The sequence below is a fragment of the Nocardia miyunensis NBRC 108239 genome, assembly GCF_001613065.1.
GTDB lineage: Bacteria > Actinomycetota > Actinomycetes > Mycobacteriales > Mycobacteriaceae > Nocardia > Nocardia miyunensis.
Genome location: NZ_BDBQ01000001.1, coordinates 230292 through 286906, shown reverse-complemented (window position 1 = coordinate 286906; position 56615 = coordinate 230292). Strand labels below are relative to the sequence as shown.

The following is a 56615-nucleotide window of genomic DNA, read 5'->3' as shown; positions in this document are numbered from 1 at the left end:
CGACGCTGGCCAATCTGGTCGAGCATTCCGCCGCCGAGGACCCCGAGCTGGTGGCCGCGATGATCCACGCGTTGAACCGGTGGATGTTCGATACCTGGGGCTACACCCATCAGGGCCGGTTGTTCATGACGCCGGTGATCAGCGCCGGCATGGTCGATGCTGCCCGGCGCGAGCTGGCCTACGTCGTGGAGAACGGGGCGAAGGTGGTGTTGATGAAGCCCGCACCGGTGAAGGGCCTGCGCGGCTGGCGCTCGCCAGCGCTGCCGGAATTCGACCCGTTCTGGAACGACGTCGAACAGGCCGGGGTCCCGGTGGTGTTCCATGCCAGTCAGCCCCCGCTGGACGACTACATCAACCAGTGGGAGCCGCCGGAGACCAACAGTCATCTGGAAATGAGCGCGTTCCGGTGGATCGCGTTGGGGCACCGAGAAATCGCCGACATGATGACCAGCCTGATCTGCCACGGGACGCTCACCCGGTTCCCGAAGTTGCGCATTGCCAGTGTGGAGAACGGCAGCGCCTGGATCGGACCGCTGTTCGACGATTTCGAGGCCACGTACGCCAAGATGCCGCAGGCATTCGAGGAACATCCCCACGAAGTGTTCCGCCGCAATATCTGGGTCAGTCCGTTCTGGGAGGGCAAGGTTGCCGATGTGGTGCGGACGGTCGGTTGGGACCGGGTGCTTTTCGGCTCCGACTTCCCGCACCCGGAGGGCCTGACCGAGCCGCGCGGTTTCTACGAGTACGCCGAGGGCATGGACGAGCGGCGAACCCGGGACTTCATGGGCGACAACGCCCGCCGTCTGCTCGGCCTGCCCGTGCGTAATCCCGCCGGAGACAGCGTGCCCGTCCTCGTGTAAATGAAATACGTTGTGTCACGCCGCGGTTCGACCGTCGGTGCGGCAAAGGTCGGGTTCACGGCCCGTCGGCCCGGTGCGTGCGTGCGCGCCGAGAAAGGTGTGAGATGTCGCTGGAGTCGGCACCGGTCGCGTCGTCGACCCTGCTGGATCTGCTGGAGGTGGAGCAGATCGATCGGAATCTGCACCGCTCGGTCCTGGTTTTCGACGAACCGTTCGCGTTGTACGGCGGCCAGGTCGCCGCGCAGGCGCTGCTCGCCGCCGGGCGCACGGTGCCCGGCAGCCGGCTGCCGCATTCACTGCATTGCTACTACCTGCGCGGCGGCAGCGCGGCGCGGCCGGTGCTGTACCGGGTCGACGAGGACCGCGACGGCCGATCCTATTCGGCGCGCCGGGTGACCGCGTTGCAAGACGGTGAGGTCATTTTCACGATGTCCGCGTCGTTCGCGGTGGCGCGGCCCGGCGCGGACCACGAGGTCGAGGCGATGCCCGATGTCGCCGGACCGGAGACACTGCCCGAGTGGGAATTCGAGCGCATGTGGTCGATGCAGGCGAGGGTGCCACCGCGGCGAACCCCCGCCACGCCGTGGCCCAGTCTGTTCTGGGCCCGCAGTGCGATCGACCTGCCGGACTCGCCACTCCTGCATGCCTGCGTGCTGACCTACCTGTCCGACACATCGAGCGGTCTGGTGGATGTGCCCGGCGGCGCGGAGTGGGCAGGTTCGACTCTCGACCACGCCGTCTGGTTCCATCGACCGGCGCGGCTCGACGAGTGGGTGCTCGTGGACTTGCTCCCACAGACGGTCGCCGCGGGCAGGGGCCTCTACACCGGGACGATCCGCCGGACCGACGGCGTCACGGTGGCCACTCTGGCCCAGGAGTCCCTGTTCCGGGAACCGCCCGCCGGTGCGAGCTTGCCGAGGATCTGAGCTACTGCTCGAATCGAAACAGGATGCGCCGCCGGGTATCCGGCGGCGCATTCGCTCGTTCGGCGCGACACCTGTCAGGGTGTGTTCTTGTCCGCGGACAGTACGGCTGGCGCCGCGCGCCAGTCCTCCAGGCCGTAATCGACTGTGCCGACGTAGATTTCGCCGCGTGACACCTCGCTCCAATGCGCGTGATTGAGCTGGTGGATCGTGAAGCAGGCATCGAGGGCCGTGGTGAAGCCCATGGCATCCTGTGCCTGGTTGACCGAATCCTTGATCAGCATGGCCGCCATCGAGGGGACTTTGCCGACGCGGGCCGCGAATTCGACCGTTCGCTCGGAGAGGCTGTCGGCGGGGAAGACCTTGCTCACCATGCCGAGCGCGTATGCCTGTTCGGCGTCGATCGAATCGCCGGTCAGCAGCAGCTCCTTCGCCTTACGCGGGCCGAATTCCCAAGGGTGGGCGAAGTATTCGACACCGCACATCCCCAGTCGGGTGCCGACCACATCGGCGAAGACGGTGCCCTCGGCAGCCACGATGAGATCGCAGCACCAGGCCAGCATGAGCCCGGCCGACAGGACACTGCCGTGCACCTGCGCGATGGTGATCTTGCGCAGCTGCCGCCAGCGTTTGGTGTTCTCGAAGTAGTAGTGCCACTCCTGTCGAACCCGCCACTCGGCGCCGTCGAGAGTGCTTCCGTTGCATTGGAAACTCGGATGCTGGTCCGGCCCTGGTTCGCGTTCGGCGACGCTCTCGGTGGTACCCAGATCGTGTCCGGCGGAGAATGCGGGCCCCGCACCGCGCAGAATCACCACCCGTACCGTGTCGTCGGATTCGGCGCGTTCGAAAGCCTCGCCCAATTCCACGAGCATGCCGCGGTTCTGTGCATTGCGCGCCTGCGGCCGGTTCAGGGTGATCCGCGCGATGCGGCCCTGTTCGAGGGTTTCGTAGTGAATGTACCGGTAACTCATTCCGATGCCTTTCCCGGCGTGTGCTGGATGCGCAGCGCCTTCTTGTCGATCTTTCCGGTGGGCAGGATCGGCAGGTGGTCCACGACGATCACGGATTTCGGCGCTTTGTAGGAGGCCAGCCGCTCGGCGACGTGGGAACGCAGCGTGGCGGTGTCGATCTGCGCGCCGGCGGCGGGCTCGACGATCGCGCAGACCGCCTCGCCCCAGCGTGGGTCCGGGATACCGATCACCGCGCACCGCGCCACCGTGGGGTGCGCGGTCAGGGCGTCCTCGACCTCGAGAGAGTAGATGTTCTCGCCGCCACTGATGATCATGTCCTTCTTGCGGTCGACCAGATGTAGCAGGCCCTCTTCGTCCAGGACGCCGACGTCGCCGGTGCGGCACCACCCGTCGCGCAGTGTCGCAGCGGTGGCCGCGGAATCGTTCCAGTAACCGCGAAATGCGGTGGGGGATCCGACAACGATCTCGCCCGCGGTGCCGGTCGGGCAGCCCTGCCCGAAATCGTCGACGATACGAACCGTGGTGTCGGGGAACGGATGTCCGACCGAGGCGAGCCGGCGCTCGCGCGTGCGGCCCTTGCCGAGATGGAATTCGCGCGCCAGTCCGGAGGTGATCACCTCGGTCTGGCCGTAGAGGTTCAAAAATCCCGCTCGCGGCATCGCGGACAACGCGGCGGACAGGGTGGTCGAGGTGATGGGCGCCGCTGAATACACCACCGTTTCCACGGTGGCCAGCGCGTCGGAGTCGCCGGCGGCGTCCAGGACGTTCTGGAGCATCGTCGGTGCAAGATGCAAAATCGTGACCGCATCGGCGGAAACCGCCGCGAGCACCGCTGCCGGATCGAACTGCCGATGCAGCACAGCAGTGCCGCCTCGTGCGTGTACACCGAGCCCGATCGCCATCGCACCGATATGGAACATCGGCATCGTCAACAGCACGCGATCCGTGCTGCCGGTGCGCATTTCGCCGTTCATGATGGCCGCGCACGAATACAGTTCGCGTTGACCGATCATGCAGCCCTTGGGTCGCCCGGTGGTTCCGCTGGTGTAGATCAGGCAGGCCAGATCGTCCGGCCGGGCCGTGAACGGCAGGTCCGATGCGCGGCCCCCGGCGACGAAGTCGGCATAGGCCGTGACGTCCGCACGCCGGGACGGGCCGAAGGACACGACCAGTTCCAGGTCCAGCTCGGCGCGCACGGCATCGACCACGGGCAGGTACTCCGGATCGACGAAGAGCACTCGCGGTGCCGCATCGGCGAGGATGCGCCGTACCTCGGGCGCGGCCAGCCGGAAGTTCACGGTGGCCACGACCAGGCCGCTCAACTGCCCGGCGGCCAGGACCTCGCCGAATTCGACGCTGTTGCGGCAGAATACGGCGATTCGATCCTGGCGCCGCAGACCCACGTCGGCGAGCGCGGCCGCCACGGCGGTGGCTCGCGCGTGCAACTCGCCGTGGGTGATGCTCCGCCCCTGGGACATGTACGCGGGCACATCGGCGAAACGGACAGCATTGTGCTGGATGGTGTCGGCGAGACAGTGCTGGGTCGGCACGAGCGGCTCCGATGGGCTCGATGAATCGAAAGAGGACTCCGGCAGAGCACCTCGAAATATATTTGACGATAATGCCAAACGAGACCTGCGTGCAGCAAGTACGGTGGTGTCGAAAGATCGAGATCGCGCAAATGCTATCGAAGAGAGACTATTTTAGATAGTATTTGACAATGACGTCAAGTAAGGAACATGGAGGCGGATCGCGTGCCCGCGCCGCGCGAGCGGTGGCGGACCGTGCCGGTGTGGCTGTCGTATGCGTCGAATGCCAGAACGGGGTGATCGGCCCGGATTCGGTGCTGCCGGCGCTCGCCGCCGACGCGCGGGCGGTCGTGGCCGGGATCAGCAGGCTGGTGACCGGCGCCAGGGCCGCCGGTATCGCGGTGGTACACGCGACATTCGAGGGGTTCCTCGGCGGTGGTTCGGCCGGGCAGGCGCCGTTGTGGCGGGCCTTGGATGGATCCGGTCGATGGCAGCCCGGTCACCTGGCCACGCAGGTCGTCGCGGATGTGTTCGATCCGGCCGATGTGGTGCTTCCCCGGCATCACGGACTGTCGCCCACGCGCGGTACGGAACTGCTTCCGGTGTTGCGTAGCATGGGAATTCACACCGTAGTGCTAGCGGGCGTCTCGCTGAACGTGGCATTGCCACTCACCGCGGCCGACGCGACCCAGGACGGCTTCCGGGTGGTGGTCGCGCGCGACGCTGTGATGGGCACTCCGGCCGAGTATGCCGAGCAGGTGCTGCGCAACACGATCGCGATGCTCGCCGATGTCGTCACGGTCGATGATCTGACCGCCGCCTGGTCCGCGTCGGCGGTGCGGGCATGACCGGGGAGTACGGCGTAGCGGTCGACGCGGATGTGCGTCCGGTATATCCGCCCGAACGCGCGCATGCCGTATTGCACTGCAATATCAACACTCTCGCGCTGGACCGGGCCACAGCCTTTCACATGCTGGCGTTCGGTATGGACCCCCGCATGCGGTCGGTCGGCACTGACGACGACTCGGCCGTGATGGGGCTCGGCAGCAGTACGGCGAGCACCACGACATTTCTCTACGATCGGCGCGGTCCGCGAGCCGCGCCGGCCCTCGAGCTGGTCGGGTGGACCCGCCCAAGGACAGAGCCCGCCGAGCCTCGGTTGGCGCCGTCGGGTTTCCTCGCGCTCGGCTATCGTGTCGCCTCGCTGGAGATCTTTCAGGCCAGGTTGGCGGCGATCGGGTTCGCCGCCACGGAGGCCGCCGGGGGTGTGCCGGTGCGCGGTACGCTGCGTCGGGCGCTCCGGCTGACCGATGTCGACGGGGTCGTGGTCGAAATTGCCGAGATCCCTTCGGCAGCAGACGATCCCAGCCGAGCAGTCCTGTTGTCGCACCAGCGTATGCGGTGTTCGGATCTGACCGCCACCATCGCCTGGTACGGCGGCCTCGGCTGGGAGGTCTGGGCCCGCGGCGAGGGTGCTCAGGGGTCGACGGCATCCCTGGTGCTGCCCGAGGATCCGACATTCTCGCTCGAGTTCGAGCAGCTGCCGCAGGCCGCCGGGGCGCCCCGGCCGGCGAATACCCAAGGGCTGTACCGGATTGCGCTCGCCGTCGACGATGTCCGGGAGGCCCACGCCGCGCTGGTGCGCAATGCGGTGCTGGGTGTGGTGCCGGACCCGGTGACTTTCCCGATGCCCGACATTCCGACCGGCGGGTTCACCGTGCTGTTTCTGACCGATCCGGACGGAGCGGTCGTCGAGCTGGTCGAGCGGCCGCGGTCGACGGTGAGCCGACCGCGGGAACCGCGCTGACCGTTCAGATTTCGACCACCCGGAGCAGGTCGGCGCCACCCAGTAGGTCGGCGCCGATCTGCTCGGCCAGTTCGACGTGCCCGCCCAGCAGTAGATCCAGCGCCGCCGCGCGCGTGACCTGGCGATGCAGCGTGTGCTCCTGGGACAACCCCATCGCGCCGAAGACCTGGACCGTATGGCGCATCACGTCCGCCTGTGTCCGGCCCGCGCGCAACTTGGCCAGTTGCGCGGTCCGGGCGCCGCTGTCTTCGCCGGCGGTGTCGAGGGCCGCCTGCGCCGCCGCCACTGCGACGAAGGCTTCGGCGAGCCGGTGCCGGACGGCCTGGAATGCCGCCAGCTCCCGGCCGTATTGTCTCCGGGAGCTGGTGTGCGCGACCGCGGAATCCAGTGCGGCAGTGCAGATTCCGATGATCTCGGCGCACAGCGCGCGGTGCGCCGCCGCCACCGCACGCGGGCCTGCCGTCCCGGCTGCCAGCGGCTCGCTGTCCGGGATCCGCTCGATCCGTAGCCACTCCGATCCGGGATCGAAGCCGTGGATCGGCCGAGGTGTCACGAGGTTCGCGTCCACCAGGCCGATGTGCCCCGCCGCGTCGATGCTCACCAGTTCGGTGACGCCGTCCAGCGGTCCCAGTAACAGGTCGTATCCGGGATGCCGATAGAGCACGGCCCGGTTCGCCGTGCCGCGAGGCAGGACCGAGGTCAGCTCTCGCAGAACGACGTCATCGAGTAGCCGCGACACCGCCAGTGCCCGGCCTTGCTCGGTGAACAGCAGGTTGGTCGCCGTGGCGGGATCGCCCGTGGACACATCGTCCCAGCCCAGTTCGGCCAGCGCGGCCGACACACCCGATCCGTTCTGGTGCGCGGTGAAGACCTCACGCAGCGATCTGGTCAGCAATTGGATCGTGTCGGTATCGAATCCGGTTGCGGTACTGCTCATTTCGTGGCCTCCCTGGGCAGGCCGAGTACGTGATCGGCGATGATCGTGCGCTGTACCTCGGCGGATCCGCCGAGGATGGTCGCGGATCGGCTGTACCACCATTCGCTGCGCCACTGTGCCGCCGCAGCGGTGTCCTCGAAGACGAATCCGGGGCCGAGCAGGTCGCGACCGATGTCGTACAGGAGGATTTCGGCACCCGCGAGAAGTATCTTGTCGACACTGGCCTCGGGACCGACGGTGGCGCCGGTCGCGAGCTGTCGCACGGTATCGGCGCTGCGCGCCCGTACCGTGACGAGTTGGGAATAGCACTCTGCGATCCGCTGCGCGGCGTCGGCAGGCAGGGTCCGTCCCGGATTCGTCGCGGCGAGCTCATCGCGCAGTTCACGCAGCCGTCGGAACGCTTCGGCGGCGGACATCCACGCGTACATCGCCCGCTCGTACTGCAGGAGATACATCGCGACCGCCCAGCCTTGGCCTTCGGCTCCGATCAGCCGGTCCGCCGGAACGACAGCGTCGTCGAAGAACTCCTCGGCCAATTCGTTGTCGCCGCTGGCCAGCGCTATCGGGCGGCGGGAGATGCCCGTGCCCTCGGCATCGACCATGATCATCGACAGGCCGCGGTGCCGTGATTCCGGGGTGCCGGTGCGGACCAGGCAAACCAGGCGGGTGGCGGTGGCGCCGTGGCTGGTCCACAGTTTCTGCCCGTTGAGTACGTAGTTGTCACCCTCGCGACGGGCTCGGCAGCGCAATGCGGCCAGGTCGCTGCCCGCCTCGGGCTCGGAAAAGCCCTGCCCCCACCATTCCTTGCCGCGCAGGTAGGCAGGCAGGTATTCGGCGGCGAGGTCGGGTGCGAAGCGTACGACCGGAGGGCCCAGTGTCTCGAGCATCAGGTGCGGCGTGGGGATCGGCAGGTCCGTGGCGGCCAGTTCGTCGTAGAGCACGGCTCGATGGCGTTCGTCGCCGCCGAGACCACCGGCCGACGTGGGCCAGCCGTACCGGTTCCAGCCCGCCTGATAGAGCTCACCCATCAGGGCTGCGTGGTCGGCGATGCGCTCCTCGGTGGTGGTGTAATGCTTTGTGCGCCAAGCCGACAGCGTCGGTTCACCGGTCAGGTACGCACGCAGCGCGGTCCGGTAGGCGGCCGGGTCCGATGCGAGCGCGTCGGTCATGACCGGCTCGGCTCCGCGGCACGTCGGCGGGAACGGTCGAGAAACCGGCGCACCAGCGCCTGGTGTTCGGCGGTGTCGAAGCTGGCGAATTCCTCGGCCAGCGCGTACTCCAGCACACCCGCCACCGCGCGCTTGAGATGCAGGTTGAGTGCGCGCTTGGTGCTCTGGACCGCCTGCGGCGGTTGGGCGGCAAGCTTGTCGGCCGTGCGCAACGCCTCGTCGAGCAGTGCTTCGTCGGCCACGGTGCGGTTGGCCAGCCCCAGGGCTACGGCTCTGTCGGCTGGGATGCGTTCGCTGGTAAGCAGGTACTCCTTGGCCTGCAGCATCCCCATCAGCATCGGCCAGGTGGGGGCGCCGCCGTCGGCGGCGGTCAGGCCGACACCGACGTGCGGGTCGGCCATGTAGGCGCTCTCGGCGATCAGCACGATGTCACTGCATGCGGCAAGGTTGCAACCGAGGCCCACCGCGGCGCCGTTGACCGCGGCGACCACCGGCAATGGGAAATCGAGCATTTCCTCGAGTAACCGGCGCGCCGCATCGATCTCTTTGCGCCGGCCGGGGCGATCGTCCCACAGCTCGACGAAGTGCTGAAAGTCGCCACCGGCACTGAATGCTCGCCCGGCGCCGGTGAGCACCACGGCGCGTGCCTCGATATCGGTGGCGATAAACCGCCAGACGCCGACGAGGGCGTCGTGCAGGGCCTCATTCGTCGCATTGAGCGCCTCGGGTCGATTCAGCGTGACGATCCGGACCGCGCCGCGGGATTCGATGAGCAATTCGGGGGCGAAAGGGTTCTGCATGGCTCTCCTACCGGTCCATCCCATACGTGACTCTCATCAGACCTCTACTTGACGAATATGTCAAATTTGGTGTGTGGATGTGCCCGGGAGGCGGCGGCGCGGCCCTCAGGCCGTGAGTATCGCCATCAGGAAATCGGTCGTGGTGCGGACGACATCGTCGGAATCCACTGGTAGCTGATGCTGGGTGCGGGTTAGGTACCAGGAGCGATCCAGCATCGCCTGAGCGCACAGTCCGAGTGCCTCCGGTGCGGCGGTGGGGTTCAGCTGGCGGCTGCGCAGATTCATTCCGAGTAGCCACACCACCCGCATCTGCATCCGGGTGCTGGCAATTCTGACGTCTTCGTCGGACGGCCCCGACTGGGCCGACAGGATGAAGGCCCCATGCTTGTCCATGAAGGCGAAATAGTCCCGTACCCAGGTCTCGGCGTCGATTCGGGTGCACGGCTGGGGAATGGTGTCCCAGCGCGCGACCACATCGAGCAGTTCGTGATAGGTCTCCTCGCCGAGGGTATTGAAGATCTCCCGCTTATCGCGGAAATAGGTGTAGAAGCCGGCCCGTGAGATCCCGCACACGTCTGTGATGTTGTTGATCCGGGTGCCCGCGTACCCGCGCTCCAGGAACAACTGCTTGGACGCCTCCAGGATGGCGTTGCGGGTACGAATCGCGCGTCGGCCCAGCCGTCCGTCTCCGGTGCCGTCGTCGGCTCCGCTGTTGTCGTCGTTGTCGAGTGCGGGCGCGGATGAATCGTTCATGATTTTGCCAGTGTAGGAGATCTCCGGTGCGAGATCGGGCAGTGTCGAACCGAACGCCGGCGGTTTTCCTGGACAGTTCCGTCAAGTGTGTCGGTCGATGGGTGCTGTCCTGCCGACGACACCGGTTCGAACGAGTCACGAATCCCGGTCGCCGACCTTGGTAACGATCCCGCTACCGGCATCGTCACGCACTCCGGCTCGCCGACCGGTCACGGCCGACCGTCGGCGGTTGGCGAACAATAGAGTTGGATAGGTGATAATAGTGGTATCAGCTGACCGATACCGGAGGAATTCATGTCTGCGATGCCACTGTCGACGTCGGTCGTCCGCGTGCCGAAGGCCGGTGAGATGGTGGCCGCTCAATTGCGCCGTCAGATCGTAACCGGGGAACTGCGCGAAGGCGACGCCCTGCCGTCGGAGACCGAACTGATGGAGCGATTCGGCGTTTCGCGGCCCACGTTGCGCGAGGCATTCCGAATCCTGGAGTCCGAGCAGGTTATTCAAGTGCGGCGCGGTGCGCGCGGCGGCGGCCGTGTGATGATGCCTGACGTTTCCGCGGCGGCGCGCTATGCCGGTACCCTGCTGCAGTATCGCAAGACCACCCTCGCGGACGTACACGAGGCGAGGGCGAATCTGGAGGTGGCCGCCGTGGCCACGCTGGCGCGCAAGCGAACCGCGGCCGATCTGCGGGCCCTCGACGATATGCTCGCGAAAGGCGAGGCGCTGCTGAGTGATCCGCCCGCGTTCGGCAAGGGCTACGATCTGGAGTTCCACCGCACGCTGATGCAGTTGGCGGGTAACCAGACGATGATCGTGCTGCTGGACATTGTCTCGACGATCATCGAAAGCCATGTCGAGAACTTTCTGCGTGAGCACCGCGGCGACCTCGGCGCGGAGTCCAAGGCGGCGGCAGCGCATCGCGCGCACGTCAAGCTCGTGCAATTGATCCGGGACAAGGATGCGGTCAAGGCGGAGACCTTTTGGCGCAAGCATCTGGCCCAGGTCAAGAACTTCATGATCGAGGACCCGGAGGAGTCCGTCCTCGACGTCCTGCCGTAGGAGTGCCGCAGGCAGCCGCGTGCGCCCGGCCGGGCACGCGGCTGCCGAACGCCGCGTCAGTCTCTATCCCGTCCGAGGACGGTGACCGCGGAGACCGCGGTGGGGCCGCCGATATTGTGCGCCAGGCCGATTCGCGCTCCGTCGACCTGGTTGGCGGCCGTGCCGCGCAGCTGTTCGAAGATCTCGAAGCACTGCGCCACGCCGGTGGCGCCCGGCGGGTGTCCCTTGGCCTTCAAGCCGCCGCTGGGGTTCACCGGCAGCGACCCGCCCACTGTCGTTGCGCCCGCCTCCACGAGTTTGTGCGCCCCGAACCGGTCGGCGAAGCCCAGATCTTCATAGCTGATCAGTTCTACACCCGTGAAGCAGTCGTGCACTTCGGCCACGTCGATGTCGCGGGGCGTCAGGCCGGCCATGGCATAGGCAGCCTTCGCCGCGCGCGTGGTGGCGGGGAAGGTGGTCATATCGGCCTTGTGCTGATGCATCACCCGATCGACGCCGAGTCCCACACCTCGGATCCACACCGGTCGATCGGTATAGCGGTCCACCACCTCTTCCGCGGCCAGCACCAGCGCCGCGGCGCCGTCGCTCTGCGGTGTGCAGTCGTACAGACCGAACGGCTCGACCACCATCGGCGCGTTGAGCACCTGCTCGACGGTGATCTCCTGCCGCAGTTGGGCTTTCGGGTTCGGCACGGCGTGGCGGTGGTTCTTCACCGCCACCATCGCCATATGCTCCCGGGTGGCGGGGGATTCATGCAGATACCGGCTCACGTGCAGCGCGAAGTTCGCCGGGGCGATCAGGCCGAGCGGATAGTCCCACGCCATATCGCGGGTCATGCCGGCCCACTCCCAGAATGTGTCCTTGCTCGCCGACTCCCGGACCTTGTCGGCGCCCATCACCAGCGCGACGTCGAATGCTCCGGAAGCGATCCCGTAGAGCGCGTTGCGAACGGCATCATTACCGGTGGCGCAAGCGTTTTCGACTCGAGTGATCGGGATGTCCAGCAGGCCGCAGCTATCGGCGAGGATTCCGGACGGGAATCCGTCGGTGGTGGAAAGCTCCCCGAACCAGGCCGCCTGAATATCGGATGTGGCGATGCCCTTGTCAATGCTCGCTGCGCATTCCGCGAAGGCCATCGGCAGCAGATCTTTGATACCCAGCCCGAAATGCTCGCCGAACGGCGTCATACCCGCCCCGACGACCGCGACCCTTCTCATGCGATCTCCTTCTGTGTGTGTGGCACGGCGTCCGGGACGAATGCGTATCCGTAGTCGGGAACCCCCGACCGCACCGCGACGCGGCGCAAGACCATGCGGCCACGGTCGTCGATGCTGATCGAACCCGGTTCGGCCGCGGTGGTTTTCGCCAGCGCACGGACCCCGACGTCGTCCAGTTCCACGATCACCAGCGAATACGGGCTGGGCAGGCCGGGCACCGGCACATGCACGGTGACCACGGTGTAGACGGTGCCGGTACGTGGCAGGTCCACGAGTTCGCCGCGCTCGACCAAGCGGCCGTCGGCATCGATCAGCGATCGCGGTGGAAATTCCAGGCTGCCCGTGGCGGGGTCACGCGAAGCCTGCCAGCGCAGCTTGGCATCGAATGCGCGCTCGTAGGCGGCCAGCGAGATGGGGATGTCGAGACCCGGCGCTCGAACCGTGCGCGGAGCCGGTCGCGGATCAGGCTCGTTACGCACTATCGGCGCCGCGGCGGCGTCCACGCTGAGGCCGGTCAGTGTGGCCTGCTCGACACCGAGAAGTGTACCGTCCGTGCCGGTTTCGGCCATCCATGCCAGGGCGAACACAGCCGCTGCGGCGCCGGTCGTCGGCAGCCGCGGCGGGGTGCCGCGACACAGGGACGTCGCCGTCTTGTGGTCCACGCCTGCGATGACGGCCACCTCACCCGCGGACACGGCCCGAACCGACTGCAGCACACCGCGTTCACGCAGCAGGCGAGGATCGCCGTAGTCGTGGCTCGCCCCGTTGGCGTCGCGGGTACGGACGGGAAGGCTCCGAGCCAGCCTCGCCACCGGGCGGACGGTGAGGCCGGTTTCACCGATCACCGCCGCCGCGGCTCCGGCCGGTGTGAGGTCGACGCCGATGACCAGCGTTCGCGGCCGGGCTGTGGCGATCGCGTCCAGTGCCGCGGGGGCGCCGCCGATACGCTCGGTGACCTCGATGTCCGGATCCAGTCCGAGTCCAGCCAGCAGGACCGCCCCGCTACCCCCCTCCAACAGTGGAAAGTCCCTGGTTACCAGGGTGACTCGGTGTACTGGGCCGCTACCGTGCAGGGCGGCCGATCCGGCTTCGACCGCCAGCGTAAGGGCGTCTTCGTCGTCCCCGGCGATGCGCTGCTGCGCGGTCCCCCATGGTGGCAGATAGGTGCCTAGCGAGGTGATCGAACTCATTTGCCACAACCCCTGTTCGGTCGTCGGCGCAAGGGCCTCGAAGTCGTATATTTAACTAACTATTTATACTACATTGGCGCGGTGTCGTCAGGTGTCGCGGACATCTCGACGGGAATTGTCTGCGCGAGGGATCTTGGGCCCCGAGGTCATGCTGTGGCCGATTCGCCCGCTCAACGCCTCGAGGCGTTGAGCGGATCGAGTTCGGGCGGCAGGCGCGTAGAACCGGGGAGCTGCCCGATGTGGCGGCGGTTGCGCCCGGTCCGGCGGGGCCGGGTGGGGATCGGATCGGTTTCGTGGTGGGTGTCTTCCTGGGCGCATTCGTCGTGCGGCTCACACGGGCGCCGGCCGGGCACTCCGCTTGGAATGAGTTAAATGATATTGCTAATCTGTTCGCAGTTTCGAGATTGCGGATGAAGTTCCAGGGAGACGAAGGAGTTCTCGGTGAGCACGCTGGCGGGTAAGACCATGATCATTTCGGGCGGCAGCCGCGGCATAGGTGAGGCGATCGCGCTGCGCGCCGCGCGGGATGGCGCGAACGTCGCCCTGCTTGCGAAGACCACCGAGCCGCATCCGAAACTGCCCGGGACGATCTACACCGCCGCGGCGGCGATCGAGGCGGCGGGCGGCAACGCTCTGCCGATCGTGTGCGACGTCCGCGACGACGATCGGGTCGCCGACGCGGTGGCACAGACCGTGGATCGTTTCGGCGGGATCGATATCGTGGTGAACAACGCGAGCGCGATCGACCTGACGCCGACGGACGCGGTGAGCATGAAGCGCTACGACCTCATGCAGAACATCAATGCGCGCGGCTCGTTCCTGCTGTCCAAGCTGGCGATTCCCGCGCTGCGCCGGGCGGCCAACCCGCACATTCTGACCCTGTCCCCGCCGATCCGGCTGGAACCGAAGTGGTTCGAGTCCGGCCACCTGGCCTACAGCATCGCCAAATATTCGATGAGTCTGGTGACCGTGGGCTTGGCGGCGGAGTTGTCTAAGGACGCGATCGCGGCCAATTCGCTGTGGCCGCGTACCGCGATCGCCACCGCCGCGGTGCGCAACGTCCTCGGTGCGGATGTCGAGAAGCGCAGCCGCAAGCGGGAGATCATGGCGGATGCGGCCCATGCGATTCTCACGGCGTCGAGCCGGGAGGTCACCGGGAACTTCTTCATCGACGACGAGGTTCTCGCCGCGCAGGGCGTCACCGACCTGTCCGGCTACCGGCTGGCCGAGCGGGAGGCCGATCTCGAACCCGACTTCTGGGTCGATTGGCCTGTCGCGCAGACGAACTGAGCGGCTTGTACCTTCTCTGGCGGAGGGACGTGATTCGCGGGCGCCCGGCCGCCGCGCGGGCTCGGTTCGGTTATCGGTCGGGTGTCCTCGACGTCGGCCGGGGCGCCGATCGACTCGTCGTATCGGGTTATAGATCTAAATAATTATAGAATTATTGCGATTTTTCCTATTTGGGGAAACGCTCGGCGCTGCGTTCCTATCATGTCGCCCATGAATGCTCTACTGACACGCGCTCTGGGGCTTGCCCTGGTGCATCTGCTCGCGCGGGCGTTGCTGGGTTTCGCGGTCCTGTTCTGGACGGATCGGACATCGCCCGCTCGGACGGCCGCGTTGGTCCTGGTTGTCGCATGTTCGATGAGCTGGGGGTTCGCCGACGGGCGTCGTGATCGGCTGCGCCACGGCGACCGGTCGGAGGCCGACTTCCCGATTCTCTGGTTGCGGGCCGCGGTGCTCGGCGGCCTCGTGGCGAGCGTCGCGACCTGGATCGCCGGTCTGCTGCCGTATCTGAGCCTCGGCCGGAATTCGTTGCTGTTCGAGCTCACTGCCGGTGCCGCGTGGATCGTTCTGCTGATCTACGTTCCGGCCATGGTCGGTGTCGGTCTCGGCCGGGTGCTGGCGAATCGGGTGCTGGCGAGGGTCGGCTGAACGGCACGTCATCCGTGCCACATATTGGTGACGCAATGTCAGACCAGCCGGTGGAATGAGTGTGAAATGGTCACGGTAGTGCCAGGGCAAATCGCTACTCACATGATTGACGCTACTGTCAGAAGCGCTTTAGAGTGAAGAGGATCAAGTGGCTGCGGCCGATCGTGACGACGTGCCGCACGGACACGGGATGTGACTCGAGTTGATGGAGCAGGCCGATGGCGCGGCGCACGGCAGTGCAGTCGCCGTCGAATACGTTCGTCCGGAGGTGCGGCTGTTGCCCGCGCCCACGGCGGTGTCGGAGGCGTTCTGGACCGGGGGCCGCGACGGGCGGTTGCTGATCTACCGGTGCCGCAGTTGCAAGCGATGGTTTCACCCCGGATCGGCGGCCTGTTTTCGCTGCCGGAGCACCGATGTGACCCCGGAGCCCGTCTCCGGCCGGGGCCGGGTCGCCGCGTTCACCGTGAATCGGCAGCCCTGGATCCCGGGATTCCCGCCACCATACGTCGTGGCGATGATCGAACTGGCCGAAGAGTCCGATGTTCGAGTGGTGAGCAATGTGGTCGGGGTGGCGCCGGAGGAGATGTCGGTCGGCCTCGAGGTCGAGGTGTTCTTCGAGCAGTGGGACGATATCTGGCTCCCCCTGTTCCGTCCTGCGGCAGGAGTGAGCGATGAGTGAGCCGAGTGGTCTGTTCGGGCGCAAAGCTGTAGTGACCGGCGCCGGCAAGTCCCAGGTCGGCCGACGTCTCGGACGCGGCGGTCTGGAGTTGACGGTCGAGGCCGCGCTGCGGGCGATCGCGGACGCGGGTCTGGATCCCGGCGACATCGACGGTGTCGCAAGTTATCCCGGGCCGGGCGTGCCCGATCCCGGATTCTCCGGTGCCACGGTGCACGAGCTGCGTAACGCACTCGGACTGCGCAGCCGGTGGTTCACCAGCAGTATGGAGACAGCGGGGCAGATCGGCCCGGCGATCGACGCCTGCATGGCCGTGGCCACCGGTCTGGCCGAACACGTTCTGGTGTATCGGTCGGTGTGGGAGTCCACAGCGCAGACCGCCGGGCGCGCGTCGGTGCTGTTTGGAAGTGGCCGGCTGCCCGACCATCTGGAGTATTTCGGCCCCTTCGGTGCGGTATCGGCGGCGAACTGGCTGGCCATGGTGGCCCAGCGCTACATGCACGATTTCGGGCTCACCCGCGAGCAACTCGGCGCCATCGCGGTGAACGCCCGAAACAACGCCGGACTCAATCCCGACGCCGTCTATCGCGCCCCCATGACCCTGGACGACTACCTCGAGGCGCGGATGATCTCGGATCCCTTCTGCCTCTACGACTGTGATGTGCCCTGTGACGGCGCCAGTGCGGTGATCATCTCCCGGCGCGAGGCCGCGGCCGGTCTGCCGAAGCCGCCGCTGACGGTCGAGTCCGTCGGCACGGGCATGTTCGAACGGGCGACCTGGGATCAGCGCGCCGACATCACGACGATGGCCGCGCACGACGCCGCGACCACGCTGTGGGAGCGCACCACGCTGCGCCCGGCCGACGTCGACATGGCCCAGCTCTACGACGGCTTCAGCTTCCTGACGGTGCAGTGGCTCGAGGCGCTGGGATTCTGCGAGCACGGCCACGTCGGTGAATTCGTGGAGGGCGGGCATCGCATCGCCCTGGACGGTGAGCTGCCGCTGAACACCAGCGGTGGTCAGCTCTCCGGTGGCCGCCTGCACGGTATGGGATTCCTGCACGAAGCCTGCGTCCAGCTGTGGGGTGAAGGCGGCGACCGGCAGGTGCGCAAGACTCCGGAACTGGCGGCGGTGGCGGTCGGTGGGGGCCCCGTGGCCGGGGCCATGCTGGTCAGCCGGCGTGAGTGAGGGCCGCCGCATGACATTGGATTTCGTCGATCCGATCCAGGATCTGGTACGCACGATCGCCTGGCTGCTCCTGCGCGGGCAGTTGCCGCCGGGGTGAGAGCTCTTCAGATATAGAGAACATTGATTTTAATTATATGACTATATATAGTCGATTGTGACGCACGCCACGCCGAGCGTCGCATTCCGGTGCCTCGTCCGACACGAAGGAGTCTCGGCGACCATGACAGCCACCACCACATCCGAAATCGCCCGCGGCGAAGTCCGCATGCTGATCGACGGCGTCCTCACCGACGCGGCTTCGGGTGCTCGCTTCGATAACGTCGATCCGGCAACCGAGGAGGTCATCGGCGACACAGCCGACGCCGGTGTGGCGGACATCGACCGCGCTATCGCGGCGGCGCGCGCGGCATTCGACAAGGGGACCTGGGCCGGTGATCGGGAACTCCGCAAGCATTGCCTGCGGCAGTTGCACGAGGCGCTGCAGGAGGAGAAGGAAGCGTTCCGGGCCGAACTGGTCGCCGAGGCGGGATCGCCGGTCTCCATCACCTATATGGCCCAGCTTGATTGGCCGCTGGCCGACGGGATCGGCTACCCGGCCGAACTCATCGACGAATTCGAGTGGGAGCGGATGCTGCCCGATACCGAGTTGTTCGGTGCGGTCAGTCACCGTCGGGTGGCCAAGGAGCCGATCGGTGTGGTCGCGGCCATCGCGCCGTGGAACTTTCCGGTCGAAGTCGCCCTCAACAAGATCGGGCCGGCTCTGGCCACCGGGAATACGGTCATTCTCAAGCCCGCCCCGGATACGCCCTGGAGCGCCACGCGTATCGGCCGGCTCGTCGCCGAGCGGACCGATATCCCGCCGGGGGTATTCAACGTGGTGACGACCTCGGACAACGGTGTCGCCGAGCGGCTGCTGGTGGATCCGCGGGTGGATATGGTGTCGTTCACCGGCTCGACGGCGGTCGGCAGGCGCATCGTCGAGCTCTCGGCGGCGACGTTGAAACGGACCTTCCTCGAGCTCGGTGGCAAGAACGCGATGGTCGTACTGGACGACGCCGATTTCGGTGCGGTCATTCCACAATCGATGATCGCCTGCATGCACGCCGGTCAGGGATGCGCCCTGCCGTCGCGCTTATTGGTGCCGCGCACGCACTACGCGGAGGCGGTCGAGATCGCGACCGCGACATTCGCCGGCATTTCGTGTGGTGATCCCGCCGATCCGGCCACTTTCGTCGGTCCTGTGATCAACGCGCGCCAGCGCGACCGGGTGCTCGACTACATCGCCAAGGGCGAGTCGGAGGGCGCCAGGATCACCATCGGTGGTGGCCGCCCCGAGCATTCGGCCAAGGGATATTACGTGCGGCCGACGGTGTTCGCCGACGTCGACAACACGATGACCATCGCGCGCGAGGAAATCTTCGGCCCGGTACTCGCGGTCATCCCGTTCGAGGACGACCACGATGCCATCCGCATCGCCAACGACAGTCCGTACGGGCTGTCCGGTTCCGTCTGGGGCGACGACCGCGAGCGGGTCGACACGGTCGTACGGGGAATCCGTACCGGCACATTGATGGTCAACGGCGGAATGTTCTACGGCGCCGATTCGCCGTACGGCGGCTACAAGCAGAGCGGCCTGGGCCGCCAGAACGGTCGCGAAGGCTTCGAACAGTACTTGCAGACAAAGGTTGTCGGATTCCGCTGACCCCTCAGGGGCGTTCCCGGAACAGAGAAGTGAAGAAAGGACTCCGGTCGAATGGAGCCGATTCTCGAAGGTGTGAAAGTCGTCGAACTCGCCGCATGGACCTTCGTGCCGTCCGCGGGTGCGGTGCTGGCGGATTGGGGCGCCGACGTTATCAAGATCGAACACCCGGAAACCGGAGATCCGCAGCGCGGTCTGGTCAATTCCGGGGTGGTGGCCGGTGCGACCGGTGTGAACCACTTCATCGAGCAACCCAACCGGGGCAAGCGCAGCATCGGCCTGGACGTCGCCAACCCGCAGGGACTGGAAGTCCTGCACAAGCTCGTCGAGCAGGCGGACGTTTTCGCCACCAATCTGCTGCCGGGTTCGCAGCAGCGCCTCGGCGTCGACCTGGACTCGATCCGGGCGCGAAATCCCAAGATCATCTACGCGCGCGGGCATGGCTATGGGCCGAAGGGACCCCAGGCCGACCGCGGCGGATTCGACCTCGCGGCCTATTGGGCGCGCGGTGGAATCGGTGACGCGCTGGCAGCGGGCGACGGTAGTTATCCGCCGATACAGCGCCCGGCCTTCGGTGATGTGTTCGGCGGATTCGCCATCGCCGGCGGTATCGCCGCCGCTCTGTACAAGCGGGAGCGGACTGGTCAGGCCTCGGTCGTGGATGTGTCGCTGCTGGGGACGGCGCTGTGGCAGCTGGGGCCGGATGTGGTGGGTTCCAAGGTGATCGGCTCGGATATCCCGAAATACGACCTCGAGGAAATGCCCAACCCGGTGACCAGTATCTATCGCACCCAGGACAACCGGTTCGTGGCGCTGGTGCTGTTGCAGTCCGACCGCTTCTGGCCCGATCTGTGCGTGCGCATAGGCCGATCCGATCTCGTTTCCGACGAGCGTTTCACGGATGCTCGCGTCCGTTTCGCCAACCGTCGCGAATGTACTGCGGAACTGCGCCGGACTTTCGAATCTCAGCCGCTCGAGCATTGGCGCAAGCAACTGGAGGATTTCGACGGGGTGTGGGACGTATTCGAATCGGCCCTCGAACTGCACGACGACCCGCAGGTGACCGCCAATGGTTATCTACCGAAGGTGACCGATGCCAACGGCAACACGTTCGCGCTGGCGGCCAATCCGGTGCAGTTCGACGAGACACCCCCGGTGCTGCGCGCGGCGCCCGGCCATGGTGAGCACACCGATGACGTGCTGCAGGAGCTGGGGCTGGATTGGGACCGGATCATCGCGCTGAAAGAGGCCGGGGCCGTCACCTGACGATTCCGCCCACTCGCCCGGCCGCGGAATCCGTATCCCTGCAACAGATTAGGACAAGACAGTGGGCAAGCTGGAAAACAGGGTTGTTTTCATCACCGGCGCCGCGCGTGGACAGGGCCGATCGCATGCGATCCGGTGCGCGGAGGAAGGCGCCGACATCGTCGGTGTCGACATCTGCGAGAACATCGACCTGGTTCCGTACAACCTCGGTACCGCCGAGGACCTCGAGGAGACCGTCCGGCTGGTGAAGAAGGCGGGCCGGTCGATGCTCGCGCGCACGGCCGACATTCGGGATCTGGCCTCGTTGCAGGCCGCATTCGACGCGGGGGTCGAACGGTTCGGTCATATCGACACCGTGCTGGCCAATGCCGGTGTGCTGCTGAGCAACACGAAAGAGCGTGATCCGGCCGAGGCGTTCCGCGTCGGTATCGATTTGCTGCTGATCGGGCCCTGGAACACGATTCGCGTCGCTTTGCCGCATCTGATCGAGCGCGGCGGGCAGGGCCACCGAGACGGCAATATCGTGGTGACCAGTTCGATGGCTGCCATGCTGGGACTCGGCAACGGGAAAGGCGGCGACGACGCCTACGGTGCGGCGAAACTCGCGCTGACCGGACTGGTCCGGCAATATGCGAATTATCTTGCCCAGTACCACGTTCGCGTGAACGGGGTCGCGCCGACCAATTGCGCGACCCCGATGGTGACGGACAATCCGGAGCTGTTCAACGTGCTCGGTGAATACCCGAACCTGGCCAACGCTATGCAGACCCTGCTTCCCGACCTGCCGATGATCGAACCGCGCGACGTCAGCGAGGCGATCCTGTTCCTGATCACGGAGTCGGGGCGCTCGTTCACCGGGAGCACGCTCAACGTCGACGCCGGAATGGCGACTCGTCGTTAGAACGACCACCGCACGAGAATACGGTTTCCGCTGCCCGAACGTTCGCGGGCGCGGCCGGCGGCGGGAAACCGTTCGAATGTGTGGCCTACGAACCAGTGGAGAAGTGGATTACCGGTATGGGGCTCGCGATCTCGCGGCGATGAGCCTCCGGGCCGGTGCGCGGGGGATAAAGTGAAACGCTGGGTGCCCGTATAATATATCCGGGCACCCAGCGCTTTCTCCGAAGGAGCGATGGCGAGGACCGACAGTCAGCGCCCTGTCCATACCGGCTTGCGCTTTTCGGCGAAGGCACGGGGCCCTCCTGTGCATCCTCGGAGAACGCGACGCCGGACAACTCCGCGGTGGTGGCGGCCCAGCCGCGCTCCTCGCCGGGCCGGCCGCCGCCGCTGCTCTGCCCCAGGGCGATGCGCTTGGTGGCCTGGACCGCGAGCGGTGCGTTGTCCGCGATACGCTGGGCCAGATTCAGCGCCTGCTCCAGCACCTGCGCGGCAGGGACCACGCGGTTGACCAGATTCAATTCCAGGGCCCGTTCGGCACTGATCGTGTCCCCGGTGAGCAGCAGTTCCATCGCCACCACCTGCGGCAGCCGGGTGGGCAGCCGGAACGCGCCACCGGCACCGGCGATCAGTCCGCGGGTCACCTCGGGCAGGCCGAAACTCGCGGTGTCGGCGGCGATCGCCAGATCGCTGGCGAGCACCAATTCGGTGCCACCACCCAGGGCAGGCCCGTTGACCGCGGCAATGGTCGGCTTGCTGATCGGGTGCGATACGTAACCGGCCAGCCCCCAGTGCTCGCAGTCCTTCGGAATCACCGCCTCACCGCGCGAGATCGCCTTCAGGTCGGCCCCCGCGCAGAACGCCTTGTCGCCGGCGCCGGTGAGGACCACCGCGCGGATCTCCGGATCATTGTCGGCCGCTTCCAGCGCATCCCCGACCCGAACGCACATCTCGGCGTTGACCGCATTGCGGGCCTGTGGGCGGTTGAGCGTGATGAGCAGGACGTGGTCGTGGCGTTCGACGAGAACGATCGGCGCCGCGACCTCGGTTTCGGTATTCGTCACGTGGGATCCCTGTCTTCTGGTCCGCTGGTGCGGGCGGATTCAATTCCATACTGTTGCGATGTCCACCGGCCGGTGCGGTGGCGGCGAGGGGACAGCCGGGGAAGTCCGGGAAAAGACCGGGGCGGGCGCCGGTTGTACGATGCCGTCGACGTCGATGAATACGCCCCGGGCGCGCATATGTTCGTCGTCCTGGGCTTCGGCCATCGTCAGTACCGGCGTCACACACGCGTCGGCGGTGTCGAACAACGTCGCCCAGTCGTCTCGGGAGCGGCTGGCGAATTTCTCGGCGAAGGCTCTTCGCATGCGCGGCCAGCTGGCCGGATCTCTTTGCGGGCCAAGGGTTTCCGGGTCCAGGCCGAGAATGCGCAGCAGTTCGGCAAAGAACTTCGGCTCCAGCGCGGCCACCGCGACATAGCGGCCATCGCGACATTCGTAGGTGTCGTAGAACGGTGCGGAACCGTCGAAGATATTGGCCCCCCGCTCGTCGGACCAGCGGCCGGATGCGCGCATCGACCACAGCAGGTGCCCCAGGGCCGGAGCCCCGTTCACCATCGCGGCGTCGATGACCTGGCCCCGGTCGGAGCGTTGCCGCTCGACCAGTGCGGCGAGGACGCCGACGACCAGGGACATCGAGCCGCCCCCGAAATCGCCGAACAGGTTCAGCGGTGGCACCGGCCGCTCACCGGCCCGGCCCACGGCGTGCAGCAGCCCGGTGATCGAGATGTAGTTGAGATCGTGGCCGGCCTGCTGGGCGCGCGGACCGGTCTGTCCCCAGCCGGTGACGCGCCCGTAGATCAGTCGTGGGTTACGGTCGAGCGCCACCTCAGGGCCGATCCCGAGACGCTCGGTGACTCCGGGCCGGAAACCCTCGAGCAGCACGTCGGCCCGTTCGAGGAGGGACAGGATCTGCTCGCGGTCGGCCGGATTCTTCAGATCGGCCTCGACCAGGGTGCGCCCACGCTGCTGGGCGGGCCTGTGGTCGGTGCGCTCAGGATTTCGGCGTTCGATCAATACGACGTCCGCGCCCAGATCGGCAAGTGTCATCGCGGCATGCGGTGCGGGACCGATGCCCGCGAGCTCGACGACTCGCACCCCGGCCAGCGGGCCGGCACCGCACGCCTGCTCCGCATCAGTCACTGGCTGGTAGCGGTTTCGCGGTCTTGACCGACAGAGCGGCGTCGCCGAGCCCCAGGGCGCCCGCGCCCGGCTTGGTGACCAGCACCTCGATGGTGCCGTCCGCATCGACATAACGCTTGCCGATGAGAGTGCCACCCGCGAATTCCTCGGACAGGCTCGGCCCCGATTCCCGGGGCCGGTCCAGGTCGACCATCGGGAATCCGCCGCAGCGCAATTCCGCGGTGTCGTCGCCGGCCCGCACCACGATCACTTCCGTGCTGCAGACCTGACTCCGTAACCGGGTTCCGGATTTCACCATTGTTACTCCTTTCCGGGGGTGCGAATCAGCGGACCGAATCGGTGGTCGCGTTCGCGAGATAATCGGCGACGATGTCCTTGCGCAGGATCTTTCCGGTCGGGGTGGCCGGCAGTTCGGTGCGAAAGACGAGGTGGTCCGGCGTGCGTGAGGAGCGCAGCCGGGAGCGCACGAATTCGAACAGCTGCTCGGGATCCGGCAGATCATCGCCTTCGGGCACCACGGCGGCGAGAATCGCCTGCCCCCAATGTTCGTCGGGAACTCCAACCACCGCGACCGACCGCACCGTCGGATGGTCGATGAGGACGTCCTCGATTTCGGCAGGTGCGATGTTCTCGCCGCCGCGGATGATCGTGTCGTCGTTGCGGCCGACGATGAACAGGAAACCGTCGGCGTCCTGATATGCCAGGTCGCGGGTGGGGAACCAGCCCTCGGCGTCGAGCACCGATCCCAAGCCCATGTATTCGCCGGAGACCTGCGGCCCGCGAACCCACAGTTCGCCCTGTTCGCCGACGCCGACCGGCTGCCCGTCGGCGTCGCGGATGAGAATTTCGATGTCCGGCACCGGACGCCCGATGGAGCCGAGCCGGGCCCGGACGGTCGGATCGTCGCTGTCCAGCGCGGCCCGGTGATCCTCGGGGCCGAGCAGGGCAATGGTGGAGCTGGTCTCGGTCAGACCGTAGGCGTTGACGAATCCGGTGCCGGGGAACGCGCGCAGCGCCGCCTCCAGCGTCGGGCGCGGCATGCGAGCGCCGCCGTAGGACAGCGACCGCAGTGTCGGTGCGTCGGTGACCGTTGTACCCGCCGCAGACACGATCCGGTCGAGCATGGTGGGCACCACCATGGCGGAGGTGACGGCCTCGTCGCGGACCAGGCGCAACCATTCGTGCGCGTCGAAATCGGGTAGATACACGATCCGACGGCCCGCATAGAAGTTCGTCAGGATCGTCCCGATTCCGGCGATGTGATACGGCGGCACGCTCACCAGCGTCGCGTCCGCGGGATCCGCCGAGCCGAATTCGACGGTGCCCATGACATAGCTCAGCAGATTGCTGTGCCGCAGCACGACCGCCTTGGGCTCCGAGGTGGTTCCGCTGGTGAAAAGGATGACCGCCGGACTCTCGGGATCGACATCGGCGATGGGCAGCGCCCCGGCCCCCGCCCGCGCGAAGAATGTGTCCGTGGTTTCGACGGTGGCGTCGGCGTGGGCAACCGATTCGGCGTAGCGGGGTGCTGCGATGACGAGCGCGTTGTCGACTCGCTCGATGAGCCGGACCAGTCGGGTGGTGTCGAGCCGGTAGTTGACCGGTACGAACGGGATTCCGGCGTGGGCCGCGCCCCACAGGAGTGCGGGAAGCTCGATACCGGAGCCGCCCAAATAGACGAGGTGTTCGGCGCCGGATCGGCGCAGCGCCGTGCCGACGCCCTGGACCAGGTCGCTGAACTGCTGGTAGGTCAGGGATCGCTCACCCGCGGTGAGGGCCACGCGGTCGGGGTTCGCGCCAACCGCCATGTCGAGTAGAAGGGAGATCGTCATCGTGTATTCCGATCGGCAATGTTCGGTGCGGCATCGTCGACGCGAGCCCGGCCGGGCGAACCGGTGTCGGAGCGGGCGCGTCCGGCACGATGACCAAATGGTGTGTTCCTGGGGTCTCTGCCACGACACATTAGACGATGATCTGACACCTTGTCTATATTTGCGCCGGGCTGCTGCTTCCGCGGAATTCGCGAGATGCTGCGTGTGAATGGTCGCCGACCGGTCTGCTCCGTCGGTTGGCCGTAGCGATCCATAGGGTCGATCTGACAATGTATGTCAAATTCGAGTGCCGCCGCCTCGGCCATCGCGCGTTCGCGGCCCTGTACTCAACCGGCAACCGGCCGAGCGGTACCCCACCCTCATCTTTGCGGGATCTCCGCGGTCGAGATTCAGTGGTTCGGGTCCGGCGGCATCATCGGATCTCGGTGGGTTTATATGGGTTCGAACTGGGAGACCCGCCAGTCGTGCCCGATCTCGACTAGATCGACGCGCACCGTGCTGGACATCGCCGCTGGCTGCGGATCGTCCGCGGTCGTCGTCGTCTGATCAATGAACACCAGTACGGTGGCGTGCCGATCGTCAGCGGACAGGACCGCTGATCCGGTCACACGAGCCCGGGTGTCGACCTTCTTCTCCTTGGCGGCCGGAATGACCACTTTCGTCGTGTAGTCCTGGTAGTAGCGCAGGAAGTCCCCGGTGAGCTTGCCCGCGGCGGCGGAGAGGTCGGATTCGACGGTATCGGGCTTGTAGGACAGCATCGCGACAGCATCGTCGCCAGCGATCCGTGCCGCGTCGGCGCGAGTCTGTTCGGTCGCGCTATCGCGCGAGTATTCGCCGGTGTACTGGGTCGCGGCCAGGCCGACGGTCACGAGCGCCAACAGCGCGAAACCGCCGAGCGCCACTGTGCGCGCACGGGACCGGTCGGCATCGGAGACCGCTGCGGCCACCACCACCGTATCGGCGAGCTTGTCCGAGAAAGTCTGGCACCGGGCATCGCGCAGCGGCCAGAACCAGCCGACCAGCAGCGGGACGGTGTCCACGACGTGGGCGGTCTCCCGGAACAGTGCACGGACGACACCCAGCGGCCCGGCACCGGGCGTCCGTTCGGTGCAGATGCCGAACAGCGTCTTGCCGATCGTGCGCCCGGTTCTGCCCTGCCGGTATCCGATATTCCAGATCGTCGCGGCCGCAACCGCCGCCGCGACGACGACGGCGGGCACCTGCACCCAGGCATCGGACGCGGCGACGGTCGCGGTCAGCAGCGCCACCGCGATGACAGCGGCCGGACAGGCGGTGTCGGTCGCGAAGGCCAGCGCCCGTGCCCGCCAGCTCGCGAACTCGGAACCCGGGGTGCCGGCGCCGACGGGGGGCTCGGCCGCATCCGCGTCACCTGTGATGTCTGTGCTCTCGATGGTCGCGGTGTCGAGACCCGGATCGGTTTCCGGTGTGGTCGCTGTCGTATCGCTCACCTGAGTGGTCATGACGGCACGTACTCCATCTTTGCGATCTTCAGTCGTCCCGCGTCGGGGGCGACGGTTACCCGGAGCCGGAAGGTCCGTTGCTCATTGCTCGCACCGGCGGAATTGGACACCTTCGAGTGGGCGGCTACGAGGACCTGTGCGGTGCCGTCGCCGTTGAGGTGTTCCAGCCCGGCCGCGGTGATCTCGGCGGTGGTCACAACCTTCGCCTTCTGCACGACGTCGATGAAAGGCTGTGCCTGTGGCGTGAATTCGTCACGCCACCCCCCGGTGGCATCGTCGAGGACGCGCTGTACGTCGTTCTGCGCGGAGTTGAAGTCGACGCTGAGGATATTGACCACCCCCTGCCGGGCGGCCTGCACGTAGGCCAGTCGAGTATCGGCCTCGTGGACCGAATTGCGGTGTGCCACCGTGAGATACACGCTGGCTCCGGCGGCGGCGACGGTGACCGCAGCCGTCAGCGCCGCGGCGGCGAGATATCGCTTGCGCCTCCTGGTCTTCGGGTCCGGTGTCGGTGTCGAATCCGGCTCGGTTCGTGGATCCGTCCGGGCCGCGGATTCGGGTACCTCGCCGGCGGCGGTGCGGGTGAGCTGTTGTTCGAGCTTGGCCCTCGCCGCCTCGGCCGCGGCCAGCGCGGCGAGGGCGGCCTCCTGTGCGGCGAGTGCTTCGGCACGGGCGGCCTCCAGGTCGGCCCGCTCGGCGCTCACCGGGTGGGTGTCAGCATCATCTGCCATGACGACTCCTTCCGTGTTGCCGCGGCCGCCGGCGCGACATTTTCCAGGGTGTAGCTGCGCCCATCGGGGCCCACGTAGGAGCCGTCGCCAGGGTTGTATCGGGCAACGGCGACCGATGGCTTCGCCTCGTCCGGCGATGGTCCGACCTCGCGGTACGCGCTCGGCCGATACTGCGGGTTGTCGAGATATGGCCGGCTCTCGCCGATCCAGGGGTTGGTGCCCTGCGGCCGATAGTTTTCATCGCTGTCGCACATCTGCGCGGTCGGAGCCCGTTTGCCTGGATGACCCATGCACGGGTAGTTGCGCGCGCCGCGGACCACATCTCGGGCGGACTGCGGCAGTGCACAATAGAGCGGTTGAGCGGGCCGGGTCGGGGCGTCCTGCGCACTGCCGTCGCGGCGCTGCGTGGCGGGCAGGTAGCCGACCGTGCAGGGTTCGGGCAGGTTCAGGTTGAGGTTGAACGACAGATACCCGGCGTGGGTGGATTTCCGATTCGGATAGGTGACGACGTCCATCGCGCTCGCGGCCTGCGGCAGCAGCACCAGTACCTGCTCGAGCGACGGGTTGTAGGTGACCGCCACCTGGCCGAGGCTGACCAGGTTCGCCAGCAGGATCGGCGTTGTCGGGCGCAATTGCTGGAACAGCGCTGTGGCCTGGTCGGCGGCGGCGCGGCCGGATACCAGCAAATCGCGCACCTGCTTGTCATCGGCGGAGAGCTGCCCTGTCAGCGAGGCGACGTTGTGTGCCCACGACCGGATCGTGGGGTCGCTGGCCTGCACGGCGTCGAGTACCGGCTCGGAATCGGTCAGCAGCGAAGTGATCGCGGGCAGATTGTCGTGGGTGGCGCCGACAAGTGCGTGCGACGCGTCGAGCAGGCGGGCCAGCGAGGGACCCGTGCCGTGGAAGGCGTTGTAGCTCTCGTCGATGAGGGTCTGCAGATTGCCCTGCGGCAGGGCGTCGAGACTACGGTTGACCGTGTCGAGCAGCGGTCCGATGTCCTGCGGCACCGAGGTCCGGTCGACGGGGATGACATCGCCGTCGCGCAGATATGGCGCCGCGTCGGTGCGTGGTGTGAGATCGATGTACTGCTCGCCGATTGCGGATCGGCTGTGCACGGCCGCGTCCAGGTCGGCGGGAATCTTGATGCGGCTGAACATACTGAGGGTCGCAGTGACGCCGTTATGATCGGGTTGCAGGTCGACCACCCGGCCGACGGTCTCCCCGCGGTAGGTGACGTTCGCCGTTTTGTAGAGATTGGCGTTGTAGGTCAGCTCCACCTTCACCTGATATCGGCCGACGCCGAGCAGCGCCGGGATCTGCATGAACTGGACGCTCATGACCGTCAGCGAGATGACCGTGAGCACCGTGAAGATGATCAGCTGGGTACGGACGAACGTGGTCAGCTTCATCGGTGACCCCCCGATACAGGTCCGGTCAACGGGTTGGGGGTGCCCAGCCCGGGCTGGCGGCTCTGCGTGCGTCCCAGCGTCGTTTCCAGGGCGGTGAGCTGCCCTTCCCACGGCGTGCCCTGCATCATGGAGTTGTCGAGGCGGCCGAGGGTGAGGTCGATGGTGGCGCTGAGATTCGCGTAGTCGCCACGGACCCATTTCGGCATGCTGATCTCCGGCCACGGAAGCGTGGTGTAGAAGCCGAGCGATCGGGTCAGGTCTTGGCCCGCGTCGGCCAGGCCGGTCAGGGCGGGTTGCAGGTTGCGCAGGTTGGCGATGATGTCGTCGCGGCTGCTGGTGACGATATTGCCGGCGGTATCGGCGAAGTCGCCGACCGCGGTGGTCGCCGTGATGAGGTTGTCGCGCTGCTGGTCGAGTACCTGCAATGCCGGCGGTATGGCCCGCAACGCATTCGCGAGGACATCGTTCTGGCGGTTCACGGTATCGGCCAGATGGTTCAACCCGGCCATCGCTGCGACGATGTCGCCGCTCTGCCGCTGCAGGCGATCGGTGAAGGTGTTCAACTGGTCGAGCAGGTTGCGAAGGCTCGCTTCGTGGCCGGTCAGCGCGGCGTTCAGTTCCTTGTCGATCTGCTGCAGTTGGCCCAGGCCCCCGCCGTTGAGCACCATCGACACCGTGGCGAGGGTCTGTTCTGTGGTCGGATACTGGCCGGCACGCTCGAGCGGTATGACGTCACCGTCGTGTAGCTGCCCGGTTGCCGGCACCCCGGTCGGCGGGGCCAGTTCGATGTGCTGGCTGCCGAGCAGGCTGGTCTGCCCGATCGCCGCGGTCACATTGGCGGGGAGCACGACGCCACGATCGATGCTTACCGTGACCAGTGCGTGCCAGCCCTGACGCTGGATCCGGGTTATCGAGCCCACATTCACATCGGCCACCCGGACCCGCGAATTCTCTTCTATCGCAGTGACATTCGGCATCTGGATCTGTATGTGACAGGAGCCGGCGCCGTGTCCTTCCGCGCCGGGTAGCGGTAGTGAGTTGGGGCCGCGCCACTGTCCGCAACCGCTGATCAGCAGTAGCGCCACCGCACAGCATGCCGTGACGGGTGCGCGACGTGGACGCCGGAATTTCCGATAAGTGGTCATCGCTGTCCTGTCCGGCCGAACAACCCGGGCAGGCCGCTGTCCGCTGCGACCGTTGCACCGGCGCCCCCGGGATAGGGGTTGAGGAATGGCTCGCTGAAGTCGACCTGGTCGCGTCGTGCCTGGACGCCGATCACCGGATTGACACCGACCGGCGGGTAGTTGAATTTGATGCTGTTCAGCACCGGTCCCAGGTACTGCACGCACAAGTTCGCGGCCGCGGCTGCGCCGAGTTGGCTGGCGGCCTGGATTGCGCCGCAGATGAATTGGACCGGATTCGCCATGTTGGGGACGGCGAGCGCGCCGGTCAGCGCGCCCTGCGCCGGCTGGTAGATGTTGTAGAAGTTGGCGAAGGCGTTCGGCGCGACGTGCAGGATCTGTTCGACGGTCGCTTTGTTGTCGTTCAGCATCGTGGTGACCGAGGCGAGCTGATCGACTGAATGCTGGAGCCGGTCGCGGTTGTCGGCCACGAATTGCTGGATATCGGCGGTGACCGCGTCCAAATCGGACAGGGCCGTGGACAGTTGGGTGTCCGAATCGACCAGTACCTGGCTAACCGAGGCCAGATGCCCGTTGATCTCGACGATCTGCTGGTCGCTGGCGGCCAGCGCACTGACGAATACCTGCAGATTGCGGACGGTGCTGAACAGATCGTTGCGGCTGCCGGCGATCGTGCTCATCGCGTCGGACAGCTTCGTGATGGTGTCGTTGAGTCGATTTCCGTTGCCCTTCAACGCATCTGCCGCGGAGTTGATGAACGACCCGAGCGGCCCGGCCGGCTGGTCGCCGGTCGGGCCGAGCGACTGCGTCAGCCGCTCGAGCTGCTTGCGGAAATCGTCCCATTCGACCGGAACGGCGGTCCGGCTGATATCGATGGTGTCGCCGTCGGCCAGCTGCGGTCCGCCGCTGTAGGCCGGGGTCAGCTGGATGGCGCGTGAGGACACCAGCGAGGGCGACAGGATGACGGCCTTGGCGCCGCGGGGGATCTCGACCGAGGAGTTGTAGTGGAAGCTGACCTTCATCCGGCGGCCGTCCGGCACGATGTGGTCGATGCGACCGATCTTCAGCCCCAGGAGCAGGACGTCATCGCCCTCGTAGAGGCCGTCGGTGTTGGTGAAATATGCGGTGACATCGATCCGAGTCAGGATCGAATGGATGTACCACCCGGTGGCGGCCAGCACCGCCACCAGGACAACGGCGCCGAGACGGATCAGGATGCGGCGGGAAATCGGCGACCCCGCAGGGATGGGAATCCTCATCGCGGACCTCCGATCCCCGGGATCGCGGGTAGTGGCGGGATCGCCGGCAGGGGCGGGGCGGGCGGCAACGGTGGTGATGCGGGCGGCGCCGCAGTGCTGGGTCCGGGCGCGGAAACGGGTGGCGTGATGCTGCCGCCGGCGTTGTGCACGGGACCGCCGAGAATTCCGGGATTCACGCCGGTCTTGGCGAACGCGGCATCGATGAACGGCTGCAGGAACTGTCCCGGCAGCAGGTTGCCGACATACGCCTTGAAGAACGGCCCGGAGGCGACCGATTCACCGAGTGAGAGCGCGTACTGACTCAGTGGCAGCAGGGTCTTCTCGATCTCCTTCTTTCGTTTGTCGAGCAGATCGGCGACGCCGTTCAACCGGTCCAGGACCGGGCCGAGTTGCTGCCTGTTGTCCGCGATCAGCCCGGAGAGCTGCCGCGAGGTCGCGGCGATGTTCGTCAGCAGGACCGACAATGCCTGGCGTCGCTCGTCGAGTGCTTGGAACAGTACGTTGCCGTCCAGAATCAGCGCGTTGAGCTGGGTGCTGCGTTTGGATAGCACGTCGGTGACGGCCGAGGCGTTGGAGAGCAGATCCTTCAACAGATCGTCGCGCTTATCGATCGACGTCGACAACCGGGTCACCCCGTCGAGCGCGGCGCCGAGATCGGGCTGGGCCTTGTCCAGCGTGCCACTCAGGACATTCAGCGCGTTGGTCAGATCGTCGGTCTTCAACCCGCTGATGGTGGTGGTCAGATCGCCGAGTGTGTCGGTCAACAGGTACGGCGTCGAGGTGTGTGCGGTCGAGATGATCGCGTTCGGCCCGAGTTCGGCGCGCCCACGGGGGCGTAGCTCGAGCATCTTGCTGCCCAGCACGGTGTGCGTCTTGATGGCGGCTTCGGTGTCGGTGCCGAGCCGCACGCCGTCCGCGGAGAATCGGACCAGCACCGTGGTGCCGTCGAGTTGCAGACTCGACACCTTCCCGACCTGGACGCCCGCGACTTCCACCGGCGAACCCGCTTTCAGGCCCGCCGCCTCGGCGAACTGTGCGCGATATTCGCGGTGTGCGCCCAGATAGGCGACCTTGTCGTAATTCTGGGCGGTCAGGACCGTCGCCACGGTGACGACCAGTCCGATCAGCCCGATCCGGAATGCATTCGCTGCTGCGCTCATTTGGGTGGAGTACACCTTCCCGCTCGCTGACCGGCGATTTTGACATACGCGGGATCGCCTTTCGGCCCGTTGACCTTCAGCGTGACATCACAGAGATAGAAGCTGAAGAAGTCGCCGTAGAGCCCGAGCCTGCTCAATCGGGCGTAATCGGAGGGCAGCCGCGACAACAGCCCGTCGACGTAGTCGTGGTCGTTGTCGATATTGCCGCTCACCGTGCCCAGCTGGGTCACATCCGAGGTGATGTCGGTGTGTGTGACATTCAGCAGCGAGGCGAGGTTCCCGGACGCCGAGCCGATATGGGCCAATGCGTCGGCTACCGGTTGTGATTGCTTCGAGATGCCACTGATCAGTGACTGTAGATTGTCGATCAGGGAGTCGAATTGTTTGTTGCGGTCGTTGACGGTTCCGAGTACCGCATTCAGATTCGCTATGACCTCGCCGATCAATTGGTCGTGGTCGGCCAGTGCGGCGGTCAATTGCGCGGTGTGGTCGAGGATTCCGGCGATGGTGCCGCCCTGCCCCTGCAGGGTGGCGATCAATTCCGAGGACAGTTTGTTCACCTGACCGGGATCCAATGCCTTGAACAGCGGGCGGAAGCCGCCGATGACAGCATCGAGATCCAAGGCCGGTGCGGTGTGGTCGGCTGGGATGGTGGCACCCCGGGGCAGCCCGTCGGTCGGTCCGGGACCCTCGCTCAATTCCATGTACCGGTCGCCGACGAGGTTCTCGTAGCGGATCTGTGCGCGCGTCGCCTCGGTCAGCGTCACGTCGCTGTCCAGTGAGAAGTCGACCCGTGCCCGGGTGTCACCCGTCACCGACACCTTTGCGACTTGGCCGACCTCCACCCCCGCAATGCGCACGAACTGACCCGATTTCAGGCCTGAGACATTGTCGAATATTGCCGAATAATCCGAACGGCTGTCGAAACGAAGCTTTCCGAAAACGACCACGATGGCGAAGAGGAAAAGGCTCATAGTTACGGCGAAAACGACGAACTTGAGCATATTTGAGCTAATTCTCATCAGCGCCCCTTACCGGCCAGCGCATTACCGAACAGATACTGGATGACGCTGGGGTCGCCCAACTTCGGATGATCGCTGTCGGGTCCGTTCTGTGGGGCGCCGGTGTTCATTCTGAGGTACGGCGCCGGATAGTTGTTCCAGGTTGTCGGCGCATAGCAGCCCGGCTCGGTGCGCGGTCCGCCCTTCGCGGCCACGACCGGGAGGTTCTCCGGGTAGCTGTAGGGATTGTCGCCGGCCAATAGTCCGACGTCCAGGGAGGCCGAATATCCGGTCTCGTCGACGACCGACGGCTCGATGGCCGCATCCGTCGCGCCGAGATGGAACATGCAGGGAAATTGGGGACTGTACTTCGCCAGCAGGGCCGTCGTCGGTGTCAGCAGGCGCATGGAGTCGACCATTCCGTGTCGGTTGTCGCCGAGAAAGGTGTTACCGTTCGCGCCCAGGCCGATCGCGGAAACGAGCAGTGCGGCAACATCATCCTTCTTTTCGACGATCGAATCGGACGTCACGGTCGTACTGCGCAGGATGGACATCAGGTCGGTGCCGGCATCACCGAGTGTCCGGGTCACGGCGGCGGTGCCACGCAGGTCCCTCTGCAGTTGGGGCAGTTGGGGATTCAGCTGTGTCAGGGTGTCGTCGAGTTGATCGACGGTCTGGCCGAGATCGTTGCCGCGTCCGTGCAGCCCTTCCGAGACCGCGGTGAGGGTGGTGTCGAGTTTATCCGGTTCGATCCTGTTCATCACCGCCACGATCTCCTGGAATACGGTGTTGATCTCGGTGGTGACGCCGCGTGTGTGAATGCGCGCTCCGGCGGCCAGGGATGTGCTCGCCGGGCCGTCCGGAGTAACCAATTCGATGTATTTGGCGCCGAATATCGTCGTGGGCTTGATTTCGGCCACCACATTCGACGGGATTTTATGCAGTTCGGAGGGATCGAGGGCGAGCGAGATCGTGGCGTTCTGTCCGGTGGTACCGACCCGGTCGACGTGGCCGATCTCGACGCCGTGCAGCTTGACCTTGGAACCGACCTCCATGATGAGCCCCGACCGCGGCGAAACCACTGTCGCCGGAACGGTGGCCACGAAGTCGCCGCGAAAGGACGCCACGCAGAAAACGACGAGAGCGGTAACCGAGCCGACGAAAACGACCGAGATGACCTTGTACGGCGGATTTTTGTCGTGCGACCGCGGTGCGCGACCGAGCATCATGCCTCCTCATCCCGCGAGATTGAAATTGCCCGAGGTGCCGTACACCGCCAGGGAGACCAGAAGTGTGACCATCACGACCGCGACCAGCGAAGCGCGCACGGCACGTCCCACGGCATGACCGACCCCGGAGGGACCGCCGGCGGCGTGGAAGCCGTAGTAGCAGTGGATGAGCATTACGGTCACGGCCATCGTGATTGCCTGGACAAATGACCACATGAGGTCCGTCGGCCGCAGGAATGTGTAGAAATAGTGGTTGTAGACGCCGGAGGACTGACCGGCCAGGAATGTGGTGTAGACCTGGGACGACAGAAATGACATCAGAACGGCCATCGAATAAAGCGGAATGATGACGATCAGCCCGCCGATCACCCGCGTCGAGACGACATAGGAAATCGAGCGGATCGCCATGACCTCCAGTGCGTCGATCTCCTCGCTGATCCGCATGGCGCCGATGCGCGCGGTGGCCCCGGCCCCGATTGTCGCCGCGAGGGCGATACCGGCGGTTACCGGCACGACGATGCGCACATTGATGAATGCCGCGAAGAAGCCGGTCAATGCCTCGACGCCGATATCTCCGAGGGATGCGAAGCCTTGGATCGCCAGCAGCGCGCCCGCCGACAGGGTCATGAACGCGACGATGACGACGGTGCCGCCGATGATCGCCAGTGCGCCGGTGCCCATTCCCATTTCGGCGACGATGCGCAGCATCTCCATACGGTAGGTCCGCACGGCGTGACCCATCTGCCGGAACCCCTGGTAGAAGAACCACCCCTGATGTCCGACGTGATCCATCGCCCGGCCGGGCATGGCGAGCCGGTGCGCCACCCGGGGGTACCGACTTCGAAATACCGATATTTCCTCAGTCATTCGTTATCCCAACGTTGCCTTGACGCCGACCGCGGTAACCACGACATTCACCGCGAACAACGCCATGAACGCGTAGACCACGGTCTCGTTGACCGCATCGCCGACTCCCTTCGGTCCGCCTTTGACGGTTAGGCCCATATGGCTGGCGACCAGTGCCGCGATCAGCCCGAACAGGCCCGCTTTGACTTCCGAAATGACCACCTCGGGCAGGCCGGTGACCAGCGTCAGGCTCGATACATAAGCGCCGGGGGTCACGTTCTGCACGTACACCGAGAACAGGAATCCGCCGATCAATCCGATGGTTACCACCAGTCCGTTCAGTAACAACGCGACGATCGTCGACGCGAACACCCGCGGCACCACCAGTCGCTGTATGGGATCGATGCCCAGGACCTTGATGGCGTCGATCTCCTCCCGGATCGTCCGGGAGCCGAGGTCGGCGCAGATGGCGGTGGCACCGGCCCCGGCGACGATGAGCACCGTAACCAGAGGACCGACCTGCGTCACCGCGCCGAGTCCCGCTCCGGCGCCGGACAGATCGGCGGCACCGAATTCTACGAGCAGGATGTTGAGCGTGAAGATCACCAGCACGGTGAATGGAATGGCGACCAGCAGAGTCGGAAGCAGGGCGACGCGGACCAGAAACCAGCCCTGCTCGAAGAACTCCGACCACTGATACGGCCTCTTGGTCGCGGCGCGAGCCGTGGCCGCGCACATGGAGAAGAACCCTCCTACCGCGGACACCGGCACGCGCAGCCTGTGGCCCAGTGGCCCATCGGGTTTCGGCTGCACCGTGTCCTCCTGGATGTACCTGTCGGATGTGCATACCGAGCTGTGCCGACCGTCACATCCATCGTCGGCAACCAAAATGACATAGTCGTAAAAAAAGATCAATAGGTTGAATAGATTAGATGAATAAAACTTAGGCTGGCCCAACAAAATCACAGTTGAGCGCCGGGTACTGTGTGCAGGTGGGGGCGGGAATCGGCTGCGACTGGGCGCATTTCATGGACGGCTGACCATGAAATGGCCGTAGGGGGCCGCTTCAGCTAATAGTCGGCGAGAGGCCTGTCCGGCCCGCCCGCCTGGGATACGCGGGGAGCCGGTCAGCTCTGTCGGCGAGAAGCCGCGCTCGCACCGTCGTGAACGAGGCCAGGTGTATCAAGATCGAGCCGGACCATCCGCTGGATCGAGCCTGCCTGCTCGGTTGCGGTTTCGTCACCGGGTGGGGGTCGGCGGTCTACGCTGCCGGTATCCGGCCCGGTCACAACGTGGTGGTCGCCGGAGTCGGCGGCGTCGGTGCGGCGGCGGTGTAGTGCGCGCGCTTGTTCGGGCGCGAACCATCGTCGCGATCGATCCCGCCGAGTCCAAGCGCGAGGCGGCCCTGTGGATGGGAGCCACCCATGTGGGGGCCTCCTGGGACGAGGCGCCCGAGGTCGTGCGCGAGGCAACCTGGAACCGCGGTGCCGACCGGTTCATCTGCACGATGGGCGTGGGCGAGGGTCGCCTGATCGAAGAGGCGCTGGCGATGACCGCCAAGCGCGGCGAGCTGATCGTCACCAATATTCATCCGATGGCCGCGCGGGAGGTCTCGGTCAACATGATGGATCTGACTCTGACCGAGAAGCGGATCATCGGTAGCCTCTACGGCTCGGCGAATCCGCGTGCGGACATTCCGAATATCCTGGAGCTCTGGGGCAATGGTCAGGTCGACCTGGATGCGGTGGTGAGTCGCACCTACCCGCTGGAGAAGATCAACGACGGCTACGATGATATGCGCCGGGGCCGCAATTTGCACGGTGTGCTGCGCTATCCGGTGGCCGACGCCGCAGCACAGGGGCAGGCGGCTCTTCCGCGCCGTGTCGCACCGGCGCGGTGGGGGAGTCTGCGGACATCCCCTCACCTCGGCCCGGTCAGAAGTTTGTTCCGCCATCGATGTTGATCAGCGCACCGGTGAGAAATCCGGCCCGTGGCGAGAGCAAGAACGCGATGAGCTCACCGACCTCGTGTGGCTGGCCCGGCCGCCCCAGCGCCGCGGTGAATCCCCATTCTTCGACCATGACGCGTTCGAGTGCCTCCTCGCGCGGGTAACCGCGTTCGGCGGCGAGGTAGTCGCGCACCGCGCGCAGCGAGTCGGTCTCGACCGCGCCCGGGCAGACGCAGTTCGCCCGAATACCCTGATTCCCATACTCTTTCGCGATTCCCTTGGTGAATACGGCCACCGCGCTCTTGAGCCCGGCGAAGGGCAGGCGGGCGATCTCGGGTGACCTGATCGAGTAGGCGGCCGTCGTGACGACAGTGCCCTTGGTCGCGATCAGATGCGGCAGTGCTGCCTCGATCGTGCGGGTGGTGCCGAGCACGACGTCGCGAAACGCGGCGGTCCATTGCTCGTCTGTGGCCGATATCGGGTCGTGACCGGTAGTGCCGGTGGTGACCGCTACACCGTCCAGCCGGCCCAGGAATTCGACCGCTTGCGCGATCGCTTGGGCGGCCTGGCCTTCCTGCGCGGCGTCGAACGACAGGCTGGTCACTCGGGTGGCCCCGGCCTCGGCCAGTTCGGCGGCGGCTTTCACGCCGCGTTCGCGATCGCGCCCGATGACCACGATTGCCGCGCCGTCCTCGGCGAGCGATCGCGCGGCGGCGAGCCCGATGCCCGCCGTCCCGCCGAGGACCAGATAGCCCTTGTCGCGCACTGACAGATCCATGTGGACGTCCTTCCCGAGACCGTTCGAAAGTGATGACTGTGATGTCAGAAATCTATGCAGGTCCGTCACTGTATAGGTGTGACGGCGTGAACGGAAGTTGCGATAGTCGTTCTTAACACCGGTATTGAACTGGTGGTTGACGGTTGTGACTGCAGTCATTAGATCACGCAGTGTCAGAAACTAGATTCCGGATCCGACCCCGTCGACGTACTCCCAGAACGTGAACAAGGAGGTGCGCCCGTCGGATCTGGTCCGCGAGCACATCTGGGGCTGTTTCATCGATGACGGTGAGGGCATCTGCTCGCCGCGAGGCGATCGGTGTGGACAACATCCTGCGGGAGTGCGACTACCCGCACTCGGACTGGCCCAACAGCCGCGAGTTCACCGGCAAATTGCTGCAGGAGGTTTCCGACGCCGATGCGCACAAGGTCGTCGAACTGAACGCCCGCAAGCTGTTCAAATTCCCCGCGTCAACTGAAAGCGCGTCAACGGAAAGGCGAATCATCTTGGCTCACAAGGACATCGAGGCCGCGGACTGGGTGGATCAGGATCTGCTCACCAGGCGGGAGGCGGGTGAACGCCTGGCTGAGGAGATCGTGGGCCGGCCGCAATGGAATCGAATCGCGATTCGCTCCGGCATTCGGCAGCAACGGAGCGTTGAAGTTCAATTATTTATCTATACAATCGACTGAGGCCGGTGGGCGCCGACCGATAACCGTGCGGACAGGGGTCAACGATGACAGCCGAAGTATCCGGTGCGATCAACACCGACGATCTGCCGATGGCCGATGATCGCGACGGTGCCTGGCGCGTCATGCGTCGACATCCCCTGGTGGAGGTTGAGGGCGGCTTGGCGGTGACCCACCGCGATCTCATCGAGACTGTGCTCAAGCAGCCCTCGATCTTCTCCTCGAAGAAGGCGTTCGATGTGCTGGGGAGTCCGATTCCGCTGGTTCCGCTGGCCTTCGACCCGCCCGAGCAGGCCCGCTATCGCAGGATTCTGCAGCCGTTCTTCAGTCCACGCGTGATCAACCCGAGGGAGCCGGAGCTACGGCAGCAGGTGATCGACCTCATCGAGCCGATCGCGCGGCGGGGCAGCTGCGATTTCGTCGCTGAGATCGGCGCGGTCTTCCCGGTCCAGGTCTTTTTGACGCTGTTCGGTCTGCCGCTGGAAATGCGTGATCAGTTCGTCGAGTGGAAGGATGCGGTGCTCGGTTTGACCAGCGCCGCGGGTGAGACCTCGGTCGACGCCGCTACCCAGGAGGGGATGCAGAAGGCGGCTGAGCTGTTCGTGTACCTGACGGATCTGATCCAGAAACGGCGTGGTCAGCCCGGCGAGGACGTCCTGAGTCAGGTGCTCGCCCTGACGGGTGACGATGCGCTCAGCGATGAGGAAGCCACCGGTTTGTGCTTCCTGTTCGTGCTGGCCGGTCTCGACACGGTCATGGACGCGCTCGGCTTGGGCATGCAGCGGCTGGCCGAAAATCCGGACAAGCGACGGCAGATCGTGGACGATCCGTCCTTGATTCCGGCAGCAACCGAGGAATTGCTGCGATTGGATCCACCGGCTCCGTTCCTGCCGCGCGTGACGAGCGAGGAGACGGAACTTGGCGGACGAGCGTTGCCGGCTGGTACCCGGGTGACCGCCTATCTGGCGGCGGCCAATCGTGACGAGGATCGCCACCACGACCCGTATGCGGTCGACTTCCATCGCGGAGTGAATCCGCACATCAGTTTCGGGATGGGCGTACATCGCTGCCTGGGATCGCATCTGGCCAGGCTGGAGATGCGCATCGTGTATGAGCAGTGGCATACGCGGATTCCGGACTACTGGATCACGCCGGGCACGACCCCGCGGGTGGGCTGGCCGCGGGGCACCACCGGACTCGAATCTCTGCACCTGACGTTCGGGAGAGAGGCCGGAGAATGAAGGTCACGATAGATCACAGCGTCTGCACCGGGCACGGCATGTGCTATGCGAATGCGCCGGAGGTCTTCGTCGACGACGAGCAGGGGTACGGACAGGTCGCCGGGGGTGGCGTAGTGGCGGATCGGCTAGCCGAGTCGGCCCGCCGCGGTGCCCGCAGCTGTCCCGAGCGAGCGATCAGCGTAGTCGAGCGCAGCGACCAATAGAGTGACATTAATGTCAAGTAATGATCGCTAATGAGCCTATTCGATCGATAATGACCAGGTACAGCGGGTTGCGAAAGAGTGACACTAGTGCCAGAATTGGAAGTCGATGGGGATTTCGGCTGCGATCCGGTATCGCCCGGAGTCCGCCGAAGACGTGACGACGAGCGAGGAAACAGCCGATGATCGGAGCCAATGAGGCCGCAGACGTGCTGGTCGATTTCGACTGGTGGCAACAGACCGACCAGGCGGAGCGAGATGCCCGGTTCGACGCCCTGCGCCGGGACAACCCGCGGGCTTTCGTCCCGCTCGGTGGTGGACCGGACCGGACGAAGGGTTTCTGGGCGTTGACCCGCCATGCCGATCTGCTCGAGGTGAGCCGGCGACCCGAGGATTTCGCCTCGGGGGAGGGCACTCAGATTTTCGACCAGCCGCGCGCGTTGCGCGAGTATCGGGGGTCGATCATCGATATGGACAATCCGGAACACTCCCGGGTCCGCAAGATCGTGTCCCGGGGATTCACCAACAAGAGCCTGGAATCAATTCGCGGCCTGGTCGAATCGACCACCCAGGAAATCCTCGACGCGATGCCCTCCACGGGGGAATGCGACTTCGTCGCCACTTTCGCGGCGCTTCTTCCGCTTCGAATCATCAGCGTCATGCTCGGCATTCCGCAGGAGCACGAGGCGGATATTCTCGCGGCGACGAACACGATCCTGGGTGCCTCGGACGCCGAATACATACCCGACCAGTCCGCCGCGGGTATCGCCGGTGCGGTGACCGAGGCCAGCGAACGGCTGATCGAGCTGTTGCAGAATCTGTCCGAGGAACGGATCGCCAATCCACGTGACGATGTGATCAGCATGCTGGTCGCCGCGAAGGAAGGCGACAATCTGACCCCGCAGGAGATGGCGAAATTCTTCATCCTGCTGGTCGGGGCCGGCAACGAGACCACGCGCAACGCACTGACGCACGGTGTATACGCCCTGAGTCGGCGCCCCGAGCAGCGCGACAATTGGATGGCCGACTATCGCGCGTCGGCACCCACCGCGATCGAGGAAATTCTGCGTTGGGCGAGCCCGGTGATCCACATGCGCCGCACCGTGACCCACGACGGCGTCCAACTCGGTGATCAAGTGTTCTCCGAGGGGGACAAGGTCGTGCTGTGGTACACCTCGGCCAATCGCGACGACGCGGTGTTCGAGGACCCGTATGTTTTCGATATCGCCCGCAATCCGAATCCGCACTTGGCATTCGGTGCGCCTGGGCCGCACTTCTGCCTGGGCGCGCACTTGGCGCGGCTGGAGCTGAATATCGCATTCGAAGCCCTGTATTCGCGCTTTCCCGACCTCGAGGCCGTCGGCGAACCGACGCTGCTGCGCTCGAATTTCGTGAACGGCATCAAACATCTGAATGTGAGGTACACGCCCCGATGACCGATGCGCTCCTGCAGAAGATCGACAGCGGCGTCCTCACGATCACTCTCGAGCGGCCCGAGGCAGCCAATGCCATCCGCCCCGACCAGCTCGATCGCATTGACGAAGCGGTCGAGGCGAACGGCACCGGCTCGGTCTACTCGTTCTCCACGGTGTATGTCGACGACCTGGAGCCGTTCGCATCGCGGTTGCCGTATATCGCTGCGGTCGTCGAACTCGACGAGGGGCCGCGAGTGGTGACCAATATCGAGGGAATCGACCCCGCCGACGTGCGTATCGGCATGCCGGTGCGGGCCGCATTCCGCGAAATCGTCGACCCGACATACGCGGTCGTGTTCACGCCGATCGAGGCATGACGATCGTTACCGAACAATGAGGAGAGGATCGCCCAGATGAGCGGATTGCTCGACGGAAAGGTCGCGTTGGTGACCGGAGCCGGACACGGCATCGGGCGCGGGCACGCCCTGGAATTGGCCAAGCACGGCGCCACAGTGATCATCAACGATCTGGGAACGTCGGTTTCCGGTGAGGGAACCGGCAAGGTAGCCGATGAGGTCGTGCGCCTGATCGAAGACCGCGGGGGCAAGGCGATCTCCGATTTCAGCAACGTCGGGGACGAGGAGCAGATCGACCTGCTCGTCGAGCGAGCGTATTCCCAGCTCGGCCGATTGGATATCGTGGTCAACAATGCCGGTATCGTCCGTGACCGCGCGATCTGGAATATGAGCGCCGATGATTTCGACTCGGTGATGCGAGTCCACGTTCGCGGCACCTGGCTCACCAGCCGAGCGGCGGCGCGCAAGTGGCGAGAGGAATCGAAGGCCACCGGTGCGAAGGTGTACGGCCGCATCATCAATACGACCTCCGGTGCGGGGCTGCACGGTCACTTCGGCCAAACCAACTACAGCGCCGCCAAGGCGGCGATCGTCGCGCTCACCCAGACGCTGAGTCTCGAGCTGGCCTCGATCGGCGCCACGGTCAACGCGATCAGCCCCGGCGGTCGCACGCGCATGTCGGCGACCATGTCCGGTGCGGGGACGCCGATCGAGCCCGGTGAACTCGGCGAGGACGAGTTCGATCCCAAGGACCCGTCACTGGGTTCACCGGTGGTCGCGTGGCTGGCAAGCCCCGAGGCGGCGCACGTCAGCGGGCAGGTCATCCGGGCCATGGGCGACACCATTCAGCTGATGCGGGGCTGGACCTCGGCGGCGGCCGCGTCGAGTGATGGAAAGCGCTGGGACGCGAACAAACTCGGCATCGTCATGGGTACCGATATTTTCGGCACCCGAGCGCCCGGCCTGCGCCTGGGCGGATAGGAGCCGAGGGGAACACATCGGTAACGGCCGGCGCTCATTGGGCAGGCCGTGAGCCCGGAACAGGCCTCGTCGACGAGTTCGGGCGCGACGTCGAGATCGGCGCGGAGCGCGAATCCGTCGTCGTCGAGTTCGTAGGGTTGCGGTGCCACGGCCGCGCACTGGCCGTGTCCTTCGCGCCGGCCGAGATCGATGTGAATGCGCTAGCGGGTGCTCATGGTGTGTTCCTTCTCGGCGGTAGCGGATTGTCGGCGTCGAATTGCCCGTGATCGCCGCTGGCCCTGGTCGTCGAATGCCGAGGCGGTCGGCTCCGGGGCGTTCCAGTAGCCGCGCATCGAACAGCCGCTCTTGATGCGCACCCGTCCGATTGCGCCGACCGGTAGCGGTGCGCCGCGCCGCCGGATTGCGGGCGACCGACGGTGCGGTACAACCCCTCCGGGGGATCACCGGGCAACCTGCCGGCCGACTGGATCTGATGCCCGGCTGACCGGCGCCTGGGAGCTGCCCGAGGAGTTCCGGCTGCTGCGCGACACCGTGCGTGGATTCATGCGGACCGAGGTACATCCTCTCGAACAACGGCTGCCGCACGATGTCGCCGGGTTGCCCCGCGAGCAGCTGATTACCTTGCAGGACAAGGCCCGTCGGCTCGGCTTGTGGGCGCTGCAGATACCGGAGCGGTTCGGTGGCGCCGGGCTGAGTGTGCTCGGCCAGGTCGTGGATGACTTCCGGGCCGACGTCTCGATGATCGCCGACCGGCTGCTCGAGCCGAATCGATAAGAGCCGCTGATGGTTTCGCAGCTCCCTATATCCGAGCGCACGACATCGGAATACGCCGAACTGGCCGAGACCTCTCGCAGGTTGCAGGCCGCCGTGTGTGCGGCGGCCCCGCCGCCGGACATCATCTGTCGGATGGTTCACGAATTTGGTTGCACCACAGCGGAATTGGATAGCTACCAGTGTCGGAACAGGAACGTCCGGCACATCAGCGGCCCCGGAGGTGACGCATCCGTCGCTGATTCCGTATGTCATCACCGAGGTCGGTGCGACACGGCTGGTGGCAGTTGCCCAGTTCACCGACGCACATCTCGGCGGATCCGGCCGCCGAGCGGAAAGTGTCTACTTCCGGCTGCCGTGATTCCGGATAGCGCAGTCCCCGTTCACAATTCGACCCATCCCGCACCCGCCGAGCTCCGGCGCGCGGCGGTGACGATGCGCTGGACCCGCAGTCCGTCCGCGAGACCGGGTACTTCGGGGGTCGGCTTTCCGTCGAAGGCCGGAAGCCAATCTTCGAGCAGCAGCGCCAGTTGCCGCGCCGCTCCGTTGCGCGCTCCGCCCTCGAAGGACAGGGCACCGGAGCGTGGGATGCGGGATGAGCCGGGTGAGGTGATCAGTCCGGGCTCCTCGGCGGTACCGGCCAGCAGGGTGCGTTCGAACAGTGTGCCCTCGATGGCTACAGCACCGGCGCTGCCGGTGATGTCGAGGTGGTAGGACGCCCCCGCGTGCAGGCCCATCGCGGTCAGCGTGTGGGTGGCCACGACCCCTGACTCGAAACGAATCAGCAGCGATGCGGTGTCGTCGGCGTCGATCTCGAGCAAGGTGCCGTCCGGGCGCTGCCGGGTCGGCACGGTGGTACGCACGTCGGCGCACACCGCGCGCGGGTCCCCGAACAACCAGCACAGGTAGTCGAGGTCGTGGGCGCCCAGGCCGAGCAGGTAACCGCCACCGTCGGCGCTGCGATACATCCATTCCGATTGCAGTGGATGGGCTGGATGCCAATAGTCGACCCGGGCGCTCACCCGCGCGGAATACGGTGTGCCGAGGTGGCCGGCGGAGATCAGTTCGCGCGCCGCGTACTTCTCCGGTGACCAGCGGTCCTCGAAACACACCGCGTGGGCCACACCCTTGTCCTCGGCGCGGGTGAGCATATCGCGCGCGTCGTCGTCGGTGAGCGCCAGCGGTTTCTCGCACAGCACATGCTTTCCCGCCTCGACCGCGGCGAGGACCTGATCGTGGTGGGCTACCGTCGGCGTCGCGATGGAGATGACATCGAGGTCGGGACGCCGGACGAAGGCGGGCCAATCGGTGCTCAGATCCGTGATTCCGGTACGGCCGCCGGCCTTTTCGACGCTGGCGCCGGTTCGGGCGCACAACGCCACCACCTCGAATTCCGGGACCGCCCGGAACGCGGGTACCTGCACGTGCACGCCCCATCCGACGCCGATTATCCCGACTCTCAACCGATCGGACACCGCTTCTCCTTGTTCGTGCTGACGTTCCGCAGGTGTTGTGTACGTACCTACTTCGGCATGCCGAGCACTCGCTCGGCGAGGATGTTGCGCATGATCTCGGTGGTGCCGCCGGCGATCGTGGCCGAGCGCGACATCAGGTAGTCGCGCTGTGCGGCGGCGCCGGTCGCGGAGGTGATCGCGGCGGGACCGAGCACCCGCAGGTGGGTGTCGCCGATCGCCTGCATTGTCGTACTCCAGACCAGTTTGATCACAGAATGTTCGGCGCCCGGTGCACCACCGGCGGCGATCCGGCCCAGCGCGCGTTTGCCCAGGAGTCCGACCGCGCGCGCCTCGCTGAGCCGGTCGGTGAGTTCGGCGCGGGCATGCGCGGCCAGGTCGTGGTCGGTCAGGGTGGTGACCAGATCGAGGACGGTCTGTTCGAGACGTCCGGCCATCATGATCACCCCGGCGCGTTCGAAGCCGAGTGTCGTCATTGTTACCTTCCACCCCTCGTGCAACGGGCCCAGCAGTGCACTTCGCGGCACACGGACGTCGTCGAAGAACACCTCGGCGAATCCGCCTTCACCGGTGATCTGGGTGATCGGGCGGCGGGTGATTCCGGCGGTGTCCATCGGGACCAGCAGGGCCGAGATCCCCTTGTGCGGGGGCGCCTGCGGGTCGGTGCGCACCAGCAGCAGGCAGTGCGTGCCTTCCATACCCTCCGAGGTCCAGATCTTCTGGCCGTTGACGATGAATTCGTCGCCGTCGAGCACTGCCCGGGTGCGCAGACTCGCGAGATCACTACCCGAGCCGGGCTCGGAGAAGCCCTGACACCACACTTCGGTGCCGGCCTGGATGGCGGCCAGGTGTTCGCGCTGCTCCGCGGTGCCGTAGTGCATCAGGGTCGGGGCAACGTTGTTCACACCCAGGACTCCGGCCAGCATCGGCGCGCGTGAGCCGGCCAGTACCTGGTCGCAGGCGACCTGATCGACGATCGAGAGCCCACGTCCGCCGAATTCCTTCGGCCAGTGCGGTGCGATCCAGCCCGCCTCGTGCAGCCGCTGCTGCCAGGACAGCCGGGCGGGGAAGGAATCGTCGGCGCCCCATCGGGCATGATGCAGCGGCAGCAAGGTTGCGACGGCGGCCGCGAGCTCGGCGGCGGGGCTGCCGGGGGCGACCTCGGTGGCCACGGTCGACGCGGCGGCGTGCCGCGTGGGGTCCAGGCACTCGCGGGCGGCGCTCGCACCGCCGAACAGCGGGGCCGAGGCCCCGGCCCGGCGATAGTAGAGGTGCGCTTCGTGCTCCCAGGTGAAGCCGACCCCGGCCAGAACCTGGATGTAGTCCGCGGTGACGTGCTGTGCGGCCGTGATGGATTCGAGCAGCGCCAGGGCGACTGCCCGATCCAGGGCAGCGGCGCCCGCGCCGGAATCCAGCAACTCGGCGACCTCTCGGGCGGTGGCTCGCGCCAGTTCGACGTGCGCCAGCATGTCGGCACACTTGTGCTTGACGGCCTGCAACGCGCCGATCGGCTTGCCGAATTGTTCGCGTACAGCAGCGTAATCGACTGCGGCCCACAGACAGTGGCTCGCAACGCCGATCGATTCGCTCGCCAGGGTCAGTCCCGCGGTGACCAGACTGCGCCGCATCGCCGCCACCGCATCGTCGCCGGCGGCCAGGACGGTAGCGACTGCCCGTTGCGCGGTCAGGGCACCGAGCGGCCGCAGCAGGTCGAGGCTCTGCGTCCGCTCTATGCGCACCGCCTGTGAGTCGGACGTGGACACCGCGACCAGCAGCGGCCCGGCTTCGCCGTCGGCGAGCAGGATGACGACGTCGGCTTCCGGAGTCAGGATCAACTCGGCTGAGCCGGACACCAGAACCCGGTCCGCGCTGTCACCGGCGACGGCATCGAATCGTCCCGCGACTGCGGGCATTCCGGTGTGCTCGGTCCACGCGACGGCCGGGACGCTTCGGCCCGAGGCGACCCGCGCCAGCAGTTCGTCGCCCGCGACGTTCGGTGAACTCAGCGCGCCGAGCGCACCCGCCACCGCGATGACCGGCACCGGCGCCACGACAGCACCGAGCGCTTCGGCGGCCACCGCGAAATCTGCCCAACTGCCACCGGATCCGCCCCGGGATTCGGGGACCGGCAGTCCAGCCACGCCCATCTCCGCGAGCTCCGACCACAGCGGAACCTCGCTGACCCGCTCGGGGTCCTGGACGAGCTTGTGCGCGGAACCGGGACCCCAATGGCGGCCGAGCAGCTGACCGATTGTTTCGACAAGCGACTGCTGCTCTTCGGTGTCGGCAACGACTACAGACGAATTGATCACAGGTTGTCCCCTCCGGCGCACACGAAGAACTTAATCATATAATTGATTATGCCATGTGGGATCAGTTGAGCCGACAGCGCGGTAAAGCGCCGGTCCGGCACGGACCGGTCAGCAAGCGCACGAAGTTCGGCCCGGTGGCTCTCGCTTGCGCCGAGACCGAGCAGAGCGCCTTCGTCCGCGATATCGCGCCTGATCGCGTCGCGGTCTACAACTGGATGCTCGGCTCGGCCGTGGCCGCGATATCGGGCATCCCGATAACCCGATCGTGCCGGTTGGCGCCCGTCGCCTGCAAGCTCGTCCGGTGGGCGCGATCTGGGTTCATGCAGGTAGGCGGCCTCGAGATGCGGCCAGCATATCCGCGACCGAGACGAATTTGACTCGGGGGCGGCCGTTCTGTTTGCCACGCTCGCGTTCAGCGGCATCGATGGCTCGCCAGCCGCTGCCGTCGATGAGATCGGGCTGACGCACGGCCAGCAGTGCGTGCAGGGTCCGCCGGTCGTGCCGGGGCGCCGGCAGCTTGCCTGCGGCGAAATCGTCCAGCAGACCGGCCACGGTTTCCTGAGCGCAGGCCTTGTTGGTTCCGATCACCCCGCGCGGACCGCGTTTGATCCAGCCGGTTACGTATACGCCGGTCATGGGCGTTCCGTCGGCGGCTGTCACTCGCCCCCGCTCATTCGGCACGATATGCCGGGACTCGTCGAACGGCAGGTCCGGTACCGGTTGCCCGCGGTATCCGACCGAGCGCAGCAGCAGTGACGTCGCGATCGTTTCGGTGCGATCTGTCGGTTGGGGGACGAGATCACCACCGGACTCGGTGAGTTCGTTGCGCACGATCGTGAGCCCGCCGACCCGATCGGTGCCCAGCACCTCCACGGGCGAAACGAGATACCGGAACACGATTCGTTTGCGGTCGGGATCCTGTGGTCGCTGTGAGTACTCGCGGGCAAGCTCGACCTTGAGGTGCGTCGACGGCTCGGTGTACGGATCGTCCAGTGCCGCCCGGCTGGCCGGGTCGAGCTCGAGTTCGGACTCGTCGATTATTACGTCCACCCCCGGTAACCGCTGCAGGGCAAGGAATTCCGGTGAGGTATAGGCGGCCTGGACCGGGCCGCGCCGCCCCAACAGGACCACCTCGCGGATCTTGCTGTCGCGCAGGGCCGCCAGCGCGTGATCGGCGATATCGGTCCGGGCGAGCTCATCCGGGTCGAGTGTGAGCACGCGTGCGATATCGATGGCCACATTGCCGTTTCCGACGATGACAGCGCGTTCACCCGACAGGTCGTATACGCGGTCCGCGTAATCGGGATGTCCGTTGTACCAGGCCACGAACTCACCGGCGGAATGGCTGCCGGGTAGCGATTCGCCGGGGATACCGAGACTGCGATCGGCCGCCGCGCCTACCGCGTAGATCACGCCGTGGTGGTATTCCATCAACTCCGCATGCGAAATATGTTTGCCCGCTTCGACATTGAGCAGATATCGGAAGCCGCCGTGCCGAGCCGTCGCCTCGAACATCGTGGTGATCGCTTTCGTGCCCGCGTGGTCCGGGGCGACGCCCGCTCGAACCAGTCCGTGCGGTGCCGGCAACCGATCGATCATCTCCACCTCGACGTCGGCGCGTCGCATCAACTCCTCTGCCGCATAGGCCGCCGCGGGTCCCGCCCCGATGATGGCGACTCGCAGAGTTCCGAGTTCCTTCGCTACCCGGCCGGGAGGCGCCGGTTGGATCATCTTCGCGTCCAGCGGATGCCGCTCGAAATAGTCGGCGTTGACCTCGGCGTATCGTTGCATACCCGCGGGCAGCTCGTCCTCGGAGTAGATCGCGTCGACCGGGCAGGCATCGGCACATGCGCCACAGTCGATACAGGTCTGCGGGTCGATGTAGAGCATCTCCGCAGTCGCGAAGTCCGGATCCTCGGGCCGGGGCCGGATGCAATCGACCGGACACTCCGACAAGCAGCTCGCATCATTGCAGCACCTTTGTGTCACTACGAAGGCCATAGCACGAGGTCCTCACATTTCTTGCGTCGCAACTACTTTCGGCACTTCCACGGATGAGGCCGATCACCCGGGGGTGGATGCGACTGGTCTATACGGTTTATTAAGTTCACCTATTGTACTGTATGGATCAGGTTCGTCGGTTTGCGGCCGGCGCGCGACTGCGCTGCCGAGCTACGTGAGCGTCGACGGGCCGAATCCGACAGGCGGTGTGCTCACATGGACGTGGCGACAATTTGGACCACCCGGTGGTCCCCCTCGGTGTGGACCGGCGCCATGCGGCTGATGATCGAACTGGGATGCCAGGTATGCGCCCTGGACATGCCGTCCGGTATCGGCAGGGCGGTCGAATCGGCAGCGCGGTCGAGGGGGTGGACCGTGCCGGTCTTCGAGTACCGGTCCGGTCAGTGGCTGATGTTCGCTACACCGGACCGGCCGGTGGCGGAGTCGGAACGCCGCGGGTTGCGACAGGCGGGCGTGACCGCCTTGGACACCGGGACGCTGGAACTGCCGATTCCGGGCGCGAACAGTCCCTATTGGTATCAGCACCCGCATTCGGCTCGGCCGGTGCCGTCACGGTCACAGCTGGTGAGTCTGGTTCTGAGCGCCCCGGCCAGGGAGTTGTCGGTCTAGGCTCGGCCTGGGCTCGAACCGCCGGTCGTCACTGCGAACCGGCCGTCTGGTCGAACGCCGTGGGTGGGTTCTCGGATCCGGCGTGCCGTGCGGTGCGGCCGACGAGGTATTCCAGCAGAGTGACGAGCACGGCTTTGGCGGAGTCGCGATGGCGGACGTCGCAGAGCGTGATGGCCACATGATCGGCGAGGTCGAGGGCATAGCGCACCTCCTCGGGCGTGTAGCGGGGTGCGCCGTCGAAGCAGTTGACACCGACGACGAACGGCAGGCCGCGGCGTTCGAAGTAGTCGACGGCGGCGAAGCTGCTCTCGAGTCGGCGGGTATCGGCCAGTACGACCGCCCCCAGGGCGCCGAGAGCCAGCTCATCCCACATGAACCAGAATCGGTCCTGTCCGGGGGTACCGAATATGTAGAGGACCAACTCGGGCGAAATGGTGATGCGGCCGAAGTCCATGGCTACGGTCGTGGTCGTCTTCGACTCGACCCCGGATAAATCATCGATGGTGCGGGAGACTTCGGTGACGACTTCCTCGGTCCGCAAAGGGGCGATCTCACTGACGGCGGCGACCGTGGTGGTTTTGCCGACGCCGAAGCCGCCGGCGATGAGGATCTTCACCGACGCGGCAAGGCCGGGCCCGGTGTTGGGGTCAAAGGTTGCGTATGCCATCCAATACCGTTCGTAGAAGTTCGAGGCTGTGTAGCCCGGTGTCGGTGACGGGGGACGTGGACCGGCAGATGAGGTGGCCGTCGTCGAGCAGATCGCTGAGTAGGATTTTCGTCACCATCAGCGGAAGTCGCAGGGCGGCCGAGACTTCGGCGACGGACTGCGGCGCTTGGCACAAGCGCATGATGTCGAGATACTCGGGTTCGTGCCGTCGCAGGTCGGTCGTCGTGTCGACAGCCAGGACGAGGGTGATCAAGTCCAGGTCGGATCGTGGACTGCGAGTGCGTCCACGGGTGAGCGCGTAGGAACGCACGAGCGGACCGGCCTCTTCCTCATACCAAGAGGCGTGCGGACCGGTCATCAGCCCGCGTTGCCGATGTGGCCGAAGCTCTGGCGGGGTGCGGCCGAGAGGTAGGTGCCCACTCGGTGCACGGTTTGGTTTATCTCGTAGGCGACCATACCCATATTGGTGGTCTCGTCGGTGAGCAGCGCCAGGCAGGCGTTGGGGCCCGCCGAGGTGGCGAACATGACGGCGTGGTCGAGTTCGATGACGGTTTGGCGGACATTGCCGCCGGCGAAGCGGTGTCCGGCGCTGCGAGCCAGACCCTGCAGGGTAGCCGCCATGGCGGCGAAGCGTTCCGCGTCTTCGACCGGCATGACGGTGGAGCGGCCGAGTAGAAGACCGTCCGTAGACAGCACAACGGCGTGGCGGACACCGGGAATGTGTGCGACGAGGTCGTCCAGGAGCCAGTCCAGATTGTGAGCGGAAGTTGTCATCGGAGGCCTTCGGGGTCGTAGGTGGTGATGTCGGGCCGTAGCTGGCGGCCTTGGCGAGTGCCGGTCTCGATGGCCGATATCAGGTTTCGTGCTTGATCAGCGGACCGTGGTCGCTGGGGGCTGTCCGTCTCGCTGCCCCGAGCAGTGGGCGGGGGCGGCGCTTGGGCGAGCTCCGGCGCCAGGCTCTGCTGGCGGCGCCGACGCGGCAGCGGCGGCTTGTCGCCGCCACGCGGATCGACGGAGGCCGGGTTCCAGAACGAGGGCGCCGTCGCGACCTGTTCCGTGGCGGGTGCGGTCTCCGGCACCGGGTAGTTCGTCGTGTCATGGTGGAAGACCATGGGCTGGTACTCCGGTTCCGGCGGGTTCGGTGCGGGATCTGCGGCCCGGGTTGCCGGAACATCCACAGCGGTCCGGTGATCGTTCGACGCCGCCGCGGTGGAGATCAGCTCGGACGGGATGACCACGATGGCTCGAATGCCGCCGTAATGTGATTCGGCCAGGCGCACCGAGACCTTGTGCCGGGCAGCCAGCAGTGCGACCACGAACAACCCGAGCCGGGAATCATCCGACAAGTTGGTCACGCTGAAATCCGGTGGGTTGGAAAGGGTTTCGTTGACGCGCTGGATGTCCGCGGCCGCCATGCCCAAACCTTGGTCGGAGACCTCGACCAGGATCCCCTTACCCACGACGTTGCCGGTGATCTCGACTCGGGACTCGGGCGGCGAGAAGGACGTCGCGTTGTCCACCAGTTCGGCCAGCAGGTGAATGAGGTCGGCGACGGCGGTGCCGGCAACCGATCCTTCGGGGACTCCGATGACCCACACGCGAGCGTAATCCTTGGTCTCGGTGACAGCGCTGCGAACCAGGTCGAGCAGCGGGACGGGGTTGCGCCACCGGCGGCCGGGCTGACCACCACTCAGAATGATGAGATTCTCCGCGTTACGCCGCTCGCGGGTCGCGAGGTGATCGAGTTTGAACAGCAGCTCCAGCTGTACGGGATCGTCCAGCTCACGTTCGGCTTGGTCGAGTACCTCCAATTGACGGTGAATCACCAGCTGACTGCGATAGGCGATATTGAGGAACAGCGCGTTGACCCCCGCCCGGGTTCTGGCCTCGGATACCGCCGCGGTGATCGCCGCCAACTGCGCGCGGTTGAACGCATCGGCGACCTGACCGACCTCGTCGGTGCCGAAATCGAGCCGGGCGACGTCGGTTTCGAGGTCGACAGGTCGACCCGCTCGGAGTCGCTCGGTTATCCGGGGCAGTTGGTCGTCGGCGAGGGCGAGCGTCCGGTGGCGCAGTCGACGCAGGCGCCGGATGGTGCGTGCCGCAAGCCAGGTGGCGATCAGGAATGCGGCGACGGAGACGAGCAGCGCCGCGCCGCCGCCGAGCAAGGAGTTGCGGGCGATGGTTTGGCCGTGCTCGGCGGCCGAACGCAGAGCGTAATGGTTCTGGGTCTGCCACAGGTCGATCAATTCCGTGCTGACCTGGGTGGCCGCGTCCTGCCAGTCGGCGACGGTCAGAGGTAGTGGAGCCGGCTCACTTGTATCTCTGATCCTGCCGGTGGTCGCCTGGGACGAGAGCGGGGGTATGCCGCGTTGCGCGATGGCGTCCTCCATCATCGCGAGGCGTCGCCAGGGATCGCTGGCGGAAAGGGCACGCACGGATGCTTGCTCCTGCGCGTTCAACTGCGGCTCGAGATTGGAGATCTCGCTGTGGTAGAAGCCGACTTGGCGACCGTATTCGAGGAGTTGGCCTGTGGACAGCTTGTTCCCGGTGACCGCGGCCGCGGCCAGGGCGTTGCCCTTCGACATCGCTTCCGCGATATGAAAAAGCCTGGCGGCGTCGGACTCCTCGGCGGCCGTCTCGGAGGTCGGTGCAGCTCTGGTCAGCATCTCCATGCCTCCGGCCGCAACCTGGGTGAGCTGGTTGAAGTAGGAGTAGGCCTCGTCCACCGTCAATGTCCCGGCATCGGCGCGCTGACGAATGGACGGCAGTTGGGCGGTGACAGATCGGGCCGCGGTCAGGGCGCCGGAGAAAGTGCCGTTGAGGTGGCTGATGCGCTGACCGGCGGCGATAATAGTTTGGATCGCGCCGTCCACGCGGGCACGCTGGGCCGTGAGCTGCCCGTCGTGCTGATCGTCGCCACCGACCTTGATCAGTGTGAGTCGTCGCTCGTTCTGTGCTTGGACGGCGAAGTCCATACCGGGCGCTGTGTTCCGGTCGATCTCGGCCGCCCAGTTCTCGGCCTGCCGACCCTGTATCAGTAGAGCGGTGGCGATCCACAGCCCGACGAGTAGCAGTGCCAGGCTCGGCACCAGTGCGATCGACAAAATTTGGCCTCGGACACCGAGTTTGGCCTTGAACACCGGCAAAGCCTAGCCTGATCCCCCTTCTTTATAGGCAAGATGAACACAATTATCTTACTAAAAATCCGGCCGTGGCGGAGTTGTGCCACGCACTGCTCGGGCCGACGCCCGAGCGGTCCGGGACCCCGCTCAGGAAGGTGCCGCATCGACGTTCGTCGGTGCGGACCGGTAGCACAGCTTCAACAACGCCTTGGCTGCTGCGGTACCCGGCTCACCCTGGCCGTGCGGGCGGCGCCGAAGTGCCCCGGAGCTGAATGCCCGTCCGGCGCCGGTCAGGACGACGACTCGGATCTCGGGATCGGCCCCGGCGGCCTCTATGGCGCGCGCGGCTTCGGCGAGCGTGTCCGTGGATAACGCGTTCAAGCGATCCGGGCGGTTGAAGGTCACCCGCAGCTTGCCGTCCGCACGGTCGAGCAGGATATCGGATTCGGTCGTTATTATGCGCCTTTCGGACTTGCTGGTCGGCGAGCAGTCGACAGCGCAGGGCAGCGACTGTCGCCGCGCTACGTCTGTCGCGACAGGTTCAGAACTCTATGGTGATCGTGTCGGATGCCGGGTGGGCGCGGCAGCCGAGGATGTACCCCTCGGCGATGTCGGCCTCGTCGAGGGCTGCGGTGTTCTCCATCGAGACCTCGCCACTGATGAGGGTTGCCGCGCAGGAGCCGCATTCGCCGGCTTTGCACGAATCAGGAACGTCGACTCCGGCGGTGAGCAGCAGATCGACCAGATTGACCGATCGCGGCCAGGCCATTCGGTGCTGCCGTCCGTCGAGGGTTACCTCGACCGTGGCGGCTTCTTCGTCGCCGGCACCGACATCGAGCGGCGTGTCGGTGAACGGATTCGTGGTGAGCGACGAGAACTGTTCGACATGAACATGTTTCGGCGAGACCCCCAGGGCATCCAACGCCGACCGGGCGGTGTCCATGAACGGACCGGGACCACAGGTGAAGACCTCATGGTCGGCGTAGGGGGCCAGGATCCGCGCGACCCGATGCGGGTCGGGAAATCCCGGCACAGAGTCCAGCCAATGGTGGATCACGAGACGATCCGGATGCTTCCTCGCGAGTTCGCTCAGTTCGCGGGCGAAGATGACGTCGTTCTCGCTCGGGTTCGCGTAGAACAACGTGACAGTCGCTGTCCCGGTGTGCAATACGGACTTCATGATGGCCATGAGCGGGGTGATTCCACTTCCGCCGCCCATCAGGAGCAGGGGTGAGTCGAGGTCGCCCAGGGTGAAGCGACCGGTCGGTACCAGTGCCCGGATCACGTCACCGGCGGCGAGTGATTCGACCATCCAGGCGGATCCGCGGCCGCCCGGGATTCTCTTGACGGTGATCGCGGGTGGTTCGTCGGTATGTGGTGATGTGCACAGCGAATAGCAGCGCGCGATCCACTCCTCTCCGGCGGGTACGCGCACAGTGAGGAATTGGCCGGGCTTCCACTGGAGGGATCGGCTGTCTCCGGCGAACACGATCGTGGACGCATCCGCCGTCTCCCGCACTATCTCGATCACCTCTAGTTCGATATCGCGCCGGATTTGGGCTGTGGTGACTTCTGCCCCCGCACTCGACGTCATGGGCTCCTCCTATTTCCTGTCCGACGCCGGGGCGCCGATCAAGGCGAAAAGAAGTGACGCGATAGCGGAGACCGCCTCGTTTCGCCGAAGCGGATAGCTTCCGACGTGGGTGAGGAACCAGGTGCGTTCCATCATCGCCGTGATCGCCAGACCTATACCGGCGGCGGCACCCACCGGCTTGTTCGCGAGTCTGCAGATCTCCTCGCCCAGGAGAGCGGCGATTCGCGTCTGGAGTACCCGCACCGCGGCGAGGAACTCCGCGTCGTCGGTTGCGTCTTCGGCGGATCGGATGAGATAGGCGCCGTGGCGGTCGAGATAGCTGAAGTATTGCTGAATCCGTCCGGTGATGCCCGCCAGGGATGCGGTCGTCGTACTGTCGGTGAACGATGTCGCCGTGTCGACCGCATCCCGGTAGGTGGCCGTTCCGAGTTCGACGAATACCGCGCGCTTATCGGGAAATAGTAGTAGAACCCGGCGCGGGCGACGCATGCGCCGTCGGTGATATCCCGTATCGACGTTCCGGAGTAACCGCGCTGCGCGAAAGCTTCACGCGCGGCATCCAATATGGCCGCGCGCGTGTTCTCCGCCTTCGTCCGCGACGCCTTGCGGGCCATCGGTTGAACGCTCATACCGGTGTGGCGGCGGCGTTCGGATCGGATTGTGCGGTCTCGGGATAGAAGTCGGTCGCCCACGTTCGCAGGCGCCTGAAGCCGGCAGCTTCGGAGGGCGCCAAACCCGGGGGGTCCATGTATTTCTGGTGCTCCCAGATGTTGATGTCGTCCGGGAGGGCTAGCTGGGCCCGGGAGAGCCGGTCGTCGTAGCGTCCGTTCTCCTTGTCGATCCAGTACGTCGCGAAGATATCCGTGGTGGTGTCGTCGACCGGCGTCGGGCAGATCGCGATGACGCGGATTCCGTCGGCGGTCACCTCTCCGTTGAAACTTACGCCGATACCCGACCACAGGATTTCGATCGTGTTCGACGTGTCCTCGGGCCTGTCCACGCCGTCGTTCCATCGGCGACCGAATCCGACCTTGGACTGCCAGTTCGCGCCCTCGACCGTCTCGCGAAGAACGACCGGGGCGATGCGCGTATGGTGCACGAACCTGAAATGCCAAGGGTCGACGGCGTTCTCGGCGATCACCTGCGGGTGCACGTGGACCCGGGCGTGTAACGACCGAGCCTGGGCGGTGAGCGGAAAGTACTCGACGCGCGCCACATGCGCACCCAGCGCGGGGAATGCCTCGGGAACCTCCCAGCTGGGCGGTCT

General features: G+C 65.9%; 53 protein-coding genes and 5 pseudogenes (2 of these 58 cut by a window edge). 22 read left to right on the top strand and 36 right to left on the bottom strand.

Annotated features, from left to right (window positions below):
• Together NM2_RS01295 and NM2_RS01290 are read left to right on the top strand one after the other, a co-directional pair.
• Positions 1-860, top strand: partial view of an amidohydrolase family protein gene (locus NM2_RS01295; RefSeq protein WP_067662645.1) — the 3' portion only. The gene continues 355 nt to the left of window position 1, outside the view; only the last 860 of its 1215 coding nucleotides appear in the window; the start codon falls outside the window, past its left edge; it ends in the stop codon at positions 858-860.
• Between the two features lie 104 nt (positions 861-964).
• Positions 965-1786: an acyl-CoA thioesterase gene (locus NM2_RS01290; protein WP_067662642.1), complete on the top strand. Its 822-nt coding sequence runs from the start codon at positions 965-967 to the stop codon at positions 1784-1786.
• 74 nt (positions 1787-1860) lie between these two features.
• Here the strand turns inward: NM2_RS01290 and NM2_RS01285 are convergent, their stop codons facing one another.
• Together NM2_RS01285 and NM2_RS01280 are read right to left on the bottom strand one after the other, a co-directional pair.
• Entirely contained in the window at positions 1861-2754 is an 894-nt protein-coding gene (locus NM2_RS01285) for an enoyl-CoA hydratase (RefSeq protein WP_067662639.1), read from the bottom strand.
• Positions 2751-4304 carry a class I adenylate-forming enzyme family protein gene (locus NM2_RS01280; RefSeq protein WP_067662636.1) on the bottom strand — a complete coding sequence of 518 codons (1554 nt, stop codon included), beginning with the start codon at positions 4302-4304 and terminating at the stop codon, positions 2751-2753. The genes NM2_RS01285 and NM2_RS01280 overlap by 4 nt, the downstream gene beginning before the upstream one ends.
• 170 nt (positions 4305-4474) lie before the next feature.
• Here NM2_RS01280 and NM2_RS01275 point away from each other — a divergent pair, with 170 nt between their 5' ends.
• Positions 4475-5131, top strand: a complete 657-nt coding sequence (locus NM2_RS01275; protein WP_084530362.1) for an isochorismatase family protein — start codon at positions 4475-4477, stop codon at positions 5129-5131.
• A complete protein-coding gene (locus NM2_RS01270) occupies positions 5128-6090 on the top strand; it encodes a VOC family protein (protein ID WP_067662630.1) in 963 nt (320 codons plus the stop codon). Before NM2_RS01275 ends, NM2_RS01270 begins: the two co-directional genes overlap by 4 nt.
• Before the next feature lie 4 nt (positions 6091-6094).
• Here NM2_RS01270 and NM2_RS01265 read toward each other — a convergent pair whose 3' ends face one another.
• From NM2_RS01265 to NM2_RS01250, 4 genes are all read right to left on the bottom strand, one after another.
• Positions 6095-7027, bottom strand: coding sequence for an acyl-CoA dehydrogenase family protein (locus NM2_RS01265; protein WP_067662627.1), 933 nt, complete (start codon positions 7025-7027; stop codon positions 6095-6097).
• Complete coding sequence (locus NM2_RS01260) at positions 7024-8196, bottom strand: acyl-CoA dehydrogenase family protein (RefSeq protein WP_067662624.1); 1173 nt, start codon at positions 8194-8196, stop codon at positions 7024-7026. The genes NM2_RS01265 and NM2_RS01260 overlap by 4 nt, the downstream gene beginning before the upstream one ends.
• A complete protein-coding gene (locus NM2_RS01255; RefSeq protein WP_067662620.1) occupies positions 8193-8996 on the bottom strand; it encodes an enoyl-CoA hydratase/isomerase family protein in 804 nt (267 codons plus the stop codon). The genes NM2_RS01260 and NM2_RS01255 overlap by 4 nt, the downstream gene beginning before the upstream one ends.
• A 105-nt stretch (positions 8997-9101) precedes the next feature.
• On the bottom strand, positions 9102-9749 hold the full coding sequence (locus NM2_RS01250) for a TetR/AcrR family transcriptional regulator (protein ID WP_084530361.1): 648 nt from the start codon (positions 9747-9749) through the stop codon (positions 9102-9104).
• A gap of 294 nt (positions 9750-10043) precedes the next feature.
• On the opposite strand from NM2_RS01250, the gene NM2_RS01245 reads away from it, so the two are divergent.
• Positions 10044-10808 (top strand): FadR/GntR family transcriptional regulator, encoded by a 765-nt coding sequence (locus NM2_RS01245; protein ID WP_067662617.1) that lies wholly within the window; start codon positions 10044-10046, stop codon positions 10806-10808.
• A gap of 56 nt (positions 10809-10864) precedes the next feature.
• On the opposite strand, the gene NM2_RS01240 is transcribed toward NM2_RS01245, so the two are convergent.
• Both NM2_RS01240 and NM2_RS01235 read right to left on the bottom strand, forming a co-directional pair.
• Entirely contained in the window at positions 10865-12025 is a 1161-nt protein-coding gene (locus tag NM2_RS01240; RefSeq protein WP_067662614.1) for a thiolase C-terminal domain-containing protein, read from the bottom strand.
• Positions 12022-13215: an OB-fold domain-containing protein gene (locus tag NM2_RS01235; protein WP_067662611.1), complete on the bottom strand. Its 1194-nt coding sequence runs from the start codon at positions 13213-13215 to the stop codon at positions 12022-12024. Before NM2_RS01235 ends, NM2_RS01240 begins: the two co-directional genes overlap by 4 nt.
• A gap of 441 nt (positions 13216-13656) precedes the next feature.
• Between NM2_RS01235 and NM2_RS01230 the strand changes: the two genes are divergently transcribed.
• From NM2_RS01230 to NM2_RS01200, 7 genes are all read left to right on the top strand, one after another.
• Complete coding sequence (locus NM2_RS01230) at positions 13657-14505, top strand: SDR family oxidoreductase (protein WP_067662608.1); 849 nt, start codon at positions 13657-13659, stop codon at positions 14503-14505.
• Between the two features lie 210 nt (positions 14506-14715).
• Positions 14716-15150, top strand: coding sequence for a B-4DMT family transporter (locus NM2_RS01225; RefSeq protein ID WP_084530360.1), 435 nt, complete (start codon positions 14716-14718; stop codon positions 15148-15150).
• 205 nt (positions 15151-15355) lie between these two features.
• Positions 15356-15829 carry a Zn-ribbon domain-containing OB-fold protein gene (locus tag NM2_RS01220; protein ID WP_067662602.1) on the top strand — a complete coding sequence of 158 codons (474 nt, stop codon included), beginning with the start codon at positions 15356-15358 and terminating at the stop codon, positions 15827-15829.
• Positions 15822-17015, top strand: coding sequence for a thiolase family protein (locus NM2_RS01215; protein ID WP_067662599.1), 1194 nt, complete (start codon positions 15822-15824; stop codon positions 17013-17015). The genes NM2_RS01220 and NM2_RS01215 overlap by 8 nt, the downstream gene beginning before the upstream one ends.
• A 220-nt stretch (positions 17016-17235) precedes the next feature.
• Positions 17236-18717 carry an aldehyde dehydrogenase family protein gene (locus NM2_RS01210; RefSeq protein ID WP_067662596.1) on the top strand — a complete coding sequence of 494 codons (1482 nt, stop codon included), beginning with the start codon at positions 17236-17238 and terminating at the stop codon, positions 18715-18717.
• Between the two features lie 51 nt (positions 18718-18768).
• A complete protein-coding gene (locus tag NM2_RS01205) occupies positions 18769-19980 on the top strand; it encodes a CaiB/BaiF CoA transferase family protein (protein ID WP_067662593.1) in 1212 nt (403 codons plus the stop codon).
• Between the two features lie 61 nt (positions 19981-20041).
• Positions 20042-20881 (top strand): mycofactocin-coupled SDR family oxidoreductase, encoded by an 840-nt coding sequence (locus NM2_RS01200; RefSeq protein ID WP_067662590.1) that lies wholly within the window; start codon positions 20042-20044, stop codon positions 20879-20881.
• A 248-nt stretch (positions 20882-21129) separates the two neighbouring features.
• Here the strand turns inward: NM2_RS01200 and NM2_RS01195 are convergent.
• The 14 genes and pseudogenes from NM2_RS01195 to NM2_RS01130 form a co-directional block, all read right to left on the bottom strand.
• Positions 21130-21941: pseudogene (locus NM2_RS01195) on the bottom strand (crotonase/enoyl-CoA hydratase family protein).
• 39 nt (positions 21942-21980) lie between these two features.
• Positions 21981-23078: a CaiB/BaiF CoA transferase family protein gene (locus NM2_RS01190; protein ID WP_067662587.1), complete on the bottom strand. Its 1098-nt coding sequence runs from the start codon at positions 23076-23078 to the stop codon at positions 21981-21983.
• Entirely contained in the window at positions 23071-23376 is a 306-nt protein-coding gene (locus tag NM2_RS01185; RefSeq protein WP_067662584.1) for a hypothetical protein, read from the bottom strand. Before NM2_RS01185 ends, NM2_RS01190 begins: the two co-directional genes overlap by 8 nt.
• 25 nt (positions 23377-23401) lie before the next feature.
• The gene (locus NM2_RS01180; protein ID WP_067662581.1) at positions 23402-24910 is read right to left on the bottom strand and encodes a class I adenylate-forming enzyme family protein; all 1509 of its coding nucleotides are present in this window, start codon (positions 24908-24910) and stop codon (positions 23402-23404) included.
• A 431-nt stretch (positions 24911-25341) separates the two neighbouring features.
• Positions 25342-26391: an RDD family protein gene (locus NM2_RS47075; RefSeq protein ID WP_084530358.1), complete on the bottom strand. Its 1050-nt coding sequence runs from the start codon at positions 26389-26391 to the stop codon at positions 25342-25344.
• Positions 26388-27122: an Rv1363c family protein gene (locus tag NM2_RS01170; protein ID WP_067663252.1), complete on the bottom strand. Its 735-nt coding sequence runs from the start codon at positions 27120-27122 to the stop codon at positions 26388-26390. The genes NM2_RS47075 and NM2_RS01170 overlap by 4 nt, the downstream gene beginning before the upstream one ends.
• The gene (locus tag NM2_RS01165) at positions 27092-28531 is read right to left on the bottom strand and encodes an MCE family protein (RefSeq protein WP_067662578.1); all 1440 of its coding nucleotides are present in this window, start codon (positions 28529-28531) and stop codon (positions 27092-27094) included. Before NM2_RS01165 ends, NM2_RS01170 begins: the two co-directional genes overlap by 31 nt.
• A complete protein-coding gene (locus NM2_RS01160) occupies positions 28528-29676 on the bottom strand; it encodes an MCE family protein (RefSeq protein WP_084530356.1) in 1149 nt (382 codons plus the stop codon). Before NM2_RS01160 ends, NM2_RS01165 begins: the two co-directional genes overlap by 4 nt.
• Positions 29673-30932 (bottom strand): MCE family protein, encoded by a 1260-nt coding sequence (locus NM2_RS01155; RefSeq protein ID WP_067662575.1) that lies wholly within the window; start codon positions 30930-30932, stop codon positions 29673-29675. Before NM2_RS01155 ends, NM2_RS01160 begins: the two co-directional genes overlap by 4 nt.
• A complete protein-coding gene (locus NM2_RS01150; RefSeq protein WP_067662572.1) occupies positions 30929-32092 on the bottom strand; it encodes an MCE family protein in 1164 nt (387 codons plus the stop codon). The genes NM2_RS01155 and NM2_RS01150 overlap by 4 nt, the downstream gene beginning before the upstream one ends.
• Positions 32089-33066 (bottom strand): MCE family protein, encoded by a 978-nt coding sequence (locus NM2_RS01145; protein ID WP_369690289.1) that lies wholly within the window; start codon positions 33064-33066, stop codon positions 32089-32091. Before NM2_RS01145 ends, NM2_RS01150 begins: the two co-directional genes overlap by 4 nt.
• Positions 33067-33113: 47 nt before the next feature.
• Positions 33114-34319: an MCE family protein gene (locus tag NM2_RS01140; protein ID WP_169816083.1), complete on the bottom strand. Its 1206-nt coding sequence runs from the start codon at positions 34317-34319 to the stop codon at positions 33114-33116.
• 9 nt (positions 34320-34328) lie between these two features.
• Complete coding sequence (locus tag NM2_RS01135) at positions 34329-35189, bottom strand: ABC transporter permease (protein ID WP_067662564.1); 861 nt, start codon at positions 35187-35189, stop codon at positions 34329-34331.
• A gap of 3 nt (positions 35190-35192) precedes the next feature.
• Positions 35193-35906 carry an MlaE family ABC transporter permease gene (locus NM2_RS01130; RefSeq protein WP_067662561.1) on the bottom strand — a complete coding sequence of 238 codons (714 nt, stop codon included), beginning with the start codon at positions 35904-35906 and terminating at the stop codon, positions 35193-35195.
• Positions 35907-36325: 419 nt separating this feature from the next.
• Here NM2_RS01130 and NM2_RS01125 point away from each other — a divergent pair.
• Positions 36326-37017 (top strand): annotated as a pseudogene (locus tag NM2_RS01125) (zinc-binding dehydrogenase); the annotation flags it as partial.
• 85 nt (positions 37018-37102) lie between these two features.
• Here NM2_RS01125 and NM2_RS01120 read toward each other — a convergent pair.
• Positions 37103-37894, bottom strand: a complete 792-nt coding sequence (locus NM2_RS01120) for an SDR family oxidoreductase (protein ID WP_067662559.1) — start codon at positions 37892-37894, stop codon at positions 37103-37105.
• Positions 37895-38214: 320 nt separating this feature from the next.
• Here NM2_RS01120 and NM2_RS52865 point away from each other — a divergent pair, with 320 nt between their 5' ends.
• From NM2_RS52865 to NM2_RS01090, 6 genes are all read left to right on the top strand, one after another.
• Positions 38215-38586 carry a hypothetical protein gene (locus NM2_RS52865; protein WP_369690288.1) on the top strand — a complete coding sequence of 124 codons (372 nt, stop codon included), beginning with the start codon at positions 38215-38217 and terminating at the stop codon, positions 38584-38586.
• Positions 38587-38630: 44 nt separating this feature from the next.
• Positions 38631-39824: a cytochrome P450 gene (locus NM2_RS01110; protein WP_067662547.1), complete on the top strand. Its 1194-nt coding sequence runs from the start codon at positions 38631-38633 to the stop codon at positions 39822-39824.
• Positions 39821-40027, top strand: coding sequence for a ferredoxin (locus tag NM2_RS01105; protein WP_067662544.1), 207 nt, complete (start codon positions 39821-39823; stop codon positions 40025-40027). Before NM2_RS01110 ends, NM2_RS01105 begins: the two co-directional genes overlap by 4 nt.
• A 179-nt stretch (positions 40028-40206) precedes the next feature.
• Entirely contained in the window at positions 40207-41460 is a 1254-nt protein-coding gene (locus NM2_RS01100) for a cytochrome P450 (RefSeq protein ID WP_067662541.1), read from the top strand.
• Complete coding sequence (locus NM2_RS01095) at positions 41457-41816, top strand: Zn-ribbon domain-containing OB-fold protein (protein ID WP_067662538.1); 360 nt, start codon at positions 41457-41459, stop codon at positions 41814-41816. Before NM2_RS01100 ends, NM2_RS01095 begins: the two co-directional genes overlap by 4 nt.
• Positions 41817-41852: 36 nt before the next feature.
• Positions 41853-42776, top strand: coding sequence for an SDR family NAD(P)-dependent oxidoreductase (locus NM2_RS01090; RefSeq protein WP_067662535.1), 924 nt, complete (start codon positions 41853-41855; stop codon positions 42774-42776).
• A 41-nt stretch (positions 42777-42817) separates the two neighbouring features.
• Here NM2_RS01090 and NM2_RS52500 read toward each other — a convergent pair.
• A pseudogene (locus tag NM2_RS52500) lies at positions 42818-42967 on the bottom strand (ferredoxin); the annotation flags it as partial.
• Between the two features lie 289 nt (positions 42968-43256).
• Here NM2_RS52500 and NM2_RS51245 point away from each other — a divergent pair.
• Positions 43257-43490: pseudogene (locus NM2_RS51245) on the top strand (acyl-CoA dehydrogenase family protein); the annotation flags it as partial.
• Between the two features lie 280 nt (positions 43491-43770).
• Positions 43771-43908: a hypothetical protein gene (locus NM2_RS48630; RefSeq protein ID WP_157120828.1), complete on the top strand. Its 138-nt coding sequence runs from the start codon at positions 43771-43773 to the stop codon at positions 43906-43908.
• Between the two features lie 22 nt (positions 43909-43930).
• Here NM2_RS48630 and NM2_RS01080 read toward each other — a convergent pair whose 3' ends face one another.
• The 3 genes from NM2_RS01080 to NM2_RS01070 form a co-directional block, all read right to left on the bottom strand.
• On the bottom strand, positions 43931-45022 hold the full coding sequence (locus tag NM2_RS01080) for a Gfo/Idh/MocA family protein (protein WP_157120827.1): 1092 nt from the start codon (positions 45020-45022) through the stop codon (positions 43931-43933).
• A 47-nt stretch (positions 45023-45069) separates the two neighbouring features.
• On the bottom strand, positions 45070-47331 hold the full coding sequence (locus NM2_RS01075) for an acyl-CoA dehydrogenase family protein (RefSeq protein WP_218025818.1): 2262 nt from the start codon (positions 47329-47331) through the stop codon (positions 45070-45072).
• A gap of 318 nt (positions 47332-47649) precedes the next feature.
• Positions 47650-49332 carry an FAD-dependent oxidoreductase gene (locus NM2_RS01070; RefSeq protein WP_067662529.1) on the bottom strand — a complete coding sequence of 561 codons (1683 nt, stop codon included), beginning with the start codon at positions 49330-49332 and terminating at the stop codon, positions 47650-47652.
• 216 nt (positions 49333-49548) lie between these two features.
• On the opposite strand from NM2_RS01070, the gene NM2_RS01065 reads away from it, so the two are divergent.
• Complete coding sequence (locus NM2_RS01065) at positions 49549-49962, top strand: hypothetical protein (protein ID WP_067662525.1); 414 nt, start codon at positions 49549-49551, stop codon at positions 49960-49962.
• 28 nt (positions 49963-49990) lie between these two features.
• On the opposite strand, the gene NM2_RS01060 is transcribed toward NM2_RS01065, so the two are convergent.
• The 9 genes and pseudogenes from NM2_RS01060 to NM2_RS01025 all read right to left on the bottom strand — a co-directional run.
• Positions 49991-50629 carry a GTP-binding protein gene (locus NM2_RS01060; protein WP_067662522.1) on the bottom strand — a complete coding sequence of 213 codons (639 nt, stop codon included), beginning with the start codon at positions 50627-50629 and terminating at the stop codon, positions 49991-49993.
• The gene (locus NM2_RS01055; RefSeq protein WP_067662520.1) at positions 50610-50987 is read right to left on the bottom strand and encodes a DUF742 domain-containing protein; all 378 of its coding nucleotides are present in this window, start codon (positions 50985-50987) and stop codon (positions 50610-50612) included. Before NM2_RS01055 ends, NM2_RS01060 begins: the two co-directional genes overlap by 20 nt.
• Positions 50987-51403: a roadblock/LC7 domain-containing protein gene (locus NM2_RS01050; RefSeq protein WP_067662517.1), complete on the bottom strand. Its 417-nt coding sequence runs from the start codon at positions 51401-51403 to the stop codon at positions 50987-50989. The genes NM2_RS01055 and NM2_RS01050 overlap by 1 nt, the downstream gene beginning before the upstream one ends.
• Positions 51400-53772, bottom strand: a complete 2373-nt coding sequence (locus tag NM2_RS01045) for a sensor histidine kinase (protein ID WP_245717778.1) — start codon at positions 53770-53772, stop codon at positions 51400-51402. The genes NM2_RS01050 and NM2_RS01045 overlap by 4 nt, the downstream gene beginning before the upstream one ends.
• Positions 53773-53901: 129 nt before the next feature.
• Positions 53902-54159, bottom strand: a complete 258-nt coding sequence (locus NM2_RS01040; protein ID WP_067662511.1) for an enoyl-CoA hydratase/isomerase family protein — start codon at positions 54157-54159, stop codon at positions 53902-53904.
• 136 nt (positions 54160-54295) lie between these two features.
• Positions 54296-55348, bottom strand: a complete 1053-nt coding sequence (locus NM2_RS01035; RefSeq protein ID WP_067662508.1) for a ferredoxin--NADP reductase — start codon at positions 55346-55348, stop codon at positions 54296-54298.
• A 9-nt stretch (positions 55349-55357) separates the two neighbouring features.
• Positions 55358-55837: a hypothetical protein gene (locus NM2_RS01030; protein WP_067662505.1), complete on the bottom strand. Its 480-nt coding sequence runs from the start codon at positions 55835-55837 to the stop codon at positions 55358-55360.
• Positions 55838-55854: 17 nt separating this feature from the next.
• Positions 55855-55962: pseudogene (locus NM2_RS52860) on the bottom strand (TetR family transcriptional regulator); the annotation flags it as partial.
• 11 nt (positions 55963-55973) lie between these two features.
• Positions 55974-56615, bottom strand: the 3' portion of a protein-coding gene (locus tag NM2_RS01025) for a Rieske 2Fe-2S domain-containing protein (protein WP_067662503.1). Its footprint extends 363 nt past the window's final position; only the last 642 of its 1005 coding nucleotides appear in the window; its start codon lies beyond the right edge, outside the window — the gene reads right to left on this strand; the stop codon is at positions 55974-55976.

Bases quoted from the DNA above. Each gene is read 5' to 3' on its own strand.
- NM2_RS01290 (WP_067662642.1), top strand. From the start codon at position 965: ATGTCGCTGGAGTCGGCACCGGTCGCGTCGTCGACCCTGCTGGATCTG.
- NM2_RS01285 (WP_067662639.1), bottom strand. From the start codon at position 2,754: ATGAGTTACCGGTACATTCACTACGAAACCCTCGAACAGGGCCGCATC.
- NM2_RS01275 (WP_084530362.1), top strand. From the start codon at position 4,475: ATGACGTCAAGTAAGGAACATGGAGGCGGATCGCGTGCCCGCGCCGCG.
- NM2_RS01270 (WP_067662630.1), top strand. From the start codon at position 5,128: ATGACCGGGGAGTACGGCGTAGCGGTCGACGCGGATGTGCGTCCGGTA.
- NM2_RS01265 (WP_067662627.1), bottom strand. From the start codon at position 7,027: ATGAGCAGTACCGCAACCGGATTCGATACCGACACGATCCAATTGCTG.
- NM2_RS01260 (WP_067662624.1), bottom strand. From the start codon at position 8,196: ATGACCGACGCGCTCGCATCGGACCCGGCCGCCTACCGGACCGCGCTG.
- NM2_RS01255 (WP_067662620.1), bottom strand. From the start codon at position 8,996: ATGCAGAACCCTTTCGCCCCCGAATTGCTCATCGAATCCCGCGGCGCG.
- NM2_RS01250 (WP_084530361.1), bottom strand. From the start codon at position 9,749: ATGAACGATTCATCCGCGCCCGCACTCGACAACGACGACAACAGCGGA.
- NM2_RS01245 (WP_067662617.1), top strand. From the start codon at position 10,044: ATGTCTGCGATGCCACTGTCGACGTCGGTCGTCCGCGTGCCGAAGGCC.
- NM2_RS01240 (WP_067662614.1), bottom strand. From the start codon at position 12,025: ATGAGAAGGGTCGCGGTCGTCGGGGCGGGTATGACGCCGTTCGGCGAG.
- NM2_RS01235 (WP_067662611.1), bottom strand. From the start codon at position 13,215: ATGAGTTCGATCACCTCGCTAGGCACCTATCTGCCACCATGGGGGACC.
- NM2_RS01225 (WP_084530360.1), top strand. From the start codon at position 14,716: ATGAATGCTCTACTGACACGCGCTCTGGGGCTTGCCCTGGTGCATCTG.
- NM2_RS01220 (WP_067662602.1), top strand. From the start codon at position 15,356: ATGGAGCAGGCCGATGGCGCGGCGCACGGCAGTGCAGTCGCCGTCGAA.
- NM2_RS01215 (WP_067662599.1), top strand. From the start codon at position 15,822: ATGAGTGAGCCGAGTGGTCTGTTCGGGCGCAAAGCTGTAGTGACCGGC.
- NM2_RS01210 (WP_067662596.1), top strand. From the start codon at position 17,236: ATGACAGCCACCACCACATCCGAAATCGCCCGCGGCGAAGTCCGCATG.
- NM2_RS01205 (WP_067662593.1), top strand. From the start codon at position 18,769: ATGGAGCCGATTCTCGAAGGTGTGAAAGTCGTCGAACTCGCCGCATGG.
- NM2_RS01185 (WP_067662584.1), bottom strand. From the start codon at position 23,376: ATGGTGAAATCCGGAACCCGGTTACGGAGTCAGGTCTGCAGCACGGAA.
- NM2_RS01180 (WP_067662581.1), bottom strand. From the start codon at position 24,910: ATGACGATCTCCCTTCTACTCGACATGGCGGTTGGCGCGAACCCCGAC.
- NM2_RS47075 (WP_084530358.1), bottom strand. From the start codon at position 26,391: ATGACCACTCAGGTGAGCGATACGACAGCGACCACACCGGAAACCGAT.
- NM2_RS01170 (WP_067663252.1), bottom strand. From the start codon at position 27,122: ATGGCAGATGATGCTGACACCCACCCGGTGAGCGCCGAGCGGGCCGAC.
- NM2_RS01165 (WP_067662578.1), bottom strand. From the start codon at position 28,531: ATGAAGCTGACCACGTTCGTCCGTACCCAGCTGATCATCTTCACGGTG.
- NM2_RS01160 (WP_084530356.1), bottom strand. From the start codon at position 29,676: ATGACCACTTATCGGAAATTCCGGCGTCCACGTCGCGCACCCGTCACG.
- NM2_RS01155 (WP_067662575.1), bottom strand. From the start codon at position 30,932: ATGAGGATTCCCATCCCTGCGGGGTCGCCGATTTCCCGCCGCATCCTG.
- NM2_RS01150 (WP_067662572.1), bottom strand. From the start codon at position 32,092: ATGAGCGCAGCAGCGAATGCATTCCGGATCGGGCTGATCGGACTGGTC.
- NM2_RS01145 (WP_369690289.1), bottom strand. From the start codon at position 33,066: ATGAGCCTTTTCCTCTTCGCCATCGTGGTCGTTTTCGGAAAGCTTCGT.
- NM2_RS01140 (WP_169816083.1), bottom strand. From the start codon at position 34,319: ATGCTCGGTCGCGCACCGCGGTCGCACGACAAAAATCCGCCGTACAAG.
- NM2_RS01135 (WP_067662564.1), bottom strand. From the start codon at position 35,189: ATGACTGAGGAAATATCGGTATTTCGAAGTCGGTACCCCCGGGTGGCG.
- NM2_RS01130 (WP_067662561.1), bottom strand. From the start codon at position 35,906: ATGTGCGCGGCCACGGCTCGCGCCGCGACCAAGAGGCCGTATCAGTGG.
- NM2_RS01120 (WP_067662559.1), bottom strand. From the start codon at position 37,894: ATGGATCTGTCAGTGCGCGACAAGGGCTATCTGGTCCTCGGCGGGACG.
- NM2_RS01110 (WP_067662547.1), top strand. From the start codon at position 38,631: ATGACAGCCGAAGTATCCGGTGCGATCAACACCGACGATCTGCCGATG.
- NM2_RS01105 (WP_067662544.1), top strand. From the start codon at position 39,821: ATGAAGGTCACGATAGATCACAGCGTCTGCACCGGGCACGGCATGTGC.
- NM2_RS01100 (WP_067662541.1), top strand. From the start codon at position 40,207: ATGATCGGAGCCAATGAGGCCGCAGACGTGCTGGTCGATTTCGACTGG.
- NM2_RS01095 (WP_067662538.1), top strand. From the start codon at position 41,457: ATGACCGATGCGCTCCTGCAGAAGATCGACAGCGGCGTCCTCACGATC.
- NM2_RS01090 (WP_067662535.1), top strand. From the start codon at position 41,853: ATGAGCGGATTGCTCGACGGAAAGGTCGCGTTGGTGACCGGAGCCGGA.
- NM2_RS01070 (WP_067662529.1), bottom strand. From the start codon at position 49,332: ATGGCCTTCGTAGTGACACAAAGGTGCTGCAATGATGCGAGCTGCTTG.
- NM2_RS01065 (WP_067662525.1), top strand. From the start codon at position 49,549: ATGGACGTGGCGACAATTTGGACCACCCGGTGGTCCCCCTCGGTGTGG.
- NM2_RS01060 (WP_067662522.1), bottom strand. From the start codon at position 50,629: ATGGCATACGCAACCTTTGACCCCAACACCGGGCCCGGCCTTGCCGCG.
- NM2_RS01055 (WP_067662520.1), bottom strand. From the start codon at position 50,987: ATGACCGGTCCGCACGCCTCTTGGTATGAGGAAGAGGCCGGTCCGCTC.
- NM2_RS01050 (WP_067662517.1), bottom strand. From the start codon at position 51,403: ATGACAACTTCCGCTCACAATCTGGACTGGCTCCTGGACGACCTCGTC.
- NM2_RS01035 (WP_067662508.1), bottom strand. From the start codon at position 55,348: ATGACGTCGAGTGCGGGGGCAGAAGTCACCACAGCCCAAATCCGGCGC.
- NM2_RS01030 (WP_067662505.1), bottom strand. From the start codon at position 55,837: ATGCGTCGCCCGCGCCGGGTTCTACTACTATTTCCCGATAAGCGCGCG.